The organism is Aliagarivorans taiwanensis DSM 22990 (assembly GCF_000429505.1).
Classification (GTDB): domain Bacteria; phylum Pseudomonadota; class Gammaproteobacteria; order Enterobacterales; family Celerinatantimonadaceae; genus Aliagarivorans; species Aliagarivorans taiwanensis.
In genome coordinates this window covers 1-57,671 of record NZ_AUBZ01000025.1, presented here as the reverse complement: position 1 = coordinate 57,671, position 57,671 = coordinate 1, and the positions used below count along the sequence as shown (strand labels likewise).

Below are 57,671 nucleotides of genomic sequence, written 5' to 3'. Positions count from 1 at the left end.
CACGGATAACTTGGATTACCATTTGATTGCCTGCTCGGGGAGCTTCAGTGAGCTGCAGCCGGTGAGAGGCATAAAGCAAATCAAACAGCTTCCTGAGGCGGTAAGTGAGCGGATTTGGCCGTCAATGCAGCGTGCTATCGAACTGCAGGCCCATCAGTTTGAGGATAACCTCACCGTATTGTACTTCGATGCGGATATTGCAGAGCTGTCGAGCTTTGTTGTCATCGTCGAGTCCAACGAAAACCTGACTGATTACCACATCAACTTGCTGCAGGCCTTTAGCGAGAATATCAACAACGGCTTTAATAACATCTTGTTGTGTGACCGTTTGACGGAGTTGGCCTACTACGATGCTGACTTAAAGATCCCCAATCGCGCCTGGCTGACACGCTTTCTCGATAACCTCCATCAGCGCGACCAGCAGGCGGCGGTAATTTATGCGGTTCGGTTAAAGAACTTTACCGAGTTGCAACTCAGCGCCGATAGCGACTTTATCGATGAATTTTTAAAGCAGTTCTTTCTAAAGCTTCGGGTTCGCTTTGCACTGTATAAAGTCATTGCCCGCATCAGCGATGATTGCTTTGCCATTGTGCTTAATCGCGAAGATATGCCTCGCCCTGAGCTGCAGCGCAATATCAATACCTTCCGGGTGATGACCGAGGATATTCAACTACATGTAGAAACTCAGGTGGCCTTGCTGCAGCTCAGTAAGGTTGAGGAAACTGAAGGGCGTGAGCTTATCCGCATGCTCGAGTCGGCACTGATCTTCTCTGACAAGGAGCAGCAGCAGTATGTTGAGTACAAGCCTCTGTTTAGAGAAGCGATCTCGCATCGACACCGTTTGCTGCAAAAGCTCAATGGTGCGCTCGGGACGGATCAGTTGTTTTTGGTCTTCCAGCCCAAGCTCAGCTTGGAAGATGACTCGGTAGTCGGCTTTGAAGCGCTGCTCCGTTGGCGCTTACCCGATGACAGTTTTGTCTCTCCCGGTGAGTTCGTGCCGGTGGCAGAGTCCTACGGCTTGATCAATCAGCTGGACTATGAAGTGCTAAAGATGACCCTTGAAGCGATTAAAGTGATGCGCGCCAATGACGTTTACCTACCGGTGTCGTTCAATGTTACCTGTGTCGACCTGCTGGATAGCCGCTTTATGACCCGTTTGCTAGAGGCCCTGGATAACCAAGAGGTGCCTGCAGCAATGCTGGAAGTGGAGCTTACTGAGTCGCAGGCCATGGAAGACTACAAGCTGGTAAACAGCGAGTTGCAGAAGCTGATTGAGCTGGGGGTTGGTGTGAACATCGATGACTTTGGCACCGGCTATTCATCGCTGCAGCATGTGACCAATCTGGCTGCGACTCACCTTAAGATTGATCGCGCCTTTGTGGACGCCATGAGTGAGGATAGCTCCGGTGAGCATGTGGTGGACATGGTGCTCAAACTGGGTGAGCGCTTTAACTTTAAAGTGGTGGCTGAGGGGATCGAAACCGTCGAGCAGTGTAATCAGCTGCAGGTTAAAGGCTGTGCAATCGGCCAGGGTTATCTGTTCGCCAAGCCCATGCCAGTTGCCGATCTATTCACCTGGTTATCAGATCGTAATTAAACCGGTTAACGGCAGGGAGCCTTTATGCCTGTTTCCAAGAGTGAACTACGTTGGTTGAATGTCAAAACTGCCATTTTCGCCGGTATTTTGGGCGTGCTTGCAGCTTTGAGTGGTTACCTACTGTTCAAGACCGAACGTGATCATTACCAGAGCGAGTTGAGTGCCCAACACTCAGAAGTTCTGCGTCATGCGATGGATACCTTCTATCACGAGTTGGTGGTGCTCGAAGATGTGGTTAACTTGGTGCTGAGCGATGAGTTGCTGATATCGGGACTGCATCGAGACTACTTTATTGACCGCTCCTCGGTATCAACGGTGCTTAAACGCTATGCCCGAGTCATCAAAGGTATTAACAGCATCCGCTGGATCGATGATAGCGGTATGGAACAGGTTCGAGTAGATGTTAGCGACACCGCGATCACCGTGGTTCCCCAATGGGACTTGCAGTCAAAAGCCGACCGCTACTACTTCCAAGACGGGATGCGCGTTGCACCGCCGCGTATGTATTTGTCGCCCATCGACCTGAATGTCGAAAATGGTCAAATCATCGAGCCGTTTCAACCTGCAATGCGCCTTTCCAAGGTCACTGGTGTGCGTGACCGATTAAAATCCGGCTTGTTTATCATCAACTACGACCTGAGTGAGTTGCTGGCTAGCGTTGCTGCCATCTCTTCTGACAGCCTGCAGCTGCAGCTCAGTGACCAACAAGGTTACTGGTTGATTCACCCAGATACCGAGATGACCTGGGGCGATGAGCTCGGGCAGCTGCAAAACAATATCGCCGCTAAAGACCCTGCGCTGTGGAGTATGCTCTCGTCTCAAGAGGCGATAGATACCGAGTTTTACTCTGGCGGTGTTGTGAGTTATGAGCGCATACCCATCTATGGCTTTGCCAATGTCTACCCCAAGCGTGAGCTGCTGCTAGTGAGCATGACTCCGGCTCACGTGGTGCAAGGCAACATGCAGCGCTTTGTGTTTAATGCGGTGAGTGTCGGCATTATCGTGCTGCTGCTTGGCGCGATCTTCATTCTCCGTGACCACAAATCACGCTTGGCGGTGCTGTCTATGGCCGGGCAGATGCGTGCTGACATGCAGGAGCTAAACCGGGTAAATGGACTGCTTGATAACACCTTACGGCAACAGCAACAGCTCACTGAGGATCTTGCTGAGACCAAGCGCTTGTCGTCCCTCGGCGTGATGGTGGCAGGGGTCGCCCATGAGCTAAACACACCCATTGGTGGGGCTGCCTTGTCGGTATCGGATGCGTTCGCCAGACTGCAAAGCCTTAAACAGGCAGTGACCCAAGGGTTGACTAAAAGTGCGTTCGAGCAATATATCTCGCAGTCGGATTCGAGCCTGGAGTTAGCGCGCTCGAACTTGAGCCGGGCCACCCAAATTGTGAAGAGCTTTAAGCGGTTGACCTTGGAGCGAACCCACGACGACATCATTCAGTTCAATCTACGTGAGTTTATTGAGGACTTGGGGAGGGCGTTGGCCCCAGAGTTTAAAAAGAAAGGCGTCGAGTTAGAGATAGAGGTTGAGCCGGCGCAGATGATCACCACGCATCCGGGCATCCTCTCACAGGTATTGGAAAATCTTATCTTGAATGCCTTGTCTCATGGCTTTAAGGAGGCGGTGAAAGAGGGCCGGGTGACTGTATCTGCTGTTGGTATCGGCGCCGAGGAGCTAGTGATCAGTGTAGCGGATAACGGCGCGGGCGTGCCGGAGTTTATGCAAGACACTATATTTCAGCCGTTTATTACCAGTAAGCGGGCACAAAAGCACACTGGCCTCGGTTTGCACTTGGTTCATCAGTGGGTTGCCCAGTGTTTAGGTGGGACCATTCGGCTTGATAAAAGCTATCAGAAAGGCGCCCGGTTTATGCTGGTGGTACCGCTAGAGTATCAAGACCCCATGCAAAAAGAGTCGCCTGTCAGCCAAGCAAATAACGTCGCGTAACGTGCAGTACCTTTGATTTAGTTCTCGGTTAGCAGTGAGTTTTGACTGTTGAGCGCAGAAGTCGCCAGCTGCGCTGGAGGTGAGATACTGCGGATAGGGGTAAAGGTATAAACGGCTTGCTGTATCTCCTCCCAGGCTTCATCCTCGCTCAGCAACTCTCCCGATTTGGAACACAGCAAGAAATTACATATCTCGATATCAAAAGGGCTCAACACTTCGCTCATTAGCACTTGCTGAGGGAACTGCTGGGGCTTGAGGTAGTAGCGCACGTAGGTGCAGCGCAAAAAGTCGGGGATGTCGAGGGTACGCCAAATAAAGCCAAACTCAGCGATGTCTTCGACATGCTGGTGGTTAACGATGCTGGCGAGATCCTTCGCTTCTTGATGGGTGCCGTCGCGGTAGGTCTTCTGCGATGCTATCAGCCGCTTGGTGAACTCGATACACGAATAGATTGGCTTCAATATCATTCCCGTTTGTAGGGGGATATATTAATGATATAAGAATCAACAGCGTGCGATGTCATTTATAGGTCAAATTTGATGACGTGCATCTAAAAATGACTATTTAAGGGGGAGCAATGCCGCTCCCCGGTCATACATCCAGCAGGCTGCGCGTGGTTAGGGAAGCGAGAACGTTAGTTCAGCGTGCTGATAAAGCGCTTCGACTCGTCGATGGCTGCTTGCATCTCGATTATTAAAGCTTCTATCTCTCCCTCTAACTGGGTGAACTCGCTGCCAATGGCGCCCACCGCTTGTGCATTCAAGTTGTGTTTAAGATACAACTCGTTGTCCTTCAAGCGTCTTAACACCGGCTCCATACTGCTTTCCGCCCGGCGCATGGTGGTGAGCATCTGTTGATATTGAACTTGGGTGTCTTTTAGTCGTTGCTCGCTCTGTTTGCGCAAGGAGTCACTTTGATACTCGCTAAGTTCTTGTTGCCATTCCTCAAACAGGGCATCGGCTACGCTGGCAACCTTGTCGATGCGGCTGCTCACCTCCTCGGCGGATGACTGCGACTTTTTATACTGACTGGAGACTTGATCGTAGACCTCTTCCAGATCACCGCCGTCGAACTGCGTGAGTACCTGCAACTCCTCAAGGGCTGAACTGAACTGCTGCTGGGCTTGTTGCTGGCTGGACTGCGCATCGGCCACCCGATCAACGAGGATTTCACGTTTGTGGTAGCCCACTTTTTCCATTGCGTTGTAGTAAGTTGATTCACAGCCAGATATGAGCAGGGCAAGCAGTATTGCGGGGACAAACTTCATTGAGAGATCCTTTCTCGGGAATTGAAAACAATTAAAAACAGAGTTGCGTGACAGAGTTTAGCCTATCAGTTGAAACTGGGGCAAAAGCCACTGGGCTCGAGTCATGCTCAAGCCGTGCTTGTTCAAGGTAGAAATCGATAGGCGCTCACAGGCTATATCTGGAAGTTGCTGCCCCCTTTGCTGGCTATCAGCTTCTCCACTTTTTTGATTAGCGTGCTGGCGTTGGTTGGCTTGACGATGTAGTCCTGAGCGCCTGATTGAATACACTGGCGAAAGATATCTTTATCGGAATGACTGGTTAGCATGATAACCGGTAGGTCGAGGGTGGCGGGGCACTCTCTTAGCGCTTTGAGGGTGTTAAAGCCGTCTAAAGTGGGCATATCGATATCCAGAATAAGCAGCTTAGGTTGCATTACTTTGGCTTTAAATAGCGCCTCTGCGCCGTTACCCGCCCGTTCAACGTGGTAGGCTTCCCGCTCCAAGATTGACGCTACGATGTTTTGCATCACAGGGTGGTCTTCAGCCACGATGACGGTACTCTTGCAATTGGCCTTGCCTTTGCGGATCTTGTCGATGGCTTGGCTAAAGTCGGTTAGCATCTGTGACTCGGGGTTTTTCACCTCCATCACCCCTTGGGTCAGGGTCTCCTGCGGCAGTTTTTCCAGCAGGCCATTTAGCTCGGTGACCTCCAGTGAGGACAGCACACTCTCCAACGCTTTTTCCCACTCTGCACGGGGGATTTCATCGAGCACTTGTTCCAGCGGTGTTTGCTCCTCCTCTTCGGTATCGACAAATTCCTCTAGGCGCGCTTCTAACTCTTCAATTTGTTTGGCTTGTTCGACTTGTTGATTGAACCATTCGATTGAACGTTTAATCAGTAGCCGAACACGGCCAACGTCATAGACCGGGCGGATGGTGTCATAGATGTCGAAGTGATTCTCAAAGCAGGCCTTGTAGGCCAGTTGCCGTTGGTCCTTGTCGCAAAAAAGAATGTTGCGGAAGTAGCTCAGAGGATCGTCGAGAAGGCCGTCGATTTGCTGCTTGGCGGTAATTGCGGACTTGGGGTCGGCAAAGGCATAGATGATCAACTGAGGGCCGGTAAACTCGTTCAGCAATGGCTTGCTCTCTTCTTCCCCAAGGGTGGTGGGAAGCTCAACAACAGGGGCGCTGCTGGGCGTGAGTAATTGACGAATAATGTCGATAATCTCGTGAGAGTCGAAAACAACGATAATGCGTGACGTGCTGATATTCATATTCGCTCCTGATTAGTCAGACGATATGGCTTTGTCTGAGGCTGTCGCCAATCTTGTTGGCAAGCAGATCAATGTCGACCAAGATCTTGTTGACGGTATCAATGTCTTGGTACTGATGTTCAATTTGTTTAAACAACTCGCTAAGCTCGAGTGCGCCGCTGGAGGCTGTTGCGCCTTTGGCGCCATGGGCGATCGAGCGAATGCTGTTGAAATCAGCGCTACCCACAGCTTCATTTAGACGCTGTTGATCGCTCTCAAGGCTGGTCCAGAACATCGCCAGCACGGATTTCGCGAGCTCTTCATCGTCGCAGCCCAGTACTCGATAGAGATGTTCGTTATCGATGCCCTCGACGGTGATGCCATCAGGCTCTTCGACGATGGGTGCAGGCTCAAGAGACTCCCTGAGATCCTTAAAGTGATTGCTCAGGCATTTTTGCAGCGCTTTTAAATCGACCGGCTTGCTCAGGTAATCGTCCATACCCGCATTGCGGCAATTCTCCGATTCGCCGGTTAAGGCGTTGGCGGTAATCGCAATGATGGTAGGTCGGTTCTGAGGCTTTTCTATCTGTCGAATCGCTTTGGTTAACTCAAAGCCATCCATCTTAGGCATATGGCAGTCGGTGAGTACGACGCGGTGTTGATGGCGAGTCCATAACTCCAGCGCCTCCAAGCCATCTTCTGCCATGTCATAGCAGTAGCCCAGCTTGTCGAGCTGCTTGGATAGCACTAAGCGGTTGGTGGGTTGATCCTCGGCGCACAGAATAACCCGGCCTTGACGTTCCGCTTGCTCGCGATCGGCCAGGGCGGGGATGTGGTCAAGGTCAATCACGTTACTGAGCGCATGTAGTTCAGCGCTGTCCAGGCCACAGAGCACGGCAACTCCAAACATCAGATCGCTGGGCTTAAGCGGGTGGGCGCCCACCACATAGTAAGTCGGGGTCACGCTGCCATGTTCTGAGAGAGGGTCTTCATTGAGCAGCAACATTCGCCAGCCAAACATGGAGATGTTGTCGTCATCGTTGTCGGTGATAACAACGACTTGATTGAGGTTTTCCAGGCTATCTTCAGGGAGATCGTCGAGTATCTCACGTGGCCCAAGGCGCTCTGCCAAGTCCCGGCAAACGCGCGAGTGCAACGGATCTTTTACCAGCAGTACAATGGAGAAATGTGAGACATCATACTTACTGAACACATCGACGAACTCGCTGGCTGGCGTGCTGGGTATCTCCACAGCAAAGCAGCTGCCTTTGCCCGCTTCGCTGCTTACCGATACCGAGCCACCCATCAGATCAACAAATGATTTGGTGATACTTAAACCCAGTCCAGTGCCGCCATATTGCCGGGTGGTGGATGAATCTGCTTGAGTGAAGGGCTTAAAGAGAGAGCCTATCTGGGCTTGGTTCATGCCGATCCCTGTGTCTTCGATCTGCATGTTGAGCATGCCGCGGACTTTGTCGTAGGCAAGGATTATCGATACACGGTCATGCTGTTGTTCACCGCTGGTAAACTTGATGGCGTTGCCCACCAAATTGAGCAGCACCTGTCTGACTCTGACGGGGTCAAGCTGCAGCTCGTCGGGGATCTCGGTGCGCGCAAGTACACACAGTCTCACGCTTTTGCGATTTGCGTTGATCCATACCGTATCAATCATCTTCTCGACGGTGGATAGGATGGAGATATTCAAGATCTCTAGCTCCATCTGGCCGGACTCAATTTTGGAGAAATCGAGAATGTCGTTGATGATATCCAGTAGCGCATAAGAGGAGTCTTTAACCGTTTGCACCATCCGGGTTTGGTCATCGCTCAGGGAGGTGTCCTTGAGTAGATCGACCATGCCGATGATGCCGTTCATCGGGGTGCGGATCTCATGGCTCATGGTTGCCAAAAACTGGGACTTAGCCTTGTTGGCTTGCTGCGCGGCCTGAGACTCTTGGGCCAGCTTAGCTTGGATCTCCCGCTCTTCGGTTATGTCGAGATTAATGCCGTGGATGACTACTGCCTGATTGTCTTCATTGGTGACCACGCTACCTGCCGATTTCACCCAACGAAGCTCTCCGGTGGATTGGCAATAGGCGCGGTATTCGGCGTGGTAATCGCTGCCATCTTGAATGGCCATGGAAAGCGATTGCTCGGCGTTGGACATGTCGTCTGGGTGTACAGCGCGTTTCCACAGCTCGTAACTTGCGGTCTCATCGGGTGAGTAGCCAAACAGTGCGAAACTGCCTTCGTCCCATTTGACCTCGCCGGTTACCAAATCCAACGACCAGTTACATATGCCGCCGGCATCAGAGGCAACCTGCATGCCTCTTAGCAGCTCATCGATTTGTTGTTTCGAATCCTGCAGTTTTTGCTCGGAGGCTTTGCGGCTGGTGATGTCCTCAAAGATGGCGATAAAGTACTTGGCCTCCCCGGTATCGGTTGATACCAGTGATACTGCCAAATTGGCCCAGAAGGTCTCACCACGGCGGGTGACAAACTCCAGATCGTCGCTGAAGTTGTCGATCTGCCCCTCTTTCAAGCGTTGCCACAACTGTTGGGCGGCGTTGTCTTTATCCAGCGAGATATCGGCATAGTTCAGTCGAAGGAAGGCTTTTTCTGGGTAACCAAATAGTTGGCAGAGCTTCATGTTCACTTCGATAAACTGGCCTTCCAGCGATATTCGGGCAATCCCCATTGCTGCTTGGCCAAAGGCGGTGCGGTAGATCAGCTCACGCTCTTCTAAGGCGTGGCGTAAGAAGCGTTCGGAGGCTTTGCGTTGCTGATGTTCGGTCTGGTCTTTGACTACGGCTAGATAGGCGTGTAGGTCCTCGGTATACACTTCGGCGATGGCCAATTCGACCGGAAAACGGCGCTTGTGAAAATGCAGGCCGTCGAAGTCATCGCTGGCGGCAAACTCGTAGGCGATGTCCTAGATGGCGATGGACTCGATACCTTGGCTGGAACGCAAGGTAAACAAGGCAGTGATGATGCTGCCAAATAGCTCATCGCGTTTAAGGCCGAACAGTCTCTCAAAGGCGCGGTTAACATCCATGATCTGGCCCTCAGGGGAGAAGATGACCATGCCATCGGGGGCGGTTTCCCATACCGCTTGCAGCCGGTTAGCCGCGCTGCGCGCCTCTTTAGTGCGCTGCTCTATCTCGGTTTCCAGCGCCTGGCGATCTTGCTGGGCCTTCGCCAATGCTTCGGTGACATCTTCATGGAAGGCGATGTAGTGAGTCAGCGCGCCCTCAGAGCTGTAAACAGGGTCTAAACGGAGCTTGTTAGTAAAGGGCTGTGCGCCTTTTTTGTAGTGAGTCAACGTCACCGACACGGGGTTGCCGGCTGCGATGGCATTGTCGATCTCACTTAAGGCTTCTGGCTCAGTGCCGGGGCCATTAAGTAGCTCGGTACTGCAGCCGATGATTTCTCCCGAGGCGTAACCAGAGAGGGTTTCAAAAGCCCGGTTGGTGTAGACGATAGGGTGCTCGGCCTTACTAATATCAGAGACCCAGATGCCAATAGAGCTGCTGTCGGTGGCGCGTTTTTGGATCTCGAGCCAGAACAGCTGTTGCTCATTTTGTTCGCGTAGCCGGTCCCTCTCTATTAGTACCTGCTGTAGATTACCCAGCGAGCGGGCCATATTGCCGATTTCATCGCTACGGCGAATGTTGGGCAGCTCTACTTGCGAGTTGCCCAAAGCCAGCTGATCCATGGTATCTGACAAACTGATAAACGAACGGCTAAGCCGCCAACACACCAGTCCGCCGCCTGCCATGGTCAACGAAACCAGCACTAAGGCAAAGCTAATGGCTGAGGTTTTGATCCGCTCAGACTGCCGGAAGGCTGCGGATTTAGGCATGTTAATAAGTGAAGACCAGCCCAGCCCGGTGAAGTCGTGGGCCCCCTTGCTGCGGGCGAAACCGACCACCAGTTCTTGGTTGGTGGCCCCCTCCACAACATTGCCAGACAAGCCGGATACCGCAAGGCGCGCCGCTTCCATTCCCTGTGACTTGAGATTTACTGCGTCGATACGATCGAAGCTGCGATGATACTCAGACGAGCCCTGCTGCAGTGGCGCAAAATCGATAAGCAACTTGCCGTCTTTGTCGATCAACACCAGATGTGTGTCTTCCATACCTTTGGCGGCGAGCAGGGCATAGTGGCTCTCGAAGATGCTCTCTATACTGGCAAGGTCGACAATGTTTACCCAAACCCCCGCGATATTCCCTTCGGTATCGAGGATCCGCGAGCCAAAAATGAGGTCGTAATGGTCGGGGTTGGGGCTCAAGATGTAACGGAAGGGACCGGCGACCACCGGGCTGGTGGCCACTTCTCCGGGCTTAACATCCTCGTTTTTTAGAATCTGTTGAAACCACGCCGAGGCTGCGACTTATTGCTTGGGAATAAAGATCCCTTGCAGCGTTCTTCCTTGGGCGTTGCGGCTATTGGCAGCCAACAAACTGCCGTCGGTGTCGAAGATGGCAATGCGCCGGTAGGCCTGGTAGTTCACCACCAAGCTGTTGAGCTTGGCGATCATTTCGGGTGAGGTGGAGATATAGGCCAGTTTGCCCGGTTCGATATCGCCCAGTGACAGGGAGAAGGTTTGTACATTGTGGAAACGCTCGAATAGCATCCGGTCGACTTCGTCAATGAGCAGTCGACTTTCTCTGGCGAACGAGGCCTTTTGCCTTTCTACGAGTGCTTTATCGGCCTGCCAGATGATGTAAAACACCGAGAGCAGCATTAAGCCCACGGTAATGGCTAGTGCAATCAGAAACTTTGGATAGAGTTTCATTGGGTCTCCCTGAATCCCTTCGAGAAATCGATAGCGCGATGACTTGCTTGTGTTTCCCTAGTGGCAAAGCCTCTCCGACCCACATGGGAGGCTTACTACCTTGCTTCCTTGCCTAGATTTAATGATATGCCTAACTATTAATAAATGCCTATTTTATAAGCTAAAGCCGTGGCTCAGGTCACTTACAGCTAGGATTAAATGGTTGCTGACTTGCGACACGGGTAGTTAACAAGGCATTAAGTTTATTGGATGACCTCAATGGCTTTCGAAACGAAAGGTTAGTGGTTGGTAAGTTATTCGTGTGTTGCTGCAGATGTGGCAGACTGATTGGATAGAAATTTAGAACGATTTTAAACATTGAACTTTCGAAGTGAAAGAATATAATCGTAAACCGAAATTGATTGTGGCTTTGGCTTTCACTCATCTGGAACGAGTAGAGCGGCAAAGCAAGACAAGACGAACGTTGCTTAGAATCTAAAGGGGAAAAGCATATGTGTGGCATTGTTGGGGCAGTAGCACAACGTGATGTGAGTGAAATTCTGGTCGAGGGACTGCGTCGCCTTGAGTACCGCGGATACGATTCTGCCGGCGTTGCGCTGTTGGATCACCAAGGTGAGCTGAGCCGGGTTCGTCGCCTGGGTAAGGTAAACGAGCTTGCCGAAGCAGTGAAAGAGTCCGGCGTTGAAGGGCGCATCGGTATTGCACATACCCGCTGGGCCACCCATGGCGAGCCGAGCGAAGCAAACGCCCATCCACACATTTCAAACGAAACCATTGCGGTCGTTCACAACGGCATCATCGAAAATCATGGTCCACTGCGCGAGAAGCTGCAGGGGCTTGGCTATAGCTTTAGCTCACAAACCGACACCGAAGTGATTGTGCATTTGGTGCATCATGAGCTGAAAAGCGCCGATTCGCTGCTAATCGCGGTGCAACGCGCGGTAGCCCAGCTAGATGGCGCCTATGGCACTGTGGTGATGGACAAACAGCAGCCCGATCAACTGATCGTTGCTCGCTCAGGCAGTCCACTGGTGATTGGCCACGGCTTTGGCGAAACCTTCCTGGCTTCCGACCAATTGGCCCTGCTGCCTGTGACGCGTCGTTTCAGCTACCTGGAAGAGGGCGATGTCGCCCAGATCACCCGTGCGGGCGTCACCGTATTTGATGTTAACGGTGCGCCGGTTGAGCGAGAAGTTATTGAATCTACCGTAGAGCACGACGCGGGCGGCAAGGGCGGATACCAGCACTTTATGCAAAAAGAGATCTTCGAGCAGCCCAAGGCGCTGCAGCAGACTCTGGCAGAGCGAGTGAGCGACAGCGGTGTAGCGATCAATGCCTTTGGCACCAAAGGCGAGGAGTTACTGGCCAAGGTTGAGCACGTACAGATTGTTGCCTGTGGCACCAGCTACAACTCAGGCATGGTGGCACGCTACTGGCTGGAAGAGGTGGCAGGCGTGACCTGTAATGTTGAGATTGCCTCTGAGTTTCGTTATCGCAAATCGGTGGTTCGTCCTAACTCGCTGTTCGTCACCTTATCTCAATCTGGTGAGACCGCCGATACGCTAGCGGCACTGAGAATGGCCAAGGAGCTGGGCTATATGTCGAGCTTGGCCATCTGTAACGTACCGGGCTCATCGCTGGTGCGCGAATCTGATCTGGCCTTTATGACCAAAGCGGGTGTGGAAATTGGCGTGGCATCGTCGAAGGCATTTACCACTCAGCTGGTGGCTTTATTGCTGTTGACCATGGGCATTGCCAAGTCGCAGCAGCGTCTGGACCCAAAGCTGGAGCTGCAAACCGTGGCCGAGCTTAAAGCACTGCCAGCGAAGATTGAGCAGATGCTTGAATCTTCCGAGAGCATCGAGCAATTGGCGGCGGAGTTTGCCGACAAGCACCACGCACTGTTCTTGGGACGTGGCGATCAATACCCGATTGCGATGGAAGGTGCACTGAAGCTTAAAGAGATCTCCTACATTCACGCGGAGGCCTACGCGGCTGGTGAGCTTAAACATGGTCCATTGGCGCTGATTGACGCGCAAATGCCGGTGATTGTTGTTGCGCCGAACAATGAGCTGCTCGAGAAACTGCACTCTAATGTGGAAGAGGTGAGAGCGCGCGGAGGCATTATGTACGTGTTCGCCGATCAGCAGGCTGGATTTAGCAGCGACGACACCATGCGCGTGCTGGAGGTACCACACTGTGCTCAGTTGGTCGCGCCAATCTTATACACCGTACCGCTACAGCTACTTTCCTATCACGTGGCCTTGATCAAAGGCACCGATGTGGATCAGCCACGAAACCTAGCCAAGGCGGTGACAGTGGAGTAGGTGAGTCTCTATGTCGTCAATCAGGCAGCGCAACCCGCGCTGCCTTTTTGATTGCTATGCAATGGCTGCGCATCATCGTGTTGTAATATGCTCAGGTTGTACTCACTAGCAGCCGTATCAGCTCCAGCATGCCAACAAGCGGATAAGCATATCACCATGGGCAAGCCTGAACAGTTTTGGGACAAGGTGGCGGAGAAATATTCACGCTCGCCAGTCAGCGATGAAGCCGCCTATCAGAAAAAGCTCAAGCAGACCCAGCAATGCATGTCTTCGCACATGCGTGTGCTGGAGTTTGGCTGTGGTACAGGTACCACGGCGATACATCATGCTCCGCATGTGGCGCATATCGATGCCGTCGACCTCTCCAACAACATGCTAGATATTGCACGCGATAAGGCCCAGCAAGCGGGTGTCAGCAACATTACCTTCCATCAGGGCACACTAGAGCAGTTTAACGTCGAGAGCGAAAGTATGGATATGGTGTTGGGGCTGAGCATTCTTCACTTGTTGCCCAATCGAGATGCGACCCTCTCCAAGGTGGCAAGAATACTTGAGCCCGGCGGTGTGTTTGTTAGCAGCACCGCATGCTTGGGTAGCTCGATGCTGCGCTATATCACCTGGCTCACGCCACTTGGTAAGTTGCTAAACCTAATGCCTGATGTGTATATACCCGAACAACCTCAAGATGCAGGATTCAGAGGAACTCAATGTCCATAGGACGAGTTTTACAGGCCCTCATGCTGCGTTACTGTTCCTTGATTTAGACCACTAGATCGGCGGAACAGTGCCTTACCTGAGGGCCTGTAAAATCTCGCTGAACAAGCATCTTGAGGTTGCTCAGGTATAGTGACCGAACGGCAGTTGGCGGGCGAGTTAATTAACCATGGGTTTGCTATTGAAACACAGTGGCATCATGGCACCAAAAATAGCAGTGTGTTTATTATTGCGCGCAAAGATAAGTGAAAACTTCCAGTAAGCTCTCGCTGAACATTCATCTTGAGATTGGTCGGGTATAAACAGATCAATACGTAACTAGCGTGGCGATATACGAAGGGTAAATCGACCTTGTTTATGGTCGAAATATGCGCCTGAGCTCAACAATTTTCCTCTCCCAACCTCTTTTTTTATCCGCCATTTAATGTGACATAAATCACTATGTACGTTTGAAAATTATAAGGCTATTACTATCAATGTGATCAACATCACCTCGATAAATTGGCTTGTACAAAATATAAAGTGACACGCGTCACATATGTGGCTCGAAAATAAGCATGCCACTCCGTGTGATATGGATCACCTTTGTAATTAAGTCAGGAAGTCAAAAAAATATCACGCGTCACGAAATTCGCTAAATTGGCAGTCTGGGTGTGATGGTGATCACTTCCGGTTTTTTCCGTGTAAAAATTACGAGTGATATGCGTCACATAAAATTTGTACTTAGTCACCGATACTTCGCTTCGAAGGTTGCCGGCGCTGTTAAAGCCTTGGGTTGCTGGCTGAAGGAACATCACAACTACTGGTACAAACATTATGCTTAGCTCTAATGCAAAAATACGCATCCAAAGCTTTGGACGCTTTTTAAGTAACATGGTAATGCCCAACATTGGCGCCTTTATCGCCTGGGGTTTTATCACCGCGCTATTTATTCCCACTGGCTGGCTGCCGAATGAATCGTTGGCCGCACTGGTGGGCCCAATGATTACTTACCTACTTCCCCTGCTGATTGGTTATACCGGCGGTAAATTGATGGCCGGTGAACGCGGCGGTGTGGTCGGTGCAATCACCACGATGGGGGTGATTGTCGGCAGCGATATCCCGATGTTTATGGGCGCAATGATGGCTGGTCCCCTAGGTGGCTACGTAATCAAACATGTTGATGCCTACTTCCACGGCCGTGTCAAAAGCGGCTTTGAGATGTTGGTAAACAACTTCTCTGCGGGCATTGTCGGTATGATCTTGGCACTGCTGGCATTCAAGCTGATTGGCCCGTTCGCCACCGGCATCGCAGCGATGCTGGAATCTGGCGTCGACATCTTGGTGCAAAACGGTCTGCTACCGCTGACCTCGGTACTGGTTGAGCCCGCGAAGATCCTGTTCCTGAACAATGCGATCAACCACGGCGTGTTCTCTCCACTGGGTATTCAGGAGTCGTCAGAGGTAGGTCAATCGATCTTCTTCTTGATTGAAGCCAATCCCGGTCCTGGTTTAGGTGTACTGCTGGCCTACCTGATGTTTGGTCGCGGCGATGCCAAACAGTCTTCTGCAGGTGCGGTGATCATTCACTTCTTTGGCGGTATCCACGAAATCTACTTCCCGTACGTGCTGATGAACCCACGCCTGCTGCTGGCAGTGATTGCCGGTGGTATGACGAACGTGGCGGTGCTCAGCCTGTTTAATGCTGGTCTGGTATCGCCAGCATCACCGGGTAGTATCTTTGCGGTGTTGCTGATGACACCAAAAGCGTCGCTGATTGGGGTATTGCTATCGGTTGCAGCATCGGCCTGTGTATCGTTCTTGGTGGCATCATTCTTTGTTAAACGCGCTGCCAGCGACGAGCAAGGTTCAGGTGACCTGGAAGCGGCCACCGCGCAGATGAAGTCGATGAAAAACGATGCCAAACCTGCCGTGGCAGTGGCGAGCATTGCCTCAGTTAACACCCAAAACATCCGTAAGATTGTGGTGGCCTGTGATGCGGGTATGGGCTCAAGTGCCATGGGCGCTTCGGTTCTGCGTAAGAAAGTTGAAGCTGCCGGCTTGGACATCGACGTAAGCAACCTGGCCATCAATGACCTGACCGCCGATATCGATATCGTTGTCACCCACAAAGACCTGACCGACCGTGCGGTACAGAGCTGCCCGAGTGCCCAGCATCTGTCACTCACTAACTTTATGGATCAGGCCTTCTATCAGCAGTTGGTAGACAAGCTTAGCCAAGCGGCGGCCCCACAAGCGCAAGCCCACACGCAAGCTAGCTCTCAGGCGAATGTGGAGCCGCAAGAAGGCGAGGTACTGAGCCTTAGCAACATCTCATTGAACCTGCCAAGCACCAATCGCGACGATGCTATCCGTCTGGTAGGGCGCAAGCTGCACGACGCGGGTTTTGTCGACGAGGGCTATGTTGAAGCCATGGTTGACCGCGAGTCACAAGTCTCCACCTATATGGAAAACGGCGTCGCCATCCCTCATGGCACCTCTGATGCAAAAGGTCAGGTGCGCAAAACCGGTCTGGTGGTATGCCAGTTCCCTGAAGGGATTGCCTTTGGCAGCAATGGCGAGAAAGCCAAACTGCTGATTGGCATTGCGGCTAAAGGTAATGAGCACATGGCGCTACTCTCCAGCCTGGCCGACCAGATTGCCAATGGCGAACTGATGGAGCTGCTGGGCTCAACCGACAGCAACGCCCTTATCTACAAAGTGCTCTCTGGGCAATCTTCGGTGTCCATGGCGTAAGCCACTAATTTAACTCTCTAACCCCTTTCAATTCACTAACTAGCTGGTAGCCCTGGGCTACCGGCCTAGCGGAGCTTTGCCATGAATAAGGCGATTCACTTTGGCGCAGGTAACATCGGGCGCGGATTTATAGGAAAACTACTGGCGGATGCGGGGCTTCAAGTCACCTTCGCCGATGTGGATGATACGCTGGTATCGGCCCTCAAAGACAACCAGCAGTACCATGTAGACATTGTCGGTGAGCAGTGCGTTACCGAGCGGGTCACTGGGGTGTCGGCCATCAATACCCTGCAGGAAGATATTACCCCCTTGCTCACCCAGGTTGACCTGGTGACTACAGCGGTTGGCCCTCAGGTGCTGCCCAAGCTGGCTAAGTTGCTGGCAGACGGGATCATCGCCCGCCAGGCTCAGGGCGCGAGCGAGCCGCTCAACATCATTGCCTGCGAAAACATGGTTTGTGCCAGCAGCCATTTGAAGGCGCTGGTAATGGGCCTGCTTGAGCCTGCACAGCAGGACTGGCTGGAAGATCACGTAGGGTTTGCCGATTCGGCGGTTGATCGCATCGTGCCACCGACCGTGGACAATCAGGGCGATCCGCTGCGGGTGACCGTTGAAAGCTTCAGCGAGTGGATTGTCGATCAGACCCAGTTTTGTGGCACCCCGCCAGAGATTGTGGGCATGCAACTGACTGACAACCTGATGGCCTTCGTCCAGCGCAAGCTGTTCACCCTCAACACCGGCCACGCGGTAACCGCGTATTTGGGCATGCTCAAGGGCTACAAAACCATCGCAGATGCGATCAACGATCCTGAGATCGAAGCCTCGGTGCGCAGCACCATGCAAGAGAGCGGCGAGGTACTGGTCAGAACCTTTGGTTTTGAACGCGAAGCTCACCAAGCCTACATGGACAAAATCATCGAGCGTTTTCGCAACCCTTACTTGACCGATGAACTATTGCGGGTAGGGCGCCAGCCCTTGCGAAAGCTCGGCAGTGAGGACCGTTTGATGAAGCCACTGCGCGGCACCATCGAGCTGGGTCTGGGCAACCAGAACCTGCTCAAGGGGATTGCGGCGGCCTTTTTGTATCGCAATCAAGACGATGAACAGGCCAACGAGCTTCAACACATGATTGAGGAGCGCGGTATTGAAGAGACTGCCTCCGACATCACGGGTTTGTCGCCGGTGAGCACCATGGTTGAAGCTATCGTGCGCAACTACAAGCGCTTTAAGACCGCTTAAGGCGCGAGGCCACGCTGATGACGACGCCCGACTCAAAGCCACTCTCGCCACTGAGCGTCTTGCTGAATAGCAGTATTGGTCGGCTCGGTGAGCGATTGGAGCAGCTATTGAGTCAGGTGCTCAGTGGTGAAGACGATGCGACTCGCTACGTCACGGCGCCGCTGTTTTCCCAGCGCGGCCCCTTGGTGGAGCCCTTAGTGAAGGCGCGCTTACTGGTGGCCTTGGGCTACCTGTCACCGCAGCACTTTGCCGACATCATCACTTTGCAGGCCATTGTTGAGGCCAGTTACCGAGAGCCTTCAGCACACATACAGCCAGTCGCACCAGAACATTACATCGCAGAGCTGTTACCAAAGTTGGCCAAGCTGAGCGGCTTTGACAGCAGCTTACTTAGACATTTTTACGTTCGTCTCGATAACTTGCCGCAGGATTACGCGCTACGAGACGAGTACCGACACACCTTAAACAAAAGTATTTATTCGGCACTCGAGATAGCCATTGATTCGCTGTTAACCGAGGTGGGAGTCGGCCAGGACGATGGCAGCAGAGCGGCTGCGGGACTGGCGAAAGAGCATCCAACCTCGAAGCAAACCGACGACGGTTTGCTACTCAGCCGTTTGGTTAAAACCGGTGCCAAGAGAGCGAAGGAGTAACACCATGAATCATCCATCGAGCCCCAAAAATCTACAAACCCTGGTTGCTCCTTTAGCGGGCACTCTGGTTGAGCTGGACCAGGTTTCTGATCCCATCTTTGCCAACAAAATCCTTGGCGATGGTATTGCCATTGAGCCGGAGAGCGACACCCTGGCTGCCCCTTGCGATGGCCTTATCGTTAAAGTCCACCCAGCCAAGCACGCCCTAACGTTGCAAACCGATACGGGCATCAAGCTGCTGCTGCACATCGGCATCGATACGGTACTGCAGCGTGGCCAAGGCTTTGAATGCCTGATAGAGCAGGGCCAGCGGGTGAGCCAAGGAGACCCCTTGATCCGCTTCGACCGTCAGGCGCTGCAATCGCATGTCGCCAGCCTTGCCACGGTAATGGTGATTACCAACAGTGAGAATGTGCTGCACTTTATTCCCTCGAAGGGCGCAGTCAGTGGCGGCGATAAGTGCCTGCAGCTGCTGTTAGAAGGTCAAGCCGCCAATGCGCCGGTCCACCAAGCGGAGGAGCCGTGGCAAAGCAGTGCGCCCATCGAGCTGCTATTGGCCGAGGGCCTGCACGCTCGTCCCAGTGCTAATTTGGTAGCGCTGGCCAAGCAGTTTAGCGCCGATACCCAGATTGAAACCAACGGCCGCACAGCCAACGCGCGCTCAGTAACGGCGCTGCTCGGGCTGAACACCGTGTGGGGCGACAAGCTAACGGTGCAAGCCAAAGGCAGCGATGCCAAGCAGGCACTGATGCAGCTAGAGCAAGCAATTCGTAAAGGACTGGGCGATGAGTCGAGCCCGGTTGCGAAAACCGAAGCCGCCCCAGTTTGGCTGGAAGAAGCGCCTCTGATCGGCAAGGTCAGCCACGATCCCAATGTGCTGCAAGGCGTCGCCGCGTCACCGGGTTTAGCGGTGGGCCAACTACTGCGTCTGCAAGAAGAGCGGTTTGAGTACCCAGAGCTAAGCGAGAACAGCGGTGAAGCACTGGCGACATTCACCCAAGCGCTGGAGCAGGCGGCAAGCCAGTTACAGCAGTTGCGCGATGAGGTGATTGCCCAAGGTAATGAGCAGCAGGCAGAGATCTTCAGTGCCCACCAAGAGCTGTTGAGCGACCCGGATCTGGTGGAGCATGCCAAAGCCGGCATCATTCAAGGCAAGTCGGCGGCCTACGCTTGGCAGCAAGCCATTGATAACCAAAGCCAAACTTTGGCTAGCCTGAACAACGCCTTGTTGGCCGGGCGCGTTAGCGACTTGGAAGACATTGGCAAACGTGTGCTGCGTTTGATTTTGGGCCAAGCCGAGCCGAGCTTGCAGCTACAGGAAAACACCATCTTGCTTGCCCGCGATCTCACCCCATCGGTTACCGCCAAGCTAGATACCAGCAAGGTGATTGGCTTTGCTACTACCGAAGGGGGCGCATCCAGCCACTCTGCGATTCTGGCGCGCAGCATGAACCTACCGGCCATTGCTGCGGTAGATGACGCGGCAATGGCCTTGGCGGATCAGACCAACGTGGTGCTCGATGGCTACCAAGGCCAACTGAAGATTAACCTCAGTGATGAGCAGCTTGGGGCGATCCGTCAGCAGCAAGCCGACGATGCCAAGTTGGCTCGCCAAGATAAGGCCTCGGCGCATCTGGCGGCGGTAACCGTTGATGGGCAACAGCTAGAGGTGGTGGCAAACATCGCCAATGCCGATGATGCAAGTGCCAGTGTTGAGCTTGGCGGCGAAGGTGTGGGATTGCTGCGCAGCGAGTTTATGTTCTTAAACCGCGCCAGCGCGCCGGATGAAGACGAGCAGTATCACGCCTACAAAACGATTATCGAGCAGTTGGATGGGCGGCCAATCATCATCCGCACCTTGGATGTGGGCGGCGATAAGCCACTCAGCTTTCTGCCAATGCCGGAAGAAGAGAACCCCTTCTTGGGCGAGCGAGGCATCCGTATCGGTATCCGTCGCCCAGCCATCCTGCGTACTCAGGTACGCGGGATCCTGCGCGCTGCCAAAGAGGCCAAGAGTCTAGTGCGGATTATGTTCCCGATGGTCGGCACCATCGAGGAGCTACGCGCAGCCAAGGCCTTGGTGGTCGAAGAGGCCAACAGCCTTGAGGTGAGTAATTACGAAATTGGCATTATGGTTGAAGTCCCGTCCACGGCGGTGATGGCCGATGTGTTCGCCAAGGAAGTCGACTTCTTCTCGATTGGCTCAAACGACCTGACCCAGTATTGTCTGGCAGTCGACCGGGGCCATCCCAAGTTGGCGGCGCAACTCGATGGCATTCACCCGGCGGTGTAGCGACTTATCGATATGACGGTCAAAGGCGCTCACAAACACGGTAAGTGGGTGGGAGTGTGCGGCGGTATCGCCACCGATGTACAAGCGGTACCGCTGTTACTGGGCTTAGGGGTCGATGAGCTGTCGACCAGCGTACCGGCGCTGCCGGAGGTGAAGGCACAGATCAGAGAGCTGGATATGACCCAGTGTAAAACGCTGGCGAGCACCGCCTTGTCGCTGGCCACCGCCGAGGAGGTGCGTCAGTTGAGTCCGGGCCGTATGCCAGTGCTAGCAGCGGTTGCGTGTCCGTAGAAACAGCGCAGTGACGCAAAGGGCTGATCGGGCAGATCAGCCCTTAATCGTCGCTAATCTTCTGCGAGAGGGTGGCGATGGTGAGCGCCAGCGCCGAGCGGATGCTCTTGTTGACGGTTTCAAGGTATTGGTCGCGCAACGAGGCATCGTCCGGCGCTTGAGCCAGTCGCTGCTCGAATAAGGGCAGCAGGCTCTTGTCGAAGTGGCTCAATTGGCCTAGCGCGTCCAGCACACTCGGTGAGCTAAAGGTCAGCTCTTCAGGGGAGTAGACGGTCAGATCGCGCAGCTTGGCCAGCTTCTCCATGTCTTCGAACACATCCGACTCAATACGTCCCAGTGCGACCAGCAGGCGCGCTTTTACTGTCATATCGGCAAGCGGGCCCTGCTGCTCCAGCAAGGGCGCAGTCACATAGCGGGTGGCATCGTCATTGCCTTGAAACATCTGGTTGAGCGCTTCGTGCAGCAACTCTTCAAGATGCCCGATGGCCGAGACTAAACAGCCTCTGAGCGTGGGCAGATTGGCGATTAAGTCGATGACTGAGGCGGATTGTTGGCGGCTGTTGGTGCCGGTCACTGCTGTTGACTCCTGATACGACGTTCGACCACGGTATTTCGGTGGACGAAAAAGCTGGCGATGATGAACGAAACCCCGCAGGAGATCAAGACTGCAAGCAGCACCCCAAGGAAACTGTCGCGCGGTGTCATCGCGAAGATAGCAAATATACTCCCCGGTGAGGCGGTCGATACCAGACCTGCGTCAAACAAAGACAAAGTAGCCACGCCCGAGGCTCCACCAAAGATAACGGCTATCAGTAGTTTGGGGTTCATCAGCACGTAAGGGAAGTAGATTTCCTGAATTCCGCCTAATAAATGAATGATGATGGCGCCGGGGGCTGAGCGCTTAGCGCGGCCACGGCCAAACACAAAATAGGCCAGTAGCACACCCAGACCGGGGCCGGGATTGGCTTCGATAAGGAAGAACAGCGACTTGCCGTTCTCTAGCGAGTCATGTACCCCCAGCGGTGAGAATATGCCATGGTTAACCGCATTATTGAGGAACATCACCTTAGCCGGTTCCACCAACAGCGAGGTGAGTGGCAGTAGGTCGAAGTGCAGCAATACGTCGATGCCGGAGCTTAACAGCAAGGTGGTGGCCTCAACGATAGGTCCGATAACGGTAAAGGCAAACAGCGCCAGTAGCATCCCCACCAAGCCGGCGGAAAAGTTATCCACTAACATCTCGAAGCCGGGATTGACCTTGCCTTGGTAGAGGCTATCCACCCACTTAATCGCATAGCCGCCAAGGGGGCCGGCAATCATGGCGCCAAAGAACATCGGCAGTTCGCTGCCAACGATCAAGCCCATGGTGGCCACGGCTCCGACCACCGAGCCACGTTCACCGGCGATCAAGCGCCCGCCAGTGAAGCCCACCAGCAGCGGTAGCAGGTAACTGCTCATCGGCTCTACCAAAGAGGCTAACTGCGGGTTGGGATACCAGCCGGTGGGGATAAACAGTGCTGCGATAAAGCCCCAGGCAATAAAGGCGCTGATGTTGGGGAGCACCATATTGGTCAGAAAGCGCCCGAACTGTTGCAGCTGGGCTTTGGGGTTCTGTGTCGTCATATTGATAGGTCTATGCTCCCGCCGGGCGGAGTGAAGGCTGGCGTTATCTTGACCAAGCACTCGGCACGCAGTGAAAAATTAAACACGGAAGACAGCGCTTATCCCTTGGATACAACAACCATGTAACTGTTTGATTTAAGTAAAACACATGCGCATTTGCCTTACCAAGTGCAAGATGCCTTTTCTATGAACAAGGTAGCTTATTCTAAGGTTGAAGCGCGCCTCCGTCTTATTGCGGGGGGCAAACCGAATCGATAGACTGACTCCGTTCCAACGATCAACAAAGGTGACACTGCTATGCCTATTTCCACGGTACTTTTTGATATGGATGGCCTGATTTTCGATACCGAAGGCCGCTACAAGCTGTGTTGGCAGGCGGCGGCCAGCGAGCAGGGCTTTACCTTGGATGATGCGTTTTACCAAGGCTTTATCGGCGTGCAAGACGCGCAGTGTGAACAAATGCTGCTTAGCCACTTTGGCAGCCGCTTCGATCTGCCGCGCTTTCGCCGTGAGCGAGACCAACAACTCACCGCGCTGTCCAATAAACCCGTAGACTACAAACCCGGTTTTGAGGCGCTGTTCCAGCAGTTGATTGCCCAGAATTATCGACTGGCGTTGGTGACCTCATCGAGCTTGCCGCAAGTACGCCACCATTTTGCCGATAGCCCTTGGCTGGAGAAGTTCGAGGTGGTGATCAGTGCAGAAGATATCGCCAATGGCAAGCCAGCGCCGGATTGCTACTTGCTGGCCACCGAGCGGCTGGGCGTGACGCCGGCACAGTGTATGGTGTTGGAAGATTCCAACAACGGCATGCGCGCGGGCATCGCGGCGGGGTGCCAAGCGGTGATGGTGCCGGATTTACTTAAGCCCGATGACGATGTGCGCGCCAATGCTATGGCCATAGTAAGCAGCCTGTTGGAGGTGCCTGCGCTGCTCAGATAAACCAAGCCAATCTAAGAAAATGGGTCAGACCTAACTGGTCTACTTAGTTTTAAACTCGTTCTTATACCCGAATCACCTCAAGATGCAGGATTCAGAGGAGCTCAATGTTCATAGGGCGAGGCGAAAGTACGCAGGAATGGCATCCCCTTTCAAGTGCTTTCAACGACGAACTATGAACATTGAGTTCCTCCCAATGGGCGAGTTTTCCAAGCCCTCAAGCAGCGTTGCTGTTCCTTGATTTAAACCTCTAAGCGTGCGAAAAAGTGCCTTCTCTAAGGCTTGGAAAACCTCGCTGAGCAAGCATCTTGGGGTGATTCGGGTATAGCTCCTATAGTTAGCTACTTAGCCACTGCTGGTTGTTTAAACACAGGCTCGCATAGGAGCGACCATGAGTTCAGAACTAAAAGTCGTTGCCCCGTTTACCGGAGGTTGGGACTCTCAGGCGGATTATGATGCGGAGGAGACCCGTATCGTGCGCAACCTTCCTAACACCTGGGAGATCATCCTCGGCTATGACAACCTCGCTGACCTTATCACCAAGGTCAATCAGCTTCTGACGATAAACCCCGGGAACCCCTGCCTCAAGGTGTTGGAGATCGTCGCCCATGGTAACCCCATCTCCATCAACGATATGTCGCGCTTGGATGTAACTAATTGGGCGGCTCAGCTTAAAACACTGAACTGGTGCGATGAGGCGGAGATCTACCTCTCCGGTTGTAACACTGGGCTGCCGCGCACCACCCGCATTCAAGATCCCGCCCGAGTCGGCCCGATTGCCCAGCAGCTGGCCAAGGCCATGCCCTTCGATGCGCAGAACTTTGCCCACAAAATCAGGGTGTATGGCAGCAAGGGCTATCTCAGCGGCAGCCATGGCGAGGGTAACGAGAAGATCGTCGACAGCTTTAACGAATACAACTTTGCTCTCGCTTGGCCACCGGTCTCGCGCACAGTGTGGCAGCGCTATCCTGGTGGCAGCAGTGCCACTGGCAATGCCTGCTGGGCGAACTTTAAGAATGGGAGTTGGTAATGGCTAACAGTATCCGCATTGTCGAGTACGCCACGCAAAACGAGCTGCTGCTCGACAGCTATCAACAGGCCTTGGTCGAAGATGAGTTAAGACGGGTGGAAGGTGGCTGGCTTCGCCGCAATCTCGGTGAGTGGTTGTCGCGTTTTTGGCCGCGCGGGCGGCCGGTGAGAGTGCGCCCGGATTGCCAGATCATCGTCGAGGAAAACGGTCGTCTTATCGAGTATCTGCTTACCAGCGACTCGGTGCTATACCGCCACGGGAGCGTGGTGAATCACCAGTTCTACATGGGCTTGCTGCTGCAGGAGTGGCTGGGGATCCGCCCTTAACTGAGCGCATTAAGGGCGCTTAGAGCGTTGCAGGGCTAACCAGGTAGCTGCATGGAGTAGAGCTGATTGGGCAGGGCGGTAAAGCCCATCTTTTCCAGATACTGCTGGTGACTTTTGACCTCGCCCTTGGCCAACAACTCACTGACGCCGAGCGAGCGGAACAGGCCGGACTCCTGATACAGAAAGGCGCCGGTCTTAAAGTCGCGGTAGGCAGGAAATACATAGTCGAGGTGGATCTGTAGCTGTTGCGATTGCTGCTCGGCAATGAGCACCCCCACGGCGTCTTGATTGCGCATTAGCACCCAACATAGTCGCTCGCTGGGTTGTTCGGTTTGAAAGTGCGGGAAGTAGCTGACAATGTCGCTGTGATATTGCTGTAGCCAGTGTTTAACCATCGGGCTGTCGGGTTGGGCTTCAACCAGTTGAAACTGGTCTTTGGCGCTGTATATCGCCCGCAAGTAGTAGAGGTTGGCAAACACGATAAACAGGTTCAAAAAGGCCACCGGCAGGGCGGCAATGATAAAGCCATACAGGCTAAAGCAGGCGGCCCCGAGAAGATTCCACCAACGCAGTCTAACTATCGAACGCATGGTTAGCGAGACCGCAACGATGACCGATGCCAGATAGCCAAACCATTCAACCCAATCCATGAGATAACTCCTTGTTACATAAAACCCAGAGAGTATAGACCGTTTGTTAATACCAATCCGGATAAGTAAGTGATCAGAGATTGCGCAGGGAAAATCATTGAGGACGAGGAAGCGCTTGCCGTGACTAGTGGGCTAATTACAAAAGCGTTGACGCTGTCATCAATGACTTTAACTAGCAAGAATGAGCAGTTACTTATGTGGATTGGTATTAGGGCTCATTGACCTTGTCTGCGTAAGCAACCATAATCGGCGCGCCTTTAAATACAGCCTCAGGGGAGTCGCTATGACCGAACATTCAGATGATGAGCAGGAGTTCCTGGTCGAAGCCGAAGAGCTATTTGTTACCGCCCAGCCGGTCGAGCTGTATAAGACCCTTAAAATTGCCAATTTAGTGGGCGGTGGCGGCGAAGCCAAGCAGCTGATTAGCGAGGGCTATGTGGCGGTTAATGGTGAGCTGGAAACCCGCAAACGTCGCAAGATGTACGACGGCGATGTGATTGAGTTTAACGGCGAGTTTTTCTTGGTGGTGTGCGACCAGCCGATCACCGAGGTGCCAGTGCGTAAAGCGGCGCAGCCAAACAAAGCTAAGGGTAAGGCGCCTAAGCAGAGCGCTTCTGAAAAAAGCACTGGAAAAAGCGCGCCTAAAAACGTGTCAGAGTCCGCGGCCGATAGCGGCGTCAAAGGTAAAAAGCCGCGTCGCTCGATCAGTTTTTAGACCTCTAGAGCGATTCGCCAGGGAAGGGCCTAACCCAGCCCCGCGCCAGGGCTTGGCCAGCAGCTAACCGCCAGCAGGCTTAGTGGAACAATAATCAGCCAACCGAGCTGTTTAATCAGCTCAAATACCACCAAGGCGGAGAAAATAATCACCGCCATCGACAGCCCTTCAATAGCCCAGTGCGCTTGCTGATAGGCTGTGTGGCTGATGATCATATAGGCAAACGCCACCATCCAAAAACCGATGCGCAGCAGATTCACCATCCGATCACCGAGTGCGAAACGGTTAAACTTTTCTGCAATCGCAGGGCGTTGCACCAAGGTTTTAAAGGCGAGCAGTGCGAGGAACACGATGCCATGCATCGCCAGGATGGAGACGTTATTCATGCTTGTCCTTGGGTATCTTGTAAGACTTGCCAGTGCACCTCGCAATCACCGCTCTCGGTGTTGATAAAGGCCGTCTCGCCAGTAATCGTCACCGACAGGTCCATGGTACGCGTCAGCAGCGCGCTAAAGGCCTCGATATCGCGGGCATTAAACTGGGTGATCTTGACCGGCAATTGACTGAATTTGCCTTGGGATTGGCCAAACCAAGTGTCCGATTTGCTGTTGAAGCTGAATACGTCCACTTGCTTGGCGCTGCGGCAGGCTTTTTTGAGGCGGTCAAAGGTCGGCTCGCCCACCTCTACCCACAACGTAATCTGCTGATCGAGGGTGCGTACCCACAGATCGGGCTCGTCAATCTCACTCAGGCCTTTGGTCATCTCCGGCTGCTTTTGCGCCAACAAACAGGCGGCTAACACCCGGGTCAACATGCGCTCTGGGTTCTCAGACGGGTGCTGAGCAATGGTCAGACTCAAGCTGTCGTAGTGATCGATATTCAGATCCGACAGGTGGATTCGGAACTTGTAGATGGTGGGTTTAAGCGCCACGGTACTGCCTTCAAGGTAAATAGTGAGGCTAAGCTATCACATTTTAGGCGAGGCGACTGTGTGAATAGTCATCAACTGATTTGAGTCTTAACGTCGATCAAACCGTCACGGCTTTCAGCTTGTGGTAACTGACATGACCAACCAGAGGTTGTAGGACGCATAGGCGAGTAGCAGCGCAGTGCCTTCAAAGCGATTAATCCGCCCCTGCCTGCCAAAGCCGTAGGCCATCACGAACAGCGCCAAGGTCATGCCCAGCATCACCAACCAGTCGCGCGACAAAACGCTGGCGGGCATCGAGGCCATGGGTGTAATCACCCCGGCAATACCGATGACGGCGGAGATATTGAACAGGTTGGAGCCGACGATATTGCCGATGGCGATATCGTGCTCGCCTTTACGCGCAGCAATCACCGAGGCCGCCAGCTCTGGCAATGAAGTACCTAAGGCGACAATGGTAAGTCCGATCACCAAATCGCTGATGCCCATGGATTGGGCAATGGCGACAGCGCCCCAAACCAGTATTCGGGAGCTAACAATCAGCAAGACTAAGCCGATAATCAGCCACATCAGCGCGGTGTTAAGTGGCATCTGCTGCTGCGCCAGTACTTCTTCAGTGTCGCTTTGTAGTGCATCTTCCTTGCCGTTTAGACCGGAATACACACTCCATCCAATCAGCCCGGCAAATACCAGCAACAGCACAACAGCTTCTGGCCGCCCCAAGCTGCCATTCCACAGCAGCGCGCCCAATAGCAGGCTGACGCCCACCAACAGCGGCAGCTCTTTGCGCACAATGCTCGATTGGACTGCGATGGGCGCAATCAATGCGGTGAGTCCGAGTATCAAGCCGGTGTTGACGATGTTTGAACCCAGCGCATTGCCCAGCGCCAACTGCGGGTTGCCGTTGACTGCGGCGATGGCGGAAACCACCATCTCCGGGGCGGAGGTGCCAAATCCCACTACCACCATGCCGATTAGTAGCGGCGGCATACCAGCGTGGCTGGCGGTTGCGGCGGCGCCGTCAACAAAGCGCTCGGCGCTCCAAACCAGCAGTACAAAGCCAACGACGATGGCGAGGGTAGCGAGTGTCATAGTGGACCTTCGGGTAATGATGGGGCATTTGCTTAGTTAAGCACCTGTCGAGGACGCTTGGCTATCTCTATTTTGCGGTATGCGATTGGGGCTAGACTGCTTGCGCAGCACCGGTGAGTTGCTACACTGCGGCTGTTACGGTAAACCTGCATCTTATGTCTTCGAGCTTTCTGTTTACAAAAGCGCCATCATCCAAAGCGCCATCAGCAAAAACGCCAACATCAAAAGCGGCCTCAATAAACGCGTCTTCACCTGATGCGGCTTCTTTGAACGCAAAAGCCAGCGGACTGTATCGCCAGTACTTCCGGCGTGGGCCTGACTACCGCTTCGGTGATGACGTTGATTTCGTCGATATCAAGCAGCAGTTCGGCTTTCGCTCGATTGAGGTGGGGGCGTGGGTCACCCGCGAGGAGCGTCAGCTGGCGGCCAACCTGTTGTTTGATGCCTTTGCCGATCTGGCCTTTATGCTGGCCTTGCCACCGGCGGCTATTGGCTTGCGCGAAAGTCTGGCATTGGCCTTTGGCCGGGGAGGGCAGCGCGGCGTGCAGGCGCACTATGCACCGGGGTCTGCCACCTTGGCCTTAGCTAAGAATGCAGGCGCTGGAGCACTGGCCCATGAATGGTGGCATGCGCTAGACAATCATCTCGCCGGCAAGGCGTTCGAGGAGCCAGGTCGGGCCAATGCGTTTGCCTCGCGTCGGTGGCTACACGATGAGCCGCTCACCGATCACCCGCTCAACCATTGCTTGCACCGCCTGTTTGCCGCCGTGTTGTTAAGTGGCGATCTGAATCAGCCCAGCCAGCTAGTCAAGGATGGCTTAGCGTTAGATCGTGATAACGGTACCCGCTACTTTTCCCAGCCCGAGGAACTGACCGCCCGAGCGTTTGAGGGCTGGCTGCAAGGGCGAGAAGATATCAAAAACCAATACTTGGTCAGTGGTACCAAGCAGGGTGAGCTTGCGCAGAGTGGCGCGTTTCCCCGTGGCGAGCAGCAGCAGCGCTATGCGACGGCTGCCAGTGAATACTTTGCTGAGTTAGCCGCAATCCTTGCGCCTTAATCCTTGCTGTTTGAGCCAGCTTCTCGCATAGCCTTATGCGTTGTTGTGAACCGAATCCTCTATAACTGCTTGCGTTTTCTCCCACGCAAGTTATGTTTGTAACCGGTTTCATGAATTGATAGGGACGTTAATGACACAACGACAAAAGGAGCTGGTGGTGATCACCGGCGCCAACTCAGGGGTGGGCCTGGCCTGTGCAAAGCGCTTTAGTGAACTGGGTCATGCCTTGTTGTTGCTCGACCTCAAGGTGGATGTGGTGGTGAGTTTGTCACTCCCGCATTCCATGGCGTTGCAGGTGGACGTGAGTGATGGCCCAGCGATGACCGAGGCGGTTCAACAGGCCGAGCGTGAGTTCGGGCCGGTAGATTGCATCGTCAACAATGCCGGCGTGATCCGCATGGACAGTGTGGCTAACCAGCAAAGCAGCGACTTTGCGCTCATGTTCAAGGTGAATGTGATGGGCATGCTGAACGGCATTCAAGCGGTGCTGACCGGCATGATTGCCCGAGAGAAGGGCACCATTATCAATATGGGCTCGCTCGGTGGCCACAAGCTCATTCCCAACCAAACCGTCTACTGTGGTAGCAAACATGCGGTTCATAGCATTGGTGAAGGACTGCGCGAAGAGCTCTCCCAGCACAACGTGCGTTTGAGCACCATCGCCCCCGGTGCTATCGAAACCGCCTTGCTAGAGAGCAACCAAAAGCCTGAGTTTAAGCAGGGACAGGACCAGTGGGCGGAATCTATCGGCGGTATTCTTAGCGCAGAGGACGTTGCCGAGAACATCGTCTACGTCTATCAACAGCCACAACATGTGTGTATTCGTGAAATTGTGCTGGCTGCAACACGGCAGCAGCTGTAGGCGTCTGCTATACCGATAGATACATTCAATAAATGTGATAAGAAAAAACCCCTTCAAATGCAAATGAGAATGGTTTACATTTGGTCTTGAGATTAGCAATTACCGACTCGCTTCGGAGGTTAACATGAAAAAGACTATCAGCTTCGCCATTATGCATTTTTCTGTCGCGTTTTTAGTAACTTGGGCTTTGACTGGTGACTTTGTCATCGGCGGTTTAGTCGCCTTGGTAGAGCCTGCGGTCAATACTGTCGCCTTCTTCTTCCATGAAAAGGCCTGGAATAAAATGAATATGGGCGGCCCGAAGGTTGGGCACGCTCACTAAGGAGTAGCAATGTTCGAAAACTGGCAAACTATGGATATCAATATGCTGGTGTCGATCCTCAACATGCAGTTGCGCAACCTCGACAACGATTACCATCAGCTCTGTTCACGTTTTGAGATGGATGAGTCAGGCCTGAAAGAGCGATTGAATGACGCCGGTTTCTACTATCATGCTCAGATCAACCAGTGGCGTTAAGGCCTAAACACCTTTTTAGGATGTAAACGAAAACAATAGCTTGTACTATCATACGCTTACGATTTACCCCAGCCAGTTAAGAAGATGTATGGAGGGCAGGGCATGTTGATAGGATTAGTGGCGAGCACACTGTTTGTTTTCTGGAGCTTGTACAAGCTGCGCAGCGTGATGGACTGGACGGCGAGCGAAGCGGTTATCGAGCACTCTGAGGTGGTCCATGAGCGCCTCCCCGACAGCTATATATATCGCAATCAGCTACGCTATCGCTATCTGTTTGCTGGCCGCAGCTACCAAGGCCAGCGTATCGCTTACCCGTTTCACAATACTCAACGTGAGCTCGATAGCGCTCAAGCCTTACACGAGCAGTATCCGGCCGGTGCCCGTGTTGCGGTCTGGGTGAACCCTCGCAAGCCTGAACAAGCCTCGCTTATGTCACTGTGCAGTCAGCGCGCATTTGTCGTGTTGGCTGTGATGAGTGCTGGGGGGATATCTGTGCTCTGGGGGGCCGCTTACCTAATGGGGGCACTATGAAAAAACCGTCGATTTTCTCACTGTTGGTCCTTGTCTATCTGTTGGGCTTTGTTGTCTATCACGGATTTTGGAAAGAGAGCGATGCCGCTAAGCAAAGTGCTGTGCTAGAACAGGCGAAGCCCGCTGTACCAAGCCCTGATAGTGATAGCTTCACTGGTCAAGCTGCTGCAGAGACCGCCCCTTCGCACTCATCTGAGCAAACATCTGAGCCATCACCCGAGCCAGCCCCAGCCAATGAGAGCCCCGATGAGGATGATGTGACTAATTTCGGGGTGGGCAGGGCGAACGTTGCCATCGTTAACCTGATTCAATCTCGTTCTGTCGCCCTCGATCGCAATCTAAAATCCAATATCTTTATGGTTGCCGAGCGCTTTGATATCACCAATGGTGAAGTGCTTGAGTATTCGGCAACGGCCGATTCGTCTTGCCTGCTAGAGCGCGCCAGCGACATGCTGCTGGTCGTTGCCGGTGACAATGAGACCATGCACTTGCTTTACTCCTGCCAATGGGATTTCCATGGGGCGAGCTTGGGCTTATCAAACGCCGGTAAAGAGGTGGTCGCCGATATGCTCAGCGAGCAGCGTTACCGACAACTGGCTGAGCAAGTGATGGTGATCCCCACTGAAGCGGGGATTGACTTCTATCTGGCTTTTGATGGCTCTCGTTATGTGCTGCTAAGGCCTGAAGAGGTGCCCTAGCGTAGCCTCGCTGATAGCCGTTTAAGCCATAGCGCTTAGCGGCGTGCTGTCGAAACTTACGCCGTCCCAGCCATGTTGCATAAACTGGCGGATGTTTTGATGATCACTCCCTTGCGGGTTCGCGAGCACATCTTTGCGGTAGTAGTCACCGAACAGGTGTAGGGTTTGCGCGGGGCTTAGCTGATGCAGCTCGGCGAAGGCCAGTATTTTACATGAGCCATTGTTTTCTCCGGCAGCGTTTTGCTGGGCACCGTTAGCAAAGGCCGTCGCCTCAAAGTCATAGTGTTGGTCAATCACGGCCATGGTTTGGCTAAAGGCAATGGCTTCTGGCGCGCTCGCCAGCTGCTGTAAAAAATCGCTAAGTTCCATAGTGATAGGTCGGCTCATCCGATGAAAAAGCGCTAGTTTACCGGATATGCGGTGAACTTCAATTGCCCGCCCTATTGCCCTTAATAAGCATGCAGCCCCCGCGTTGAAGGGGCTTACGGCTATTGCTATACTGCGCGCCCCTAACTGGATTGCAGAACAACAAGAGTAGTCATTATGCATGTTGAACCAGCATTTCCACACGAATACGCCGAGCTGTTGGCGGTGTGGGAAGATTCAGTCCGGGCGACTCACACCTTTATCACAGAAGACGATATTGCGTTTTTTAAACCGCTGATTATCGAACACGGCTTCCCGAATGTGGCACTGCATTGCGTTAAGACAAGCGCTGGTGCGATTGAAGGCTTTATCGGCTGCCAAGGCGGCAAGGTAGAGATGCTGTTCGTACTCGATTCAGCCAGAGGCAAAGGGATAGGCAGCGCACTGCTGAACTTTGCTGTGGCTGAGCTGAGTGTGAATAAGGTGGATGTAAATGAGCAAAACCCTGAGGCGGTCGCGTTCTACCAGCACATGGGCTTCCATGTGGTATCGCGCTCGCCGCTTGATGATATGGGCAAACCCTTTCCCATACTCCATATGACACGTTGAGCCGCCGGCTAAGCCCGTCACTCTTTGTCAGAAGAAGCGCCCGAGACTAATAAGCTCGGGCGTTTCCGTATATGCGTTTCAACACGCGTATCAACATTCGTTTCAAACATGGCGCTTAAAGCTTAAAGCCCGCCAAGGCTTCGAGCTGCTCTTGGGATTGGCGCTGCAGCGACTCGCTCACATCGAGGTTGCGATTGGCATCGAAGCCCGCCTGCTCTCCCAGTTCGACAATGGTTTTCACGTGCTTGCTAACATTCACCGCTACCTGATGCTTCTCTTTGGCGTTGGCAGCAATATCCACGCTATGGCTTCGAACGCTAGCCAACAACTTGGCTACTTCCAGCAACTGCGCTTCGCTTTGTTGGGCGCTGACCATACAGCTCTGTACCAGCGTCTCGCCCTGTTGCATAAGATCCATGGCTGATTGGGCGCCTTTTTGTAAGCCCTCGACCACTTCGAGGATGTCATCGGTGGAGGCCTGGCTGCTGGCGGCCAGCGTTCTCACTTCGTCGGCCACTACCGCAAAACCGCGACCTTGTTCGCCGGCCCGTGCTGCCTCAATGGCAGCATTGAGGGCCAGTAGGTTGGTTTGCTCGGACAGGCCGCGGATCATATCGACGATGGCATTGATGCCCAGGCTCTGCTCTTTAACCTGCTGGACCTGCGCGCTGGCATCGTCCATGGCTTGTTGCAGTTCCTGACTGCTTTGCAGAGTGACCTTAGCGGCATCTTGCCCCTGTCGGGTGAGCTGGTCGAGCTGCTCAATGGATTGCTCACTCTCGATGGCTTGATGAACCACTTCGCTAACGCCTTGCTCCATAACATCCACCGCGTCGCTTACTTGCAGGCTTTGCTGCTGTTGGCTGGAGAGGAGTTGATGGGTGTGTTGACTGGTGGTCATACCTTGCTGGGCGCTTTGCGCCAGCGAGTTGGCTTGGTGATTAACGTTGCTGATGATCTTACTGACTTGCAGATTAAGCTCGCAAAGGTTACGTGCAATCTGGCCAAATTCGTCTTGGCTGGTGGCCTGCGGTGTTTGGCTGAAATCGCCCTTGGCCATGCGCTGAATCGCCGTCAGAGTCGATTTAAGGGGCTTGCGGATGCTGGTAACAATGCTGGCGATTACGACCACCGACAGTAGCAGTGCAAAGGCCGCAACGCTGACGGTGCGCCAGGTGGCGCGGTTTGCCGACTTGCGGGCGTCTATTGAGGCCTGAGTGATAATGTCATTGATCGCCTGCGATAGCTGCTCTAACTGCACAAGCGCTTGGTCGGTCTGTTGATTGAGCAGCTCCAGCTGAGTCTGCTGCTGATGCTGCAGCTGTTGCTGGGTGGCTAGCAGGCCAAAGCTGCCTTGGTCACTGAAGCTGGTTGCCAGTAACTCGAAGCTGGCGCTAAGCTCGCTCGCGGTATCGGCGTCGCTTTGCTGTAGCTGTTGGTATTTTTGCTCAAGCGACCCGCGATAGCCTTCCAGCACCGGCATCTGATTGGCAAACTGCGCTGGATCGTGCATCACGAATAGCTTCTCGGCTAGGGCTAACAGAGACCGCGCGTCATTTTCTATGCCGGTAATCAGCCACTCATCGGTCTCATCTACCATGTCGAACAAGAAACCCAGTTCATCGATGAGCGATACCCAACGTTTGTTAAACTCGCTGCGCAATTGGGCTTGCTGCGACTCGGCCAGAACCGCTTGCTCGCGCAAGGCGAGCTGGTGCTCTGCTGTTGCTTGTAAGTGCTGGATGGGTGCCTCAAGCTGTTGCAGTTGCTCAGTGACTCGTGGGTAGTTGCTGGCCAGGCTCTGCAAGGCGCTTAAACGCTCGCGAAATCCTTGCGCGGCCACCTCGACCTGCTGCTCCCTAAAGCGGCGCTGCTCGGCGGCGTTAGCAACGCTGTGAATGCTCACCTGACGGGCACTATCGAGCAGCAAGCCACTGAGCTGGTTGGCTTGCTCGGCCATGGGGGCCAGCTCTTGCACCGTAATGTTGAGTTGCGCTTGCAGCTGGCGGACATTGAGTCGCGCCATGGTTGCAATTGCTGCCAGCATAAGCAGCAGGATCGCGAAACCGGCGACAATGCGTGTGACGACTGAGAGTTTCATGTGGCTTCCTTGCAGGGGCAATCTATCTGTATTGAGGAAAAATTGCCCGAAATATCAATTAGTAAGCTAATATCGCAAGTGTTTTACCACATTGGGAAGTGGAATGACCAGTTTTTACTCACCACAATCGCGCGTCAACTTAGTTAAAAGTGACAGTGAACACTCAAAATCCAGTTGATCTGCAGGTGTTGTTTACATCTGCTAGATACTTTACTAACAAACTGGCTTACAGCGGCAAACCGACAAGATCTAATTGGTTAACCCAAATGCTTTGCGAGAGATGAATTTTTCGTGGCATTTAATTGCACCTATAGGCTTGACCTTAAACATTGCTTTAGGGTTTAACCTTAAGCTGTTATCCATCCACCGAGATCGACGATGTATCAAATAGGTGAACTCGCCAAACGCCTTGGCCTCAGTCAGGCCACACTGCGTTTTTATGAACGCGAAGGGATCATTGCCCCCGCGGAGCGGGCCGACAACGGCTACCGCTACTACAACTCGCTCCACGAGCGACAGCTTCGCTTTGTGCTGCGCGGCAAGCAAGCGGGCTTGTCCAACAGCGATATGCGCGAGATGGTGCACCTTAAAGCCCATGCCGAAGAGTCGACCTGTCGCGAAGTAAAAGACATCGTCGACCTCAAACTGGCCAAGGTGAAAGAGAAGCTTGCCGAGCTGCAGGCCTTTGAGCGCTCCCTCAGTGATTTAAGTGCGGCGTGCTGCGGTAGTGACGAGCTAGCCACCCATTGTGCGATTCTGGAGGCCCTCGATGAGTTTGTTGACTAACCTGTTCGACCTGTTTGTGGTGGCCGCGCCCTGGTTGGTGTTCGGCTACACCGTTGCGGCCTTGATTAAACAGTTTGTGCCGGCCGATTTAATGGCGTCGAAGCTTGGTGGCACCGATGCAAAAACCACGGTGCGCGCCGCCTTGATTGGTGCGCCACTGCCCCTGTGTTCCTGCGGTGTGATCCCGGCAGCCCTTGGGCTGCGCAGAGCTGGTGCATCGAAAAACGCGACCACCGCCTTTTTAGTGGCCACGCCGGAAACCGGGGTGGATTCGGTGGCGGTCTCTTACGCGATGCTCGGGCCAGTTATGGCGGTGATACGCCCAGTTGCCGCGATTACCAGTGCAATCTGCGCCGGGCTATTAGTTGGGCGAAGCGAGGATAGTGAGCTACAAGCTGCATCGGCGGCAACTGCAGCAAGCAAGAGTTGCTGCGCTTCTAAAGCCTCAGCCAGCAAGGCCACTGCTTCTAACGTCGACGCAGTCAAGGCGGAGAGCAGTTGCTGTAGCAGTAAGTCAAAACCGGAAGTCGTAACCGCAGAGCCACCGGCAACCAGCTGTTGTGCTAGCGAAAACAAAGCAGCTGCCAAACCATCGAGCGGCGGCTGTTGTAGCTCAAAAGCGAAGGCGCCAACAACGCCAGGTCTGGTGGAGCGTATTCGCCAAGTGCTGCGCTATGCCTTCGTGGACATGGTGGGAGATACCTACCGCTGGTTGCTTATTGGCTTATTCTTTGCCGCCATCGTACAAACCTACGTGCCGCAGCAGTGGCTGACCGAGTGGGGGCAGGGGCCAGCAGCCTTGCTGATTATGGCGGTGATTGGGGTACCGATGTACATCTGCGCCACCGCTTCCACCCCGGTGGCTGCAGGCTTCTTGCTGGCTGGGATTTCACCGGGCGCAGTGCTGGTGTTTATGTTGGCAGGCCCGGCCACCAATATTGCCACCATTGGCTTGGTCAAAAAAGAGCTGGGCAACCGCGCGCTTGCTGCCTATCTCGGGGGCGACATTGGCGTGTCGCTACTGTTTGGGCTGTTGCTTAACTGGCTGGTGGAGCACTTCGGCTGGGAGATTGTCCCTACCTTAAGCCACGATCATCAGCATGCCGCCATCAGCCTATTGGTGTGGGCGGCAACTGCATTATTAGCTGGCGCTATGCTCAATGCCTTCTATCAAAAGCAGCTTAAGCCGTTTAAGCAGCGCTTGGCTTGAGGTAGTATCACTGGCCTAAACGATTGATATAGTTGCCTCAGTGAACTCAACGCTATATACCCACGATTCGCTGCTCACATGGTTACGTGAGCAGCAGATCGATTTTGAATACTCGGAGCATCCTGCGCTTAGCACCGCGCGCTGCGCCGAGCAGTATCAACTCAACCGCTCCGGTCAGCGAATCAAAAACCTGTTTCTCAGAGATAACTATGGCCGCCGCCATTTTCTGTTGTTGGTGCCCGCAGACAAACTCGTCGACTTAAAAGCCTTAGCCAAACAGCAGCAACTGTCGCGACTGGGTTTCGCCTCCGATGAGCGCTTGGCCCTGTATCTGGGTGTGCAGCCCGGCTGCGTATCGTTGCTCGCACTGATAAACGATAGTGAGTGTCAGGTGGAGCTATGGATCGATGAAGAGTTATGGCGTGGTGCTAGTTCCGAGCAGCGCATTGATGAGCATGCCTTGCAGTGTCATCCGCTGGTTAATACTGCCACTGTGGTGCTCTCTCCCTATCAGGTCGAACGGTTTTTACGCCTCACCGGCCATCAAAAGCAATTGCTAGGCGTTCCCGCGCGCAAGCTGGTCCAAGGTGGCTAAAATTGTTTCAAGTGGATGTTTTTTTCTACAAAGAGCCACAATAGAGTGATAACTTGTGATCTGGTTCAAGTATTTTCGGCGATGTGCTCGTAGAGTACAACGCTACAAGGATGTAGGTTAAGCGGCTGGAGCACTACCAGCGACGCCGATTTTCGCTGTAAGCTAGCATGCGTGTAAACAAGGAGAGTTTCATGTTACTACCCGTCATTATGGCAGGGGGCTCAGGCACAAGACTGTGGCCACTGTCCCGCGTTCTTTATCCCAAACAACTGATTCCCCTAGTGGGCGAGCAAAGCATGTTACAAGCCACCGTGCAGCGCTTGTTTGGCTTATCCACCAAGCCGCCACTGGTGGTGAGTAACGAAGATTATCGCTTTATCACCGCAGAGCAACTGCGGGCGATCAACCAGCTGGACAAGATCATCCTTGAGCCAGAAGGGCGTAACACCGCACCAGCTATTGCGCTGGCAGCGCTTGAGGCCCAGTGCCTGTATCCCGATGACGACCCTCTGCTGCTGATCTTGGCGGCCGACCATGTGATCCGTGACGAGCAGGCCTTCCAGCAGTCGGTGCGCAAAGCGATCCCGTTTGCCGAGCAGGGTAAACTGGTTACCTTCGGTATCGTCCCCGACCAACCCGAGACCGGTTATGGCTATATCAATGCCGGCCAACCGGTATTTGTCGATAAAGGCGCAGATCAGCCCAACGATGCCTTCGAGGTCAAAGAGTTTGTCGAGAAGCCCGACAAGGAAACCGCAGAAGCCTACCTCAAGAGCGGCAAATACTACTGGAACAGCGGTATGTTCTTGTTCCGTGCGTCGGTGTACTTGAATGAGCTGAAACGCTTCCGAGAAGATATTCATCAGGCCTGCGTGGCATCGATGGCTGAGACCACCCCTGATATGGATTTTGTACGGGTCGATAGCGAGGCATTCGCCGCTTGCCCGGCCGAGTCCATCGACTATGCGGTAATGGAGCCACTATCCGCCGCAGGCGATGATGTGGTCGTGGTGCCCATGGATGCGCAGTGGAACGATGTAGGCTCTTGGTCGGCGCTGTGGGATGTCACCGACAAGGACGACGATGGCAACTCGTTTAAGGGCGACGTGCTAAGCCACGAGAGCCACAACTGCTACGTATCGGCAGAGAACAAATTAGTTGCCACTGTGGGGGTTAACGACCTGGTAGTGGTGGAAACCAAAGACGCGGTACTGGTCGCCAATAAAGGCGAAGTGCAAAAGGTGAAGAAGATCGTCGAGCAGCTTAAAGAGGCTGGGCGTGGCGAGCACCTCAACCACCGCGAAGTCTATCGTCCGTGGGGTAAATACGACTCCATCGATGCGGGGCACCGCTATCAGGTGAAACGTATTACGGTGAAACCCGGCGAAAAGCTATCGGTACAGATGCACCACCACCGCGCCGAGCACTGGATTGTGGTGAAGGGCACCGCCATGGTGACCAATGGCGACGAGACGTTCTTGGTGTCGGAAAACCAATCTACCTACATCCCCATCGGTGTCACTCACGCGTTGGAGAACCCGGGCAAGGTGCCACTGGAGCTGATTGAGGTGCAATCGGGCTCGTACTTGGGTGAAGACGACATCGTGCGTTTTGAAGACCGCTATGGCCGACTGAAATAGGGATGAAGTAGCAATATGAAGATGGCAATGGATTGTTTTAAGGCCTACGACATCCGCGGCAAGCTCGGTGAGCAGCTCAACGATGAAGTAGCCTATCGCATCGGTCGTGCGACCGGACAGTTTCTTAAAGCAGAAGGACATCCCAAGCCTGCCGTGGTGGTTGGCGGGGACGTGCGTGAAACCTCAGAGCCGCTTAAACGCGCGCTGGCCAGCGGCATTATGGATGCTGGTTTGGATGTTATTGATATCGGCATGGTGGGCACCGAAGAGATCTACTTCGCTACCAAGCACCTTGATGTTGCCGGTGGGGTAGAGGTGACCGCCTCGCACAACCCCATAGATTACAACGGCATGAAGCTGGTGCGCGAGCAAAGCAAGCCCATTTCTGGCGATACCGGTCTGAATGACATCAAGGCGCTGGCAGAGAGCGGCGAGTTTGCCCACTGCGAGCAGGCGGGAGGTTTTCAATCGCTTAGCCTGACAGACGCCTACGTGGAGCATCTACTCGGCTATATCGATGTCGCCAAGCTTAAGCTGCTAAAAATCGTGGTGAACGCGGGTAATGGCGCTGCCGGGCACGTGGTGGACGCACTGGAACAGAAGCTGCCTCAGATTGAGTTTATCAAGGTGCACCATGAGCCCGATGGCAGCTTCCCTAACGGGATACCGAATCCACTACTGCCGGAGAATCGCTCAGCCACCTCTGAGGCGGTTCTCGCGCATGGCGCTGATTTGGGGATTGCCTGGGATGGCGACTTCGATCGCTGCTTCCTGTTCGATGAAAACGGCCAGTTTATCGAGGGCTACTACATTGTCGGCTTGTTGGCTGAGGCATTTCTGCAGCAGCAGCCGGGGGCGAAGATCATCCATGACCCACGACTGACCTGGAACACTCAGGCGGTGGTGGAGCAAGCTGGCGGTGTGGCGGTGATGAGTAAAACTGGCCATGCCTTTATCAAAGAGCGGATGCGCCAGGAAGATGCCATCTACGGCGGCGAGATGAGCGCCCACCACTACTTCCGGGATTTTGCCTACTGCGACAGTGGGATGATCCCGTGGTTGCTGATTGCTGAATTGGTGTCGGTGAAAGGCCAAGGGCTGGCTTCGATGGTGGAGCAGGCGATCGGCCAGTTCCCATCATCGGGCGAGATTAACTCGCGCCTCGAAGACCCCAACGCGGCCATCGAGCGGGTGTTGAACACCTATCAAGAAGCGGCGGCCAACATTGACCATACCGATGGTATCTCCATGTGCTTCGCCGACGAGCAGGGCGCTTGGCGCTTTAATCTGCGTAGCTCCAACACCGAGCCGGTAGTGCGCTTGAATGTGGAGTCGCGGGGAAATATCGCGTTGATGGAGCAAAAAACCGAAGAAGTATTGGCGATTTTGCGAAGTTAATTGCCAGTTCCCCGTTCTAATAAAAGGCCAGCGTCATGCTGGCTTTTTATTAGCTGAAACAGCAAAACTTACTATCTTTAATATAGTCATTAACCTTGCTAGACGTTACGGGAATCAAAATGAAGAAATACATTCCGCTGATACTTTCCATCTTTGTTGCTTTTGTTTTCTTGCAATCCCTGTTCTTCAAGTTTGCAGGTTTGTTTGGTGAACCTGCTGATATCACCGTTTACATCTTCCAAACCGTAGGTGCCTGGATGAGCAGCATTGGCCTCGGTGTGGTCGGAGAGCTGTTCGGCCAGTATGGCGAGTTAGCGATTGGTGGCGCCGAGCTAGTGGCCAGCATCCTGATTCTGCGCGCAGCAACCCGCTTTTATGGTGCGCTGCTGGGCTTCGGTATTATCTCCGGGGCGATCTTCTTCCATATCTTCACTCCGTTAGGGCTGTTCCCTTACACCGATTTAACTTGTCTGAAAGCAGGCTGCCCGCAAGAGTATGCGCTGTTCTTTATGGCCTGCGGCGTATGGCTAAGCTGTGGCTATCTGATTTTGCGTCACCTTAAGCCTGCGCCAGCGGTGGCTGCGGCAGAATAGCGCTTGCACGTAAACCAAAGCAAAAAGGCCTTCGCATGCGAAGGCCTTTTGCTTTTACAGCTTATAGAGGCGGGCTTACTCGTCTTCGTCGACCACTTCGATCAACTTGGTTGAGCCGCCGTGGAATTTCTCACGCAGACGCTGAATCATCGCGTAGAAGCCTGGGATGAAGAAGGTACCAACCAACAGTACGCACAGCAGACCACCGACCAGCGATACACCCAAGGAGTTCTGACTCATCGAGCCTGCACCGTTGGCGTAGATCATCGGGATCATACCGAAGATGAACGACCAAGAGGTCATGTTCACTGCGCGGAAACGCAGGGTACCGCCTTTCACTGCTGCATCAGCGATGCTGTCTTCGTTGTCTTCCCGGCGCATACGGGCGAATTCCACGATAAGAATCGCATTCTTCGCCGCCAGCGCAATCAGCAGCACCAGACCGATCTGGGCATACAGATTAAGTGGGAAGCCTGCTAAGTGCAGCGCTAAGAACGAGCCAAGGGTTGCAACGGGTACCACCAGAATAATCGCCAAAGGCACGGTCCAGCTTTCGTACTGCGCCACCATAAACAGGTAGATAAACAGCAGTGCCAAACCAAAAGCGTAGATCGCCAGGTTGCCCGAGAGTTTTTCCTGATAGGCCAGACCGGTCCACTCGTACTGGTAACCGTTTGGCAGGACCTCTTCGGCGACACGCTCCATGGCGGCGATGGCATCACCGGAGGAGAAGCCTGGTGCCGCTTCACCGCGCAGGGTAGCTGAACGGAACATGTTGTAACGCCAAGCCACGTCAGGGGCGAATACCTGCTCAACGCTAACCAGAGTGCTCAGTGGCACCATATCGCCGTTACCCGCGCGAACGTGGAACAGGCCAAGGTTATCGAGGCTGGAGCGATATTGATCTTCTGCCTGCATGGTGACTCGGAAGTTACGGCCAAAGATGGTGAAATCGTTGACGTAGATGGAGCCGAGGTTACCTTGCAAGGTGGTGAAGATATCGGTCAGTGGAATGCCTAGCTGCTTCGCCTTCACCCGGTCGATGTCCAGATAGAAGTGCGGCACGTCGGCGCGGAAGGTAGAGAAGGCACTGGTAATCTCTGGCGCTTGGTTGGCGGCAGCTGCCACTTCGCGCATCACCTCAGCCAATTCACTACGCGAGCGACCACGGGTGTCTTGCAGCACAAACTCAAAACCAGAGGCAGAGCCCATACCCGGAACCGCTGGCGGTCCAAAGGCGAACACCATGGCATCTTGGATCGCCATAAACGCCGCTTGGTTGAAGCGGTTGGCAATGGCATCAGCACTGTGGTCGCCGTCCAGCTCGTTGCGTTCGTTCCAGTGACGCAGCTTAACGAACATAGTACCCGCGTTGGACTGCATGGTACCGGCCAGTAGACCGTAACCTGGAATCGCACTCACTACCTCGATACCCGGCTCTTGAACCAGTAGCTGCTCAGCAGTTTTCACCACCTCGTAGGTACGTTCCAGTGACGCCGAATCAGGTAGCTGTACGTTCACCATCAGTACGCCTTGGTCTTCTTGCGGTACGAAGGCGGTGGAGGTGTTGCTGTTAAACCAACCCGCCGCAGCCAGAGCCAATACAAAGAAGGCCAATAGGAAAACCGTTTTACGTACCAGGAAGCCGGCAGCGCGTCCGTAGTTGGTGGTGACCCAATCCAGGCCGCGGTTAAAGTAGGTAAACCAGCGCGCATGCATCTTGTCGCCGGGCTTAAGCACCAGTGAACAGATTGCCGGGGAGAGTGTCAGGGCGTTAATCGAAGAGATCACAACCGCAATACAGATGGTAATCGCGAACTGGCGATACATCACCCCAGTAATGCCAGGCAGCAACGATACTGGGATAAACACCGCCAGCAGTACTAGCGTTGAGGAAATGATCGGCCCGGTTACTTCCTTCATGGCGCGTAAGGTTGCCAGTTTGGGACTGATATCAGGGTTAGCCGCCATCTTCACGTCTACGTTTTCGATCACCAGAATCGCATCATCCACCACAATACCGATCGCCAGAATCAAACCGAACAGGGTGATGGTGTTGATCGAGAAGCCGGTGGCCAACATAAAGGCAAAGGTACCAACCAGCGATACCGGAATGGCGACTACTGGTACCAAGGTAGCACGGAAGCTACCCAAGAACAGGTAGGTCACCGCGATTACCAGCAATACCGCTTCAATCAAGGTACGCAGTACGTTGCTTACCGACTCTTCAATAAACAGGGTAGTGTCGTAGGCCGCTTCATAGCGCAGATGCTCGGGGAAGCTGGTGTTGCTCATATCCTCCAGCAGCGAGAAGATCGCTTCGCCGGTTTTAAGGGCGTTGGCGTCACTCTGGCTGTTGATGATAACCGTCACCGACGGCTGGCCGTAGAACTCACCAAACACGTTATAGGCCTGTTGACCCAGTTCGATGCGAGCTACGTCTTTAAGGTAGACCGCCGAGCCATCGGGGCGGGCATTCAGTACCACGTCACCGAACTCTTCTGCGGTTTCCAGACGGCCCTTGGTCAGCAGGTTAAACTGTACTTCGTTGTGGGCATCGCTCGGCGGCGCACCGATCGAACCTACCGCGACCTGAGCGTTTTGCTCGCGCAATGCGTTACGGATATCCGAGGTGGTCAGGCCGTAGTTGGCCAGCTTCTGCGGGTTAATCCAGATACGCATCGCGTACTTAGCGGCACTCAGTACATAGGCCTCACTCACACCTTGAATACGGGTGAGCTGATCTTCCAGGTTCAGGCTCAGGTAGTTACTGATAAACGAGTCCGAGTACTCGCCATTGGGCGAATAGAAGGTTAGTGCCATCAGGAAGTCGGAGGAGCGCTTGTAGACGCTAACGCCCACTTGCTGTACCTCGGGAGGCAGTTGCGATTCAATCTGAGTTACTCGGTTTTGCACGTTGATCTGTGCCATATCCGGATCGGTGCCCAAATCAAAGGTTACGTTGAGGCGATAGGCACCGTCGTTGGAGCTCTTCGAGTCCATATACAGCATGTTTTCCACACCGTTGATGCCTGACTCGATGATCTCACCCACCGACTCTTCCACCGTTTCAGCGCTGGCACCGGTGAAGTAGGCGGTAACGCCGACCGATGGCGGGCTGATCTGCGGGTATTGGGATACCGGCAGAATGTTGACAGCTACCAAACCGGCTAGCGTCAACAGAATTGAGATAACCAGCGCAAACTTAGGGCGCTGGATAAAGAAACGACTTAACATCTGCGCTCCTACTGCTGCTCGATATGCTCAGTAATGGTGACGTTGGCGCCCGGGCGCGCACGCTGCAGGCCTGAAACGATGATGGCTTCGCCACCTTCAAGGCCGCTGAGAATGGTGGCGCCTTGTTCAGTTACGGGGCCAAGGGCGATGTTGTGGCGCACCACGGTTTGCTCGTCGTTGACACTTAGCACGAACTCGCCTTCCAGGTCGCTTTGCACTGCGCGGCGCGGGATGGTTACGGCGCTTTGTGCTTGCAAAGCACTAAGTTGCAACTCAACGTATTGGCCTGGCAGCAGACGGTAATCTGGGTTAGCAAAGCGGGCACTCATGGCGAGGGTACCGGTTTGCACATCGATACGGTTGCCGACAAAGTCAACTTCACCCATCTCGGAGTAGGTCTGGGCATCACTTAGGAATAGGGTGATCTCGTTGCTGGTACTGGCGCTATCGGCGCTGTCCATCTTCAAGCGCAGGCGCTCACGCTCCGACATGTTAAAGCTGGCGCGGATTGGGTCCATGCTAACCAGGGTCGTCAGGGCGGCATTCGGGCTGATCAAATCACCCGGAACAACTTGGCTGCGACCAATACGGCCATCGAAGGGCGCGCGGATGGTGGCGTTCTTAAGGTCGACTTCGGCGGCGCGTAGCTGCGCCTTAGCCGCTTCAACTTGGGCTTCAGCAGAGGCTTTATCTGCGGTCATACCATCGAAGTTGGCTTGGCTGATCGCTTTGGTCACCAGCAGTGACTTACCACGTTCCCAGTTAAGTTCGGCGTTCACCAGGTTGGCTTTGGCTTGGGAGATGGCTGCGCGGGCTTGGGCAACTGCAGCTTGGTAACGGATCGGGTCGATTTCGTAGAGTACATCGCCTTTGCTGACCAGTTGTCCGTCTTCGAAGTGGCGCGAAATCAGATAACCGCTTACCTGAGCGTGAATCGTCACATCATCATAGGACTCGATACGGCCAATGAAGTTGGTCGATGGGAAGTGCTCAATCACCTCGGCGGTTTGTGTGCGAACAAGAGTTGGCGGCACCTGCTGTTCGGTAGCATTGTCGCTACCGCAGGCAGCTAGCAAGAGCGCGCTCGAAAGCAGGCCTATCTTTGCGGGTTTTAGTAATCGCATGTTTTATCTCCGTGCGAAAGCACTGAGCTAGGGATGCAACTCTCTTACTTATCCTATTGAGATTGTGGAGCTTCCATGCGATCGAAACGAGTTGGCAACTACCATCGCTCAAACAGTTGTGGATGAGGCAATATACGCGATTAGAGGGTTTTTCTGAAAGTAAAAGTGTGATTTACATCACGCAGTTATCATGGGTGATGTTGGTGTGATGTTGGTGTGATATGCGTTACGCGAGGAGATAAAATGTTGCTGCCCCACTGGATAGTAAATGAGACAGCAAAGAGCAAAGTAAATGGGGCAGCAAAGTGCAGAGCAAAGAGGGCCGCAAAATGCTTTTACAGCTCCTTGTGTTAGCCATTTAGAATGAGCTGGAGGAGCTAACTGAGAGCTAGTCGCCCCAAATAGTGCCCAGCGGCCCAATCAGGCTCTCACCACCGTTGTTGCCTAAATAATCCATAATCAGCGGCACAAACTGCTGCACCATGCCCACATCCAGGCCAAGCGCTGAAAAGGCCTGCTCTACGCCGGGCATATCGGTAATGCCGCCAAGTAGGCTGCTGCTGGCATCGCCACCGCCCAATAGCTGACCAAGTAGATCGCCATCTTCACCGCTTAGCCGGCTTGTCGCCAAAGAGGCTAGCGCAGCCGTGCCGCCACTGGCTTGGCTGGAACTGATGCCCAGTTGCTCGGTCAGGGTCGATATCAAGCCGCTAGACGCTGACTGGGAAAGGGTCTCTTCCGCTGAATCTAGCAAGGACGAGAGGCCGCCAGCATAGGCGTTAAGGCTGAATGCGGTGAAAAGGACAATGCTGAGGTATTTCATGTGTTACTCCGTGTACGTCAAGAGGACTAAGCGTAGCCGAGATAGACGGATCTGCCAGCTACTGCTTCTATGATGAAGGGCTATTGAGTCCCAAGGCGTATACGCACGGAGCGGGCGCGTAGGTATTCGAGCGTGAGCAACAACAGAGCAGAGACGATAACCAGCAAGGTAGCCACTGCCAAAATAGTGGGATTGATCTGCTCGCGCAGCCCCGAGAACATCTGTCGAGGAATGGTGCGCTGCTCTGGCCCGGCTAAGAACAGCACTACCACCACTTCATCGAAGGAGGTGACAAAGGCGAACAACGCACCGGAGATCACCCCGGGGCGGATCAGCGGCATAATCACCTTAAAGAAGGTATAGCCGGGTTTAGCACCAAGCCCTAGCGAGGCGTGTACCAGCGAGTAGTCAAACCCCGCCAGTGCGGCATTAACAGTGATTATCACAAACGGTGTGCCCAAAGCGGCGTGGGCGATGATCACCCCCAAATAACTGCCCGCCAGATTGAACTGGGTATAGAAAAAGAACATCCCTGCGGCGGTGATGATCAGCGGCACGATCATCGGCGACAGCAGCACCGCCATAATCCAGCGCTGCGCCGGCATGTTGGGGTTACTCAGGCCAATCGCGGCCAAGGTGCCCAAGGTGGTGGCAATCAAGGTGGCGAAGAAGCCAATAATAAAGCTGTTCTTGATCGCCAGTAGCCACTTGTCGTCTTCGATGATCTGTTGATACCACTTAAGCGAGTAGGCATCGGGCTCCAGCGCCAACATGCCCGGGGTAAAGCTAAAGAAGGGCTCGGCGTTAAACGACAGTGGGATCACCACCAAAATCGGCAGAATCAAAAATGCAAGCACCAGATAGGCGCTGGCTGACAGCATCAGCGAGCCAAGTTTTTGCAGTGGGCTGTAATAGGAAGGAAAGGCCATCGTCACCCCAGCTTGATGTTGTTTACGCCGACCATGCGGTCGTACAGCCAATACAGCGCCAAAATCAGCACCAGCAGCAAACTACCCAGCGCCGCGGCTAGCTCCCAGTTATTGGAAGACTGCATATGGAAGGCGATGATGTTGGAGATCATCTGCCCGTCGGTACCGCCTACTAGGGCCGGAGTGATGTAGTAGCCAATCGAGATAATAAATACCAATAACGCACCGGCACTAAGGCCCGGCAGGGTCATTGGGAAGTAGATCTTGGCAAAGGCCGGTAGCGGTTTAGCGCCCAGCGACAGCGCCGCCCTAAAATACGAAGGGTCGATATTCTTCATCACGCTATACAGCGGCAACACCATAAACGGCAGCAGGATATGGGTCATCGAGATAACGGTGGCGAACTCGGTGTAGAGCAGCTCCAGCGGCTGGTCAATAATCCCCAGCACTTTTAAGGTGGAGTTGACCACGCCATTGGTTTGCAGCAAGGCAATCCATGAGGTGGTGCGCACCAGCAGCGAGGTCCAAAACGGCAACAGCACAAACACCAGCAAGGTATTTGCCTTGGCCGACGAGGCATTGGCCAGAAAGTAGCTCAGAGGAAAGGCCAGCACGGCGGTTAGCAAGGTGATCAGCAGTGCGATGCGCAAACTCTTCCAATAGAGTTTGAGGTAGATACGGGTGTCGCGGCTCTCGATATCGCCCTCGGGGCTGAGCTGCAGGTCTAATGCGGTGAGGTAGTAGCGCGAGGTCCACACTTCACCGGCCGAGGCGATGGCGCGCCACAGCGCGGGGTTGTGCCATTTCTTGTGGCTGTCGAGCAGGATAGTGCCTTGGCTTGAAATTATCTCTTGTTCATCAAGGCGTTTGAGCTTGCGCGCGGTGGATTTAATCAGGCTGGATGCACCGGGAAACACCCGGTTGATCTCTTCTGCCAGCTTGCCCGAGCGACGCTCGGCCGCCAGGCTTTTTAGCTCTAAGGCAAAGGTGACCAGGCTGTCGTTGTCGGGAAGCGTGTTCGATTGTGTCTCCCAGCCTTGCATTTGCTTTAGCGTTTGCGGGATGAGTTGCGCCACCGTGGGGTGGTAGACGCTGCGATATAACATCGTCGCGATGGGCGCAACAAAGGCCAGCATCACAAACAGCAACAGTGGCAAGGTAAAGGCGAACAGCACCAGCTTCTTACGGCGAAGCTGGGCTTGGCTGTCGGCAATTTCCTTGATGCTTAAGTGGGCTGGCATTGTCAGTTACCTATCGCTTTGGTTTTTACTGCAGCTTACTCAAGCAGCCACTCGTTGAACTTCTCACCCAGCGATTCGCCATAGTCGGCCCAGAAAACGCCGGAGGCTTTCAGACCTTCATCAAGGTGAGAGGAGGGCAGCTTAGGAATGATCTCTGGATCAACATAGGCATAAGACGACTGGCGGGTTGGGCCATAGGCGATGTCTGGCATGCCACTTAGCGGTTTGGAGCCGGTGGCAAAGCGGACAAACTCTTCCGCCAAGGCTTTCTTCTTGGTGCCTTTTACCACCGCCCATACGTCGAGATCGTAGAGGTGGCCGTCCCACACCATCTCAAAGGGTTTGCCTTCGCTTTGAATGGCATCGAAGATCCGGCCATTGGCCGATTGCACCATCACTGCGCCGCCGTCATTGAGCAGTTGTGGCGCCTGTGACCAGCTGTCGAACCAGATAATGTCATCTTTAATCGATGCCAGCTTATCCAGTGCGCGCTGTTGGCCTTCGTCGGTTTCGAGCAGCGCATACACCTCATCTTTGGCCACGCCGTCGGCCAGCAGGGCCCACTCCATGTTCACCTGTGGGCGTTTACGCAGCGCGCGTTTGCCCGGGAACTTCTCGGTGTCGAACAGATCGGCCACGCTCATCGGCTTGCCGCTGCCGATGGTGTCATTGTTATAGGCAAACAGTACCGTCCAAACAATGTTGCCCACGCCGCATTCGTTGGCCAGCGCTTCTTCAGAAAAGTCTTCCATGGCGGGCGTGCCATCGTCACCCGGTGGCAGGGTGTCCATGGGGAAGGGCTCTAATAGCCCCTCCGAGCAGGCGCGCTCCAGGTCGATTACCTCCACATCGATAACGTCCCACAGGATGTTACCGCTCTCTACTTGCGCTTTGAGTTCAGCGATACCGCCGGAGTAATTCTCAAACAGGATCTCGTGGCCGGTGGCTTCCATAAACGGGTCCAGCATGTGCTTTTGCTGGGTGGCACCATAGGCACCGCCAAACGAAACCGCAGTGAGTGAGTCGGCGTGAGTTGCTGCACTAAACAGCGTGGTTGCACTGAACAAACTGGCAACGAGCAAGGTGGAGCTGACGCGTGTCTTCATTGTTCCTTCCTCTGGGAGCTATCCCTTGTTGGTTTAGGTTGTACTTAAGTTAAGTGCTAACCCGTCGTTGACGGACCACGTTAGACTGGTAACAGCACCAGCGCTGAGCTTAGGTGCCTGATGGTCGTTGAGCTGCTTAATCATGATTTCTGACTTGTCTTCCAGCTGGAAGAAGTAGCGAATAAAGTCGCCCACGTAGAGCTGGGTAATAAAGGTGGCATTGATGCGGTTATCCAAGGCGACCTTATCGCTGGCGATAAACAGGTTCTCTGGCCGCACCGCCAGCACACAGGCTGCTCCTGCTTCTGGGCAATCGCCGGTAAGGGCTTTGACCCGACTGCCATCGCTTAGCTGCAGCTCGGTATAGTCGTTGTTGCGCTGCAGTACGGTGCCTGCCAGGTGATTGTTCTCGCCGATAAAGTCGGCCACAAAGGCGTTGCTGGGGCGCTCATACAGTTGGTCGGGACTGGCGCATTGCTGCACGACACCTTGATCGAATACGGCAATCCGGTCTGACATGGTCAGCGCTTCGGTTTGGTCATGGGTAACATAGATGGCCGTAAAGCCGAGCTGTTCGTGTAAACGTTTGATCTCAAATTGCATCTGCTCACGCAGGTTTTTGTCGAGGGCGCCCAATGGCTCATCCATCAACACAATCGATGGCTCAAAAATCAGTGAGCGTGCCAGCGCCACCCGCTGCCGTTGTCCACCCGACAAATGCCCCGGGTAGCGTTTGCCAAAGTTGCTCAGCTCCACCAAATCCAGTGAGTCGGCCACCCGGCGTTTGACTTCGGTATCTGGGAGCTTTCTCACTTTGAGCGGATAGGCGAGGTTTTCTTCTACCGTCATATGCGGGAACAGTGCATAGTGCTGGAATACCATGCCGATATTGCGGTGGTAGGGCGCTATATGGGTGATGGGTTGGCCTTCCACCAAGATCTCGCCACTGCTGACATCTTCAAAACCCGCCAGCATCATTAAACAGGTGGTCTTGCCTGAGCCGGAAGGGCCAAGCAGAGTCACAAACTCACCTTTGGCGATATCGAGGGTAAAGTCGACCACCACCAAGGTACGTTGGTCGTAGCTTTTCTTAACATTCTTGAACTGTACGTAACAGCTGTTATCTACGGCGGGCGGCATCCATTCCCTCGACACTGCTAGCGCTAAACCTTAATTAGTCAGGCGCGCAACTCGTTAAAAGTTAAAGGTTAAATCTATCGGCAACGTTGTTTAACTACCCATTAAACAAAGCAAAGACTTATCGAAAGGTAAAGAAAAAATCTGTTGCCGTACGCCGAATTGAACATTTACTCAGGCTAGAAGTGAGTTTTCACTAAGGGCTGCGCCTCACTATGCTCTGCGAGTTTGGTCGCCTTTTGAGCAGAGCTAGAGGAATAAAGCGGATTACGCGGCCTATTTAGCAGAACATGGCATTTTAAGGAAAATGCAGAAAATTAAAGTCAAATAGACGCCAGAATCGCCGAGTTTGCTGCGAAACAGCCATTCGCTAGGTAATTTCACATGCTTCCCTTCTTTTTTGATAAATTTATACCCAAACAACCTCAAGATGCAGGATTCAGAGGAGCTCAATGCTCATAGGGCGAGGCGAAAATACGAAGGAATGATGACCCATTTCGAGTGTTTTCAACGAAGAACTATGAGCATTGAGCACCTCCCGAAGGGCGAGTTTTCCAGCCCCTCATGCTGCGTTACTGCTCCTTGATTTAGACCACTATATCGGCGGATCAGTGCCTTGCCTGAGGGGCCGGAAAATCTCGCTGAACAAGCATCTTGAGGTTGTTTGGGTATAGCAACGATATAACCTAACAAGTACATCAACGGACAAAAAATAGACATCACGTTGTCCTAAACATCAAAAAGTCACATTTAAAGGCTGAAATTTTTGAAGGCGATCAAGTTCACAATTTTACCTTGGTCTTAGTGATAACTTACTGACTTGAAAGCACTTACGCATGAGTAGAGGGAATTATGCCAGGCTATATCGAGCGTCTACTGAAAAAAGACGCCGCTAGCGGAATGCTGTTGATGTTATCTGCCGCAATGGCCATGTTCTTAGCCAACGACCTTATCCTCGGCCCTTTTTACTTCGACTTGCTCGACCTTCCCATCCAGTTTCGTATCGCTGAGTTTGATATCCACAAGCCACTGTTGCTGTGGGTAAATGATGGCCTGATGGCCATCTTCTTCTTGGTGATTGGCCTGGAGGTAAAAGAAGAGATCTGCCATGGCAGTTTGTCGTCGCTACAAGGCGCAATGCTCCCCATTATTGCCGCGGTGGGGGGGATGGTGGTACCCGCCACTATCTATGTACTGTTTACCCTCAATAGCCCCGAGTTCCTAAACGGCTGGGCAGTGCCTGCAGCCACCGATATTGCCTTCGCCTTGGGGATTATGATGCTGCTGGGCAAGCGGGTGCCGACCAGTTTAAAAGTGTTTTTGCTGGCACTGGCGATTAGCGATGATTTAGGAGCAATCTTAATCATTGCCTTGTTCTATAGTGGCAAGATCTCCATGGCTGCACTGGGTTGGTCAGTGGTCGCCATGGGCGCGCTGTTTATCCTGAATCGTCGTCGCTATAGTGGCCTGACGCCTTATCTATTCTTTGGCTTGCTGCTATGGACTGCGGTACTGAAATCCGGCTTGCACGCCACGCTGGCTGGTGTGGTGGTGGGCTTCTTTATGCCGATGAACGGCCGGGAGGGGGACTCGCCACTGGCGCATATGAAGCAATACCTCTATCCCTTCTCCAACTTCTTTATCCTGCCGGTGTTTGCCTTCGTCAATGCCGGGGTCGATCTTAGCGGCGTGAGCCTGAGCTTCTTGGCCAGTCCAATCAGTTTAGGGATTATGCTAGGGCTATTCCTCGGGAAGCCATTGGGTATCTTCTGCTTTAGTATGCTGGCGGTAAGACTGGGGATTGCCGAGCTGCCACAAGGCGCCAATCGCACTCAGCTGTTTGCCACATCCAGCTTGTGTGGCATTGGCTTTACCATGTCGATATTTATCTCTTCACTGGCCTTTGTAGAGGCGGCAACCTTGTCGCAATCTCGCTTGGCGATTCTCGGCGGTTCGTTTGCCTCTGCGCTGGCAGGTTACTACTTGCTATGGCACAGCACCCGCGAGCGGCAGCAGGCCTTGATTCAGGCAGAGGTTGGCGCGTCGGTAAAATAGCGCCCTAAACTGCCGGTTTTACGCCAAAGCAGGCAATCATGCTGGGCGTGGCCGGCCACTTGATCTCTGGCCATTCGTATCCAGCTGAACGCCCGCATAAAGCGCTCTCCGATCTTGATGTTTCCCTTCAGTAGAAACAGCTCCTCGCCAAAATCTTGTGCGGCAAGGGGGAGGCTGGCTCCGGCATCGACCGACACCAGGCTAACTCGCTCGTCGTTATGGGTATATAGCTCCAGCTCGGTAACGCCTTCACTCAGCTGGGTCCAGCTTTGTTCTAGCAGCGGAAGTGCTAGTTGGGTGGTATCGCTGGCCTGCATCTGATTGAGTTTGACGAACAGCACGCAGCCATGGTCGCTAAATGGGACATGTGAACTGCCGGGTGGATTACGTAGATAACTACCGGCGGGGTAGTGGCCATTTTCATCGGAGAAGGTGCCATCGAGTACCAGTATTTCTTCCCCTTTGGGGTGCTCGTGACCGTGGAAACTGGCGCCGGGCAGGTACTTAACCACGCTGGTGACCCAGCCGTGTTCGGCGGCCTCCCGCTCCAATGGCTTGCGCAGTACCCCCGGGTGGGGGCTTTCTTGCCAATGCATAGACTCGACGTCGATAAACAGGTTAGTGCTACGATCCATGTTCAACATTGTCTATCCCTCAGGACTCAGATTATAGAGCGCGCCGCTAGGACTGTCGGTAAGAATATACAGTCCGCCGCTAGGGGAGCAGCGCACATCGCGAATACGTTCGTTGATCGGCAGAGCGATTTCCTGTTGCGCCACTATGTTACCCGCTTCCAGCGATAATTCGAGCAACTTTCGCGCTTTTAAGGCGCCGACAAACAGAGCCTGCTGTTGATAGCACAGACCTGACGGTGCGATGGACGGGGTCCAGTGCAACAGTGGTTGCTGCATGCCGGGCAGCGACTGATGGGGGCTGATCTCCGCCCCGGAATAGTCCACACCATAGGTAATAGCCGGCCAGCCGTAGTTAAGGCCGGGCTCTATCAGATTAACTTCGTCACCGCCTTTGGGGCCATGCTCATGCAGGAAAATGCGGCCATCGGCGCTGACGGTCAGCCCTTGCGGATTCCGGTGGCCATAGCTGTAGATCTCTGGCAGCGCGTCTGAGCGCTTAACGAAGGGGTTATCGTCGGGCACGCTGCCGTCGGGATGAATGCGGATTAACTTCCCAAGGTGGTTGTCGAGCTCCTGAGATTGCTGCATCAGGTGATAGCCGTCACCGGTGGTGAGCAGCAGCGTGCCATCGTCAAGCTGCGCCAGCCGCCCGCCAAAGTGATAGGCGCCAGATTTCATCGGGCTTACCTGAAACAGCACGGTGACATCGCGAAGCTGGTTGCCTTGCAAGCGGGCGCTGGCAAGGGTAGTCGCGTTAGCACTGGCGCTGCCTGCGGCATAACTCAGAAATAGTCGCTTGCTGCTGGCAAAGTCGTGGGCGGGGAGTACATCAAACAGGCCGCCTTGGCCCGATGCATAGATGGCTGGCAGGCCGATAATCTCTACGGGGCGAGTGTTGCCGGACAAGTCGACCCGCCACAGCTTGCCACGACGTTCGGTGACTAAGGCTTGTTGGTCGCCAACCAGCGCCATTGACCAAGGGTGAACCAGTTGATCGGTTACGGTAGTGAATTGCCGAGCGATAAGGGCATCGCTGGTACAGAGGCAAACAACAAAAAACCACGCTCGTATCATCCTGACACCTAATGCTGGTCGACGAGTATCTAAGTATTATACGCCAACATCGTTAACCTGCTGAATTTGCGGCAAACCTTTGCGGGAGCGGGAAGTAAAGTAGAGCGGTTGAAAATTGAAGAGGGGCAAATAGGGCCGCATAGGACGCGGCCCCATTAATTACACGTTACTGCGATACGAATACGCGATGCTGCGTGATTGTCCCGCGAATTCGCTGCGCATGCCCATAATCAGGCAGACACACATTACCAGCAGGATCACGGTGAATGGCAATGCAGTGGAGATAGCGCCCGCTTGCAAGGCCTCAATGGCTTCAGTGCCGCCTACCCACAACAGTACCGAGGCGATAAGGCCTTGGCTGGCTGCCCAGAAGATACGCTGCGGCACTGGCAAGCTCACCTTACCGCCAGCGGTAATGCTGTCGACGACCAGTGAGGCTGAATCTGAAGAGGTCACAAAGAACACCAGAATCAGCAGTACTGATACCAGCGACAGCAAAGTGCTCATTGGCATCACTTCGTACAGGCTGAACAGTGCCAGCGACACATCGGTCAGGCCATTGCGGCCCAGCTCGCCGATACCGTTGACCACCTGATCGATGGCAATGCCGCCGAAGGTCGACATCCACAGCAAGGTCACCAAGGTTGGGATCAGCAAGGTGGCGGTAACAAACTCGCGGATGGTGCGTCCTTTCGATACGCGTGCGATAAACATCCCGACACATGGCGACCAAGAAATCCACCACGCCCAGTAGAACACGGTCCAGCCGTGCATCCAGGCTTGGTCTTCACGGCCATGGGGAACGGCCAGAGCGATCATGTTCTCCACATAGCCGCCCAGCGCGTTAAACAGTGATCCAGTCACGACGCCAATGGCGGTCAGGGCCACTACGACGACCAGCAAAAACGCCACAATCAGGTTGATATTACTAAGCACCTTTACGCCGCCATCAATGCCACGTACCACGGAGATGACTGCCAAAGCAGTTACCGAAGCGACCACAATCAATTGCAGGCCAATGCCCACTTCAAGGCCAAATACATGGCTGATACCCGCCGATGCCTGTTGGGCACCCAAGCCCAGCGAGGTGGCTACACCGAACAAGGTTGCCAGCACGGCCAAGATATCGATGATGTGGCCGGCCCAACCCCAGGCTCGATCGCCGAGAATCGGGAAGAACACCGAGCGAATCGAAAGCGGCAGGCCTTTGTTGTAGGCAAAGAAGGCCAAAGATAAAGCCATGACTGAGTAGACTGCCCATGGGTGTAAACCCCAGTGGAACATGGTGGCGCCTAGCGCCAAGCGAGCAGCCTCGGGCGTATTAGCCTCAACGCCCAGTGGCGTTTCAAACCATCCGGTGAAGTAGGCCAAAGGCTCAGCAACACCCCAGAAGATCAAGCCAATGCCCATACCCGCGGCAAAAAGCATGGAGAACCAGGACTTGCGTGAGTATTCGGGCTTTGCCTTGTCGCCACCGATGCGGATCTTGCCGTAGGGCGAGAGAACCAAGGCGATGCAAAACAGCAAGAAGAGGTTGGCAGACCACATGATCAAACCATCAAAATGGTCGATGATCTGCCATTTAATGCTGTCGAGCGCTGATTTGGCGGTGCTGGCATCGACCAGCAGGAGGGTAATGACAAAGAACAATACCAGCGCGGCACTGGTGCCGAACACGGGGTTGTGGATATCCAGACCCCATTTCTGAATATTGTCCTGGCCGACGACGTAGTCGGTGTTGTCGATGCTATATCTGTCAGTGTGAGTAGACACTAATCCTCAATTTGTTGATAGATGAATTTGTTGGGATCACGACTAAACAAAAAGCACCTATGAAAGGTGCTTTGTGGTTACTCATGACGCGGTCATTATCTCAAAACATCTAGTTTCAATCGAAAATACGACACATATCACTGAGGGGGTGGCGTTTTACGGTGTTATTGTAGATTTGACAGGTGGTTAAAACAAAAGCATAAACTGTTTAATGTCAATTAATAGGGCTACTCAATCGTAGTGATATTTTTAATCAACTTATCTAATTGAATATCCAGAACCATACTGTTCAGGTGACTTGGATTACGTCACTCCCCTACAAACAGGAGTTACCAGAAATGTCCGCAAGCAAATGCCCGTTCATGCATGGAGCACTCTCCAGCAATGAGAAGACCGTTACCGAGTGGTGGCCAAAAACCCTTAACCTCGACATCCTGCACCAGCACGATAGCAAGACCAACCCCTTGGGGGCCGACTTTAACTATCAGGAGCAGGTCAAGCAGTTGGATGTGGCGGCGCTAAAAGCCGATCTAAAGGCCTTGATGACTGACAGCCAAAGTTGGTGGCCGGCAGATTGGGGCCACTATGGCGGCCTGATGATCCGCATGACTTGGCATGCTGCAGGCTCCTACCGTGTTGCCGATGGCCGTGGTGGTGCAGGCTCGGGTAACCTGCGTTTTGCGCCGCTCAACTCGTGGCCAGACAACGCCAACCTCGATAAAGCCCGCCGACTGCTGTGGCCGATTAAAAAGAAATATGGCAACAAGCTTAGCTGGGCCGATCTTATCGCCTACGCGGGGACACTCGCTTAGGAAGGTGCGATCAAGCCACTCGTACGCGTAAACCGACCATTTTCTCTTTCTCGAATTTTCTGATTCCGAGATTTTGAATCATTGTGGCCGAATAACTGCCGAATTTGCCCGTTTCAGGCCCTTTATCTGGGCTACTCCCAGATTTTAGGCACACTGATGCTGTTTGCTCCTTAACATCTGGTCAACCCGAACAAGGTTGGCAAGTGCGAATAACATTGCTAGCTGGTTATCGTTTTTCATCAAGCCTTTGTACTGCGCTTTCACGAAACCAAACTGGCATTTGATGATGCGAAACGGGTGCTCGACTTTGGCCCTGATGCTGGCTTTCAAGAACTCCGTTTTTATCGCATTCTTA

General features: G+C 53.8%; 51 protein-coding genes and 2 pseudogenes (1 of these 53 running past the window's edge). 27 read left to right on the top strand and 26 right to left on the bottom strand.

The annotated features are described in order from the left end of the window. Positions 1–1,597, top strand: the 3' portion of a protein-coding gene (locus G462_RS0113045; protein WP_084405064.1) for an EAL domain-containing protein. The gene continues 656 nt to the left of window position 1, outside the view; only the last 1,597 of its 2,253 coding nucleotides appear in the window; its start codon lies beyond the left edge, outside the window; it ends in the stop codon at positions 1,595–1,597. Positions 1,598–1,621: 24 nt separating this feature from the next. Next, positions 1,622–3,556, top strand: a complete 1,935-nt coding sequence (locus G462_RS0113040; RefSeq protein WP_026959381.1) for a sensor histidine kinase — start codon at positions 1,622–1,624, stop codon at positions 3,554–3,556. Between the two features lie 17 nt (positions 3,557–3,573). On the opposite strand, the gene G462_RS0113035 is transcribed toward G462_RS0113040, so the two are convergent. From G462_RS0113035 to G462_RS0113010, 6 genes are all read right to left on the bottom strand, one after another. After that, on the bottom strand, positions 3,574–4,017 hold the full coding sequence (locus G462_RS0113035) for a hypothetical protein (protein ID WP_026959380.1): 444 nt from the start codon (positions 4,015–4,017) through the stop codon (positions 3,574–3,576). 173 nt (positions 4,018–4,190) lie between these two features. Continuing rightward, a complete protein-coding gene (locus G462_RS0113030) occupies positions 4,191–4,823 on the bottom strand; it encodes a DUF2959 family protein (RefSeq protein WP_026959379.1) in 633 nt (210 codons plus the stop codon). A gap of 152 nt (positions 4,824–4,975) precedes the next feature. Continuing rightward, entirely contained in the window at positions 4,976–6,076 is a 1,101-nt protein-coding gene (locus G462_RS0113025; protein WP_026959378.1) for a response regulator, read from the bottom strand. Positions 6,077–6,092: 16 nt separating this feature from the next. Beyond that, complete coding sequence (locus tag G462_RS22785) at positions 6,093–8,909, bottom strand: PAS domain S-box protein (protein ID WP_051326737.1); 2,817 nt, start codon at positions 8,907–8,909, stop codon at positions 6,093–6,095. Between the two features lie 75 nt (positions 8,910–8,984). Next, complete coding sequence (locus G462_RS0113015) at positions 8,985–10,385, bottom strand: PAS domain-containing protein (RefSeq protein WP_026959377.1); 1,401 nt, start codon at positions 10,383–10,385, stop codon at positions 8,985–8,987. 60 nt (positions 10,386–10,445) lie between these two features. Then, complete coding sequence (locus G462_RS0113010) at positions 10,446–10,850, bottom strand: hypothetical protein (protein ID WP_026959376.1); 405 nt, start codon at positions 10,848–10,850, stop codon at positions 10,446–10,448. A 491-nt stretch (positions 10,851–11,341) separates the two neighbouring features. On the opposite strand from G462_RS0113010, the gene glmS reads away from it, so the two are divergent. Beyond that, positions 11,342–13,177 (top strand): glutamine--fructose-6-phosphate transaminase (isomerizing), encoded by a 1,836-nt coding sequence (glmS, locus tag G462_RS0113005; protein WP_026959375.1) that lies wholly within the window; start codon positions 11,342–11,344, stop codon positions 13,175–13,177. 156 nt (positions 13,178–13,333) lie between these two features. Further along, complete coding sequence (locus tag G462_RS22780; RefSeq protein WP_051326736.1) at positions 13,334–13,894, top strand: class I SAM-dependent methyltransferase; 561 nt, start codon at positions 13,334–13,336, stop codon at positions 13,892–13,894. Between the two features lie 593 nt (positions 13,895–14,487). On the opposite strand, the gene G462_RS24680 is transcribed toward G462_RS22780, so the two are convergent. Further along, positions 14,488–14,781: a hypothetical protein gene (locus tag G462_RS24680; protein ID WP_169720173.1), complete on the bottom strand. Its 294-nt coding sequence runs from the start codon at positions 14,779–14,781 to the stop codon at positions 14,488–14,490. On the opposite strand from G462_RS24680, the gene G462_RS0112990 reads away from it, so the two are divergent. The 4 genes and pseudogenes from G462_RS0112990 to ptsP all read left to right on the top strand — a co-directional run bounded on the left by G462_RS0112990 (position 14,708) and on the right by ptsP (position 21,103). Further along, positions 14,708–16,627, top strand: coding sequence for a PTS mannitol transporter subunit IICBA (locus G462_RS0112990; protein ID WP_026959374.1), 1,920 nt, complete (start codon positions 14,708–14,710; stop codon positions 16,625–16,627). The two genes, G462_RS24680 and G462_RS0112990, sit on opposite strands and share 74 nt — an antisense overlap. 81 nt (positions 16,628–16,708) lie before the next feature. Then, a complete protein-coding gene (locus tag G462_RS0112985; protein ID WP_026959373.1) occupies positions 16,709–17,866 on the top strand; it encodes a mannitol-1-phosphate 5-dehydrogenase in 1,158 nt (385 codons plus the stop codon). Between the two features lie 17 nt (positions 17,867–17,883). Then, on the top strand, positions 17,884–18,519 hold the full coding sequence (locus tag G462_RS0112980) for an MltR family transcriptional regulator (protein ID WP_026959372.1): 636 nt from the start codon (positions 17,884–17,886) through the stop codon (positions 18,517–18,519). Beyond that, positions 18,404–21,103, top strand: a pseudogene (ptsP, locus tag G462_RS22770) (phosphoenolpyruvate--protein phosphotransferase). Before G462_RS0112980 ends, ptsP begins: the two are co-directional and overlap by 116 nt. A gap of 43 nt (positions 21,104–21,146) precedes the next feature. Here ptsP and G462_RS0112970 read toward each other — a convergent pair. Both G462_RS0112970 and mtlA read right to left on the bottom strand, forming a co-directional pair. Continuing rightward, complete coding sequence (locus G462_RS0112970; RefSeq protein WP_026959371.1) at positions 21,147–21,677, bottom strand: MltR family transcriptional regulator; 531 nt, start codon at positions 21,675–21,677, stop codon at positions 21,147–21,149. After that, positions 21,674–22,726, bottom strand: a complete 1,053-nt coding sequence (gene mtlA, locus G462_RS22765) for a mannitol-specific PTS transporter subunit IIC (RefSeq protein ID WP_051326733.1) — start codon at positions 22,724–22,726, stop codon at positions 21,674–21,676. Before mtlA ends, G462_RS0112970 begins: the two co-directional genes overlap by 4 nt. A gap of 297 nt (positions 22,727–23,023) precedes the next feature. Here mtlA and G462_RS0112960 point away from each other — a divergent pair, with 297 nt between their 5' ends. The 3 genes from G462_RS0112960 (at position 23,024) to G462_RS0112950 (ending at position 25,021) form a co-directional block, all read left to right on the top strand. Continuing rightward, entirely contained in the window at positions 23,024–23,668 is a 645-nt protein-coding gene (locus tag G462_RS0112960; RefSeq protein ID WP_026959370.1) for an HAD family hydrolase, read from the top strand. A gap of 388 nt (positions 23,669–24,056) precedes the next feature. Next, a complete protein-coding gene (locus G462_RS0112955; RefSeq protein ID WP_026959369.1) occupies positions 24,057–24,695 on the top strand; it encodes a hypothetical protein in 639 nt (212 codons plus the stop codon). Continuing rightward, the gene (locus tag G462_RS0112950; protein ID WP_026959368.1) at positions 24,695–25,021 is read left to right on the top strand and encodes a hypothetical protein; all 327 of its coding nucleotides are present in this window, start codon (positions 24,695–24,697) and stop codon (positions 25,019–25,021) included. Before G462_RS0112955 ends, G462_RS0112950 begins: the two co-directional genes overlap by 1 nt. A gap of 35 nt (positions 25,022–25,056) precedes the next feature. Here the strand turns inward: G462_RS0112950 and G462_RS0112945 are convergent, their stop codons facing one another. Then, on the bottom strand, positions 25,057–25,671 hold the full coding sequence (locus tag G462_RS0112945) for a hypothetical protein (protein WP_026959367.1): 615 nt from the start codon (positions 25,669–25,671) through the stop codon (positions 25,057–25,059). 283 nt (positions 25,672–25,954) lie between these two features. Between G462_RS0112945 and G462_RS0112940 the strand changes: the two genes are divergently transcribed. Continuing rightward, positions 25,955–26,386: an RNA-binding S4 domain-containing protein gene (locus tag G462_RS0112940; RefSeq protein WP_026959366.1), complete on the top strand. Its 432-nt coding sequence runs from the start codon at positions 25,955–25,957 to the stop codon at positions 26,384–26,386. A 29-nt stretch (positions 26,387–26,415) separates the two neighbouring features. Here the strand turns inward: G462_RS0112940 and G462_RS0112935 are convergent, their stop codons facing one another. The 3 genes from G462_RS0112935 to G462_RS0112925 all read right to left on the bottom strand — a co-directional run bounded on the left by G462_RS0112935 (position 26,416) and on the right by G462_RS0112925 (position 28,406). Further along, on the bottom strand, positions 26,416–26,772 hold the full coding sequence (locus G462_RS0112935) for a hypothetical protein (RefSeq protein ID WP_026959365.1): 357 nt from the start codon (positions 26,770–26,772) through the stop codon (positions 26,416–26,418). Continuing rightward, the gene (locus G462_RS0112930) at positions 26,769–27,317 is read right to left on the bottom strand and encodes a YaeQ family protein (protein WP_026959364.1); all 549 of its coding nucleotides are present in this window, start codon (positions 27,315–27,317) and stop codon (positions 26,769–26,771) included. Before G462_RS0112930 ends, G462_RS0112935 begins: the two co-directional genes overlap by 4 nt. 114 nt (positions 27,318–27,431) lie before the next feature. Further along, positions 27,432–28,406: a calcium/sodium antiporter gene (locus G462_RS0112925; RefSeq protein ID WP_026959363.1), complete on the bottom strand. Its 975-nt coding sequence runs from the start codon at positions 28,404–28,406 to the stop codon at positions 27,432–27,434. A gap of 266 nt (positions 28,407–28,672) precedes the next feature. Between G462_RS0112925 and G462_RS0112915 the strand changes: the two genes are divergently transcribed. The 6 genes from G462_RS0112915 to G462_RS0112890 all read left to right on the top strand — a co-directional run bounded on the left by G462_RS0112915 (position 28,673) and on the right by G462_RS0112890 (position 32,072). After that, the gene (locus G462_RS0112915) at positions 28,673–29,464 is read left to right on the top strand and encodes a CLCA_X family protein (RefSeq protein WP_026959362.1); all 792 of its coding nucleotides are present in this window, start codon (positions 28,673–28,675) and stop codon (positions 29,462–29,464) included. A 130-nt stretch (positions 29,465–29,594) separates the two neighbouring features. Further along, entirely contained in the window at positions 29,595–30,326 is a 732-nt protein-coding gene (locus G462_RS0112910) for an SDR family oxidoreductase (RefSeq protein WP_026959361.1), read from the top strand. Between the two features lie 124 nt (positions 30,327–30,450). Then, a complete protein-coding gene (locus G462_RS0112905) occupies positions 30,451–30,648 on the top strand; it encodes a DUF2061 domain-containing protein (protein ID WP_026959360.1) in 198 nt (65 codons plus the stop codon). Positions 30,649–30,657: 9 nt separating this feature from the next. Then, complete coding sequence (locus tag G462_RS0112900) at positions 30,658–30,843, top strand: DUF4250 domain-containing protein (protein WP_026959359.1); 186 nt, start codon at positions 30,658–30,660, stop codon at positions 30,841–30,843. 102 nt (positions 30,844–30,945) lie between these two features. Then, positions 30,946–31,374, top strand: a complete 429-nt coding sequence (locus tag G462_RS0112895) for a DUF3592 domain-containing protein (protein WP_026959358.1) — start codon at positions 30,946–30,948, stop codon at positions 31,372–31,374. Then, on the top strand, positions 31,371–32,072 hold the full coding sequence (locus G462_RS0112890) for a hypothetical protein (protein ID WP_026959357.1): 702 nt from the start codon (positions 31,371–31,373) through the stop codon (positions 32,070–32,072). The genes G462_RS0112895 and G462_RS0112890 overlap by 4 nt, the downstream gene beginning before the upstream one ends. Before the next feature lie 21 nt (positions 32,073–32,093). Here G462_RS0112890 and G462_RS0112885 read toward each other — a convergent pair whose 3' ends face one another. Next, positions 32,094–32,441 (bottom strand): HopJ type III effector protein, encoded by a 348-nt coding sequence (locus G462_RS0112885; RefSeq protein WP_026959356.1) that lies wholly within the window; start codon positions 32,439–32,441, stop codon positions 32,094–32,096. Between the two features lie 174 nt (positions 32,442–32,615). Between G462_RS0112885 and G462_RS0112880 the strand changes: the two genes are divergently transcribed. After that, positions 32,616–33,047, top strand: a complete 432-nt coding sequence (locus tag G462_RS0112880; RefSeq protein WP_026959355.1) for a GNAT family N-acetyltransferase — start codon at positions 32,616–32,618, stop codon at positions 33,045–33,047. A 115-nt stretch (positions 33,048–33,162) separates the two neighbouring features. Here the strand turns inward: G462_RS0112880 and G462_RS0112875 are convergent, their stop codons facing one another. Next, the gene (locus G462_RS0112875) at positions 33,163–35,148 is read right to left on the bottom strand and encodes a methyl-accepting chemotaxis protein (RefSeq protein ID WP_026959354.1); all 1,986 of its coding nucleotides are present in this window, start codon (positions 35,146–35,148) and stop codon (positions 33,163–33,165) included. Positions 35,149–35,526: 378 nt separating this feature from the next. On the opposite strand from G462_RS0112875, the gene zntR reads away from it, so the two are divergent. The 6 genes from zntR to G462_RS0112845 all read left to right on the top strand — a co-directional run bounded on the left by zntR (position 35,527) and on the right by G462_RS0112845 (position 41,370). Further along, entirely contained in the window at positions 35,527–35,934 is a 408-nt protein-coding gene (zntR, locus tag G462_RS0112870) for a Zn(2+)-responsive transcriptional regulator (RefSeq protein WP_026959353.1), read from the top strand. After that, positions 35,918–37,144 (top strand): SO_0444 family Cu/Zn efflux transporter, encoded by a 1,227-nt coding sequence (locus G462_RS0112865; RefSeq protein WP_026959352.1) that lies wholly within the window; start codon positions 35,918–35,920, stop codon positions 37,142–37,144. Before zntR ends, G462_RS0112865 begins: the two co-directional genes overlap by 17 nt. A gap of 40 nt (positions 37,145–37,184) precedes the next feature. Further along, positions 37,185–37,739 (top strand): prolyl-tRNA synthetase associated domain-containing protein, encoded by a 555-nt coding sequence (locus tag G462_RS0112860; protein ID WP_245579566.1) that lies wholly within the window; start codon positions 37,185–37,187, stop codon positions 37,737–37,739. A gap of 191 nt (positions 37,740–37,930) precedes the next feature. Beyond that, complete coding sequence (locus G462_RS0112855; RefSeq protein ID WP_026959350.1) at positions 37,931–39,379, top strand: mannose-1-phosphate guanylyltransferase/mannose-6-phosphate isomerase; 1,449 nt, start codon at positions 37,931–37,933, stop codon at positions 39,377–39,379. A gap of 15 nt (positions 39,380–39,394) precedes the next feature. After that, positions 39,395–40,777, top strand: coding sequence for a phosphohexomutase domain-containing protein (locus G462_RS0112850; RefSeq protein WP_026959349.1), 1,383 nt, complete (start codon positions 39,395–39,397; stop codon positions 40,775–40,777). A 119-nt stretch (positions 40,778–40,896) separates the two neighbouring features. Next, positions 40,897–41,370, top strand: a complete 474-nt coding sequence (locus G462_RS0112845; RefSeq protein ID WP_026959348.1) for a hypothetical protein — start codon at positions 40,897–40,899, stop codon at positions 41,368–41,370. Positions 41,371–41,445: 75 nt separating this feature from the next. Here the strand turns inward: G462_RS0112845 and G462_RS0112840 are convergent, their stop codons facing one another. The 7 genes from G462_RS0112840 to G462_RS0112810 form a co-directional block, all read right to left on the bottom strand. Continuing rightward, positions 41,446–44,607, bottom strand: coding sequence for an efflux RND transporter permease subunit (locus G462_RS0112840; RefSeq protein ID WP_026959347.1), 3,162 nt, complete (start codon positions 44,605–44,607; stop codon positions 41,446–41,448). Between the two features lie 8 nt (positions 44,608–44,615). Next, on the bottom strand, positions 44,616–45,731 hold the full coding sequence (locus tag G462_RS0112835; RefSeq protein WP_026959346.1) for an efflux RND transporter periplasmic adaptor subunit: 1,116 nt from the start codon (positions 45,729–45,731) through the stop codon (positions 44,616–44,618). Between the two features lie 388 nt (positions 45,732–46,119). Next, positions 46,120–46,554, bottom strand: a complete 435-nt coding sequence (locus G462_RS0112830; RefSeq protein ID WP_026959345.1) for a DUF2780 domain-containing protein — start codon at positions 46,552–46,554, stop codon at positions 46,120–46,122. 80 nt (positions 46,555–46,634) lie between these two features. Next, positions 46,635–47,483, bottom strand: coding sequence for an ABC transporter permease (locus tag G462_RS0112825; protein ID WP_026959344.1), 849 nt, complete (start codon positions 47,481–47,483; stop codon positions 46,635–46,637). 2 nt (positions 47,484–47,485) lie between these two features. Further along, complete coding sequence (locus tag G462_RS0112820; protein WP_035477689.1) at positions 47,486–48,724, bottom strand: ABC transporter permease; 1,239 nt, start codon at positions 48,722–48,724, stop codon at positions 47,486–47,488. 35 nt (positions 48,725–48,759) lie between these two features. Beyond that, positions 48,760–49,830 (bottom strand): ABC transporter substrate-binding protein, encoded by a 1,071-nt coding sequence (locus G462_RS0112815; RefSeq protein WP_026959342.1) that lies wholly within the window; start codon positions 49,828–49,830, stop codon positions 48,760–48,762. Positions 49,831–49,863: 33 nt separating this feature from the next. After that, positions 49,864–50,970 (bottom strand): ABC transporter ATP-binding protein, encoded by a 1,107-nt coding sequence (locus G462_RS0112810; RefSeq protein ID WP_026959341.1) that lies wholly within the window; start codon positions 50,968–50,970, stop codon positions 49,864–49,866. An 849-nt stretch (positions 50,971–51,819) separates the two neighbouring features. Here G462_RS0112810 and nhaA point away from each other — a divergent pair. Continuing rightward, positions 51,820–53,022, top strand: a complete 1,203-nt coding sequence (gene nhaA / locus G462_RS0112805; RefSeq protein ID WP_026959340.1) for a Na+/H+ antiporter NhaA — start codon at positions 51,820–51,822, stop codon at positions 53,020–53,022. Here nhaA and G462_RS22760 read toward each other — a convergent pair. The 3 genes from G462_RS22760 to G462_RS0112790 all read right to left on the bottom strand — a co-directional run bounded on the left by G462_RS22760 (position 52,992) and on the right by G462_RS0112790 (position 56,504). Then, complete coding sequence (locus G462_RS22760) at positions 52,992–53,657, bottom strand: cupin domain-containing protein (protein WP_425393732.1); 666 nt, start codon at positions 53,655–53,657, stop codon at positions 52,992–52,994. The two genes, nhaA and G462_RS22760, sit on opposite strands and share 31 nt — an antisense overlap. Before the next feature lie 12 nt (positions 53,658–53,669). Further along, positions 53,670–54,731: a PQQ-dependent sugar dehydrogenase gene (locus tag G462_RS0112795; protein WP_026959339.1), complete on the bottom strand. Its 1,062-nt coding sequence runs from the start codon at positions 54,729–54,731 to the stop codon at positions 53,670–53,672. Between the two features lie 159 nt (positions 54,732–54,890). Continuing rightward, entirely contained in the window at positions 54,891–56,504 is a 1,614-nt protein-coding gene (locus tag G462_RS0112790) for a BCCT family transporter (protein WP_026959338.1), read from the bottom strand. Positions 56,505–56,842: 338 nt separating this feature from the next. Between G462_RS0112790 and G462_RS0112785 the strand changes: the two are divergent. Next, positions 56,843–57,313: pseudogene (locus G462_RS0112785) on the top strand (peroxidase family protein); the annotation flags it as partial. Positions 57,314–57,460: 147 nt separating this feature from the next. On the opposite strand, the gene G462_RS22755 reads toward G462_RS0112785, so the two are convergent. Further along, the coding region (locus G462_RS22755; RefSeq protein WP_035477687.1) for a transposase at positions 57,461–57,671 on the bottom strand (211 nt) is incomplete at its 5' end.

Excerpts from the sequence above, each read along its gene's own strand:
- G462_RS0112950 (WP_026959368.1), top strand. The coding sequence starts at position 24,695 with ATGGCTAACAGTATCCGCATTGTCGAGTACGCCACGCAAAACGAGCTG.
- G462_RS0113010 (WP_026959376.1), bottom strand. The coding sequence starts at position 10,850 with ATGAAACTCTATCCAAAGTTTCTGATTGCACTAGCCATTACCGTGGGC.
- G462_RS0112940 (WP_026959366.1), top strand. The coding sequence starts at position 25,955 with ATGACCGAACATTCAGATGATGAGCAGGAGTTCCTGGTCGAAGCCGAA.
- G462_RS0112955 (WP_026959369.1), top strand. The coding sequence starts at position 24,057 with ATGAGTTCAGAACTAAAAGTCGTTGCCCCGTTTACCGGAGGTTGGGAC.
- G462_RS22760 (WP_425393732.1), bottom strand. The coding sequence starts at position 53,657 with ATGGATCGTAGCACTAACCTGTTTATCGACGTCGAGTCTATGCATTGG.
- G462_RS0113040 (WP_026959381.1), top strand. The coding sequence starts at position 1,622 with ATGCCTGTTTCCAAGAGTGAACTACGTTGGTTGAATGTCAAAACTGCC.
- G462_RS0112815 (WP_026959342.1), bottom strand. The coding sequence starts at position 49,830 with ATGAAGACACGCGTCAGCTCCACCTTGCTCGTTGCCAGTTTGTTCAGT.
- G462_RS0112960 (WP_026959370.1), top strand. The coding sequence starts at position 23,024 with ATGCCTATTTCCACGGTACTTTTTGATATGGATGGCCTGATTTTCGAT.
- G462_RS0112810 (WP_026959341.1), bottom strand. The coding sequence starts at position 50,970 with ATGCCGCCCGCCGTAGATAACAGCTGTTACGTACAGTTCAAGAATGTT.
- G462_RS0112845 (WP_026959348.1), top strand. The coding sequence starts at position 40,897 with ATGAAGAAATACATTCCGCTGATACTTTCCATCTTTGTTGCTTTTGTT.
- glmS (WP_026959375.1), top strand. The coding sequence starts at position 11,342 with ATGTGTGGCATTGTTGGGGCAGTAGCACAACGTGATGTGAGTGAAATT.
- G462_RS24680 (WP_169720173.1), bottom strand. The coding sequence starts at position 14,781 with ATGTTGGGCATTACCATGTTACTTAAAAAGCGTCCAAAGCTTTGGATG.
- G462_RS0112885 (WP_026959356.1), bottom strand. The coding sequence starts at position 32,441 with ATGGAACTTAGCGATTTTTTACAGCAGCTGGCGAGCGCGCCAGAAGCC.
- G462_RS0112980 (WP_026959372.1), top strand. The coding sequence starts at position 17,884 with ATGACGACGCCCGACTCAAAGCCACTCTCGCCACTGAGCGTCTTGCTG.
- G462_RS0113030 (WP_026959379.1), bottom strand. The coding sequence starts at position 4,823 with ATGAAGTTTGTCCCCGCAATACTGCTTGCCCTGCTCATATCTGGCTGT.
- G462_RS0112835 (WP_026959346.1), bottom strand. The coding sequence starts at position 45,731 with ATGCGATTACTAAAACCCGCAAAGATAGGCCTGCTTTCGAGCGCGCTC.
- G462_RS0112855 (WP_026959350.1), top strand. The coding sequence starts at position 37,931 with ATGTTACTACCCGTCATTATGGCAGGGGGCTCAGGCACAAGACTGTGG.
- G462_RS0112840 (WP_026959347.1), bottom strand. The coding sequence starts at position 44,607 with ATGTTAAGTCGTTTCTTTATCCAGCGCCCTAAGTTTGCGCTGGTTATC.
- G462_RS0112880 (WP_026959355.1), top strand. The coding sequence starts at position 32,616 with ATGCATGTTGAACCAGCATTTCCACACGAATACGCCGAGCTGTTGGCG.
- G462_RS0113025 (WP_026959378.1), bottom strand. The coding sequence starts at position 6,076 with ATGAATATCAGCACGTCACGCATTATCGTTGTTTTCGACTCTCACGAG.
- G462_RS0112830 (WP_026959345.1), bottom strand. The coding sequence starts at position 46,554 with ATGAAATACCTCAGCATTGTCCTTTTCACCGCATTCAGCCTTAACGCC.
- G462_RS0112795 (WP_026959339.1), bottom strand. The coding sequence starts at position 54,731 with ATGATACGAGCGTGGTTTTTTGTTGTTTGCCTCTGTACCAGCGATGCC.
- G462_RS0112875 (WP_026959354.1), bottom strand. The coding sequence starts at position 35,148 with ATGAAACTCTCAGTCGTCACACGCATTGTCGCCGGTTTCGCGATCCTG.
- G462_RS0112820 (WP_035477689.1), bottom strand. The coding sequence starts at position 48,724 with ATGCCAGCCCACTTAAGCATCAAGGAAATTGCCGACAGCCAAGCCCAG.
- zntR (WP_026959353.1), top strand. The coding sequence starts at position 35,527 with ATGTATCAAATAGGTGAACTCGCCAAACGCCTTGGCCTCAGTCAGGCC.
- mtlA (WP_051326733.1), bottom strand. The coding sequence starts at position 22,726 with ATGACGACACAGAACCCCAAAGCCCAGCTGCAACAGTTCGGGCGCTTT.
- nhaA (WP_026959340.1), top strand. The coding sequence starts at position 51,820 with ATGCCAGGCTATATCGAGCGTCTACTGAAAAAAGACGCCGCTAGCGGA.
- G462_RS22780 (WP_051326736.1), top strand. The coding sequence starts at position 13,334 with ATGGGCAAGCCTGAACAGTTTTGGGACAAGGTGGCGGAGAAATATTCA.
- G462_RS0112985 (WP_026959373.1), top strand. The coding sequence starts at position 16,709 with ATGAATAAGGCGATTCACTTTGGCGCAGGTAACATCGGGCGCGGATTT.
- G462_RS0112990 (WP_026959374.1), top strand. The coding sequence starts at position 14,708 with ATGCTTAGCTCTAATGCAAAAATACGCATCCAAAGCTTTGGACGCTTT.
- G462_RS0112925 (WP_026959363.1), bottom strand. The coding sequence starts at position 28,406 with ATGACACTCGCTACCCTCGCCATCGTCGTTGGCTTTGTACTGCTGGTT.
- G462_RS0112905 (WP_026959360.1), top strand. The coding sequence starts at position 30,451 with ATGAAAAAGACTATCAGCTTCGCCATTATGCATTTTTCTGTCGCGTTT.
- G462_RS0112935 (WP_026959365.1), bottom strand. The coding sequence starts at position 26,772 with ATGAATAACGTCTCCATCCTGGCGATGCATGGCATCGTGTTCCTCGCA.
- G462_RS0112825 (WP_026959344.1), bottom strand. The coding sequence starts at position 47,483 with ATGGCCTTTCCTTCCTATTACAGCCCACTGCAAAAACTTGGCTCGCTG.
- G462_RS0112945 (WP_026959367.1), bottom strand. The coding sequence starts at position 25,671 with ATGGATTGGGTTGAATGGTTTGGCTATCTGGCATCGGTCATCGTTGCG.
- G462_RS0112900 (WP_026959359.1), top strand. The coding sequence starts at position 30,658 with ATGTTCGAAAACTGGCAAACTATGGATATCAATATGCTGGTGTCGATC.
- G462_RS0112865 (WP_026959352.1), top strand. The coding sequence starts at position 35,918 with ATGAGTTTGTTGACTAACCTGTTCGACCTGTTTGTGGTGGCCGCGCCC.
- G462_RS0112890 (WP_026959357.1), top strand. The coding sequence starts at position 31,371 with ATGAAAAAACCGTCGATTTTCTCACTGTTGGTCCTTGTCTATCTGTTG.
- G462_RS0112910 (WP_026959361.1), top strand. The coding sequence starts at position 29,595 with ATGACACAACGACAAAAGGAGCTGGTGGTGATCACCGGCGCCAACTCA.
- G462_RS0112850 (WP_026959349.1), top strand. The coding sequence starts at position 39,395 with ATGAAGATGGCAATGGATTGTTTTAAGGCCTACGACATCCGCGGCAAG.
- G462_RS0112895 (WP_026959358.1), top strand. The coding sequence starts at position 30,946 with ATGTTGATAGGATTAGTGGCGAGCACACTGTTTGTTTTCTGGAGCTTG.